Origin of the sequence: Spirosoma panaciterrae DSM 21099 (assembly GCF_000374025.1) — a bacterium.
GTDB classification, from domain to species: Bacteria; Bacteroidota; Bacteroidia; order Cytophagales; family Spirosomataceae; genus Spirosoma; species Spirosoma panaciterrae.
This window is the reverse complement of sequence record NZ_KB893217.1, coordinates 1-57671: the sequence shown is the minus strand read 5'-3', so window position 1 is coordinate 57671 and position 57671 is coordinate 1. Positions and strand designations below refer to the sequence as shown.

56 protein-coding genes (1 of these 56 running past the window's edge) are annotated in these 57671 nt (G+C 48.3%); 32 read left to right on the top strand and 24 right to left on the bottom strand.

Annotated features, from left to right (window positions below; all coding sequences use genetic code 11):
- Both B153_RS0127740 and B153_RS0127735 read left to right on the top strand, forming a co-directional pair.
- A protein-coding gene (locus B153_RS0127740) for a hypothetical protein (protein ID WP_020600016.1) crosses the window boundary here: on the top strand, window positions 1–130 show its 3' portion. It extends 83 nt beyond the left edge of the window; the window shows 130 of its 213 coding nt (coding positions 84–213); its start codon lies beyond the left edge, outside the window; its stop codon occupies window positions 128–130.
- 82 nt (window positions 131–212) lie between these two features.
- On the top strand, window positions 213–551 hold the full coding sequence (locus tag B153_RS0127735; RefSeq protein WP_020600015.1) for a hypothetical protein: 339 nt from the start codon (window positions 213–215) through the stop codon (window positions 549–551).
- An 11-nt stretch (window positions 552–562) separates the two neighbouring features.
- Here B153_RS0127735 and B153_RS0127730 read toward each other — a convergent pair whose 3' ends face one another.
- Entirely contained in the window at window positions 563–979 is a 417-nt protein-coding gene (locus B153_RS0127730; RefSeq protein WP_020600014.1) for a hypothetical protein, read from the bottom strand.
- 254 nt (window positions 980–1233) lie between these two features.
- Between B153_RS0127730 and B153_RS0127725 the strand changes: the two genes are divergently transcribed.
- Window positions 1234–2313 carry a hypothetical protein gene (locus B153_RS0127725; RefSeq protein ID WP_020600013.1) on the top strand — a complete coding sequence of 360 codons (1080 nt, stop codon included), beginning with the start codon at window positions 1234–1236 and terminating at the stop codon, window positions 2311–2313.
- A gap of 121 nt (window positions 2314–2434) precedes the next feature.
- Here B153_RS0127725 and B153_RS0127720 read toward each other — a convergent pair whose 3' ends face one another.
- The 3 genes from B153_RS0127720 to B153_RS0127710 form a co-directional block, all read right to left on the bottom strand.
- Window positions 2435–3508 carry an ATP-grasp domain-containing protein gene (locus B153_RS0127720; RefSeq protein WP_020600012.1) on the bottom strand — a complete coding sequence of 358 codons (1074 nt, stop codon included), beginning with the start codon at window positions 3506–3508 and terminating at the stop codon, window positions 2435–2437.
- A gap of 239 nt (window positions 3509–3747) precedes the next feature.
- Complete coding sequence (locus B153_RS0127715) at window positions 3748–4191, bottom strand: DinB family protein (RefSeq protein ID WP_026262507.1); 444 nt, start codon at window positions 4189–4191, stop codon at window positions 3748–3750.
- Window positions 4192–4276: 85 nt separating this feature from the next.
- Window positions 4277–4981, bottom strand: a complete 705-nt coding sequence (locus B153_RS0127710; protein ID WP_020600010.1) for an esterase family protein — start codon at window positions 4979–4981, stop codon at window positions 4277–4279.
- A gap of 144 nt (window positions 4982–5125) precedes the next feature.
- Between B153_RS0127710 and B153_RS0127705 the strand changes: the two genes are divergently transcribed.
- From B153_RS0127705 to B153_RS0127680, 6 genes are all read left to right on the top strand, one after another.
- Complete coding sequence (locus B153_RS0127705) at window positions 5126–5980, top strand: alpha/beta hydrolase (protein WP_051097366.1); 855 nt, start codon at window positions 5126–5128, stop codon at window positions 5978–5980.
- Between the two features lie 89 nt (window positions 5981–6069).
- Entirely contained in the window at window positions 6070–6888 is an 819-nt protein-coding gene (locus B153_RS0127700; protein ID WP_020600008.1) for a glycoside hydrolase family 16 protein, read from the top strand.
- Between the two features lie 125 nt (window positions 6889–7013).
- The gene (locus B153_RS0127695; protein ID WP_020600007.1) at window positions 7014–7835 is read left to right on the top strand and encodes a hypothetical protein; all 822 of its coding nucleotides are present in this window, start codon (window positions 7014–7016) and stop codon (window positions 7833–7835) included.
- Between the two features lie 426 nt (window positions 7836–8261).
- The gene (locus tag B153_RS38080) at window positions 8262–8492 is read left to right on the top strand and encodes a hypothetical protein (RefSeq protein WP_169518501.1); all 231 of its coding nucleotides are present in this window, start codon (window positions 8262–8264) and stop codon (window positions 8490–8492) included.
- Window positions 8493–8508: 16 nt separating this feature from the next.
- Window positions 8509–9600 carry an ATP-binding protein gene (locus B153_RS0127685; RefSeq protein WP_169518500.1) on the top strand — a complete coding sequence of 364 codons (1092 nt, stop codon included), beginning with the start codon at window positions 8509–8511 and terminating at the stop codon, window positions 9598–9600.
- A 125-nt stretch (window positions 9601–9725) separates the two neighbouring features.
- A complete protein-coding gene (locus B153_RS0127680) occupies window positions 9726–10349 on the top strand; it encodes a response regulator (RefSeq protein ID WP_020600004.1) in 624 nt (207 codons plus the stop codon).
- A gap of 82 nt (window positions 10350–10431) precedes the next feature.
- Here the strand turns inward: B153_RS0127680 and B153_RS36960 are convergent, their stop codons facing one another.
- The gene (locus tag B153_RS36960) at window positions 10432–12309 is read right to left on the bottom strand and encodes a sensor histidine kinase (protein ID WP_051097362.1); all 1878 of its coding nucleotides are present in this window, start codon (window positions 12307–12309) and stop codon (window positions 10432–10434) included.
- Window positions 12310–12618: 309 nt separating this feature from the next.
- Here B153_RS36960 and B153_RS0127670 point away from each other — a divergent pair, with 309 nt between their 5' ends.
- The 9 genes from B153_RS0127670 to B153_RS0127630 all read left to right on the top strand — a co-directional run bounded on the left by B153_RS0127670 (window position 12619) and on the right by B153_RS0127630 (window position 20304).
- Window positions 12619–13473, top strand: coding sequence for an LGFP repeat-containing protein (locus B153_RS0127670; protein WP_020600003.1), 855 nt, complete (start codon window positions 12619–12621; stop codon window positions 13471–13473).
- Between the two features lie 76 nt (window positions 13474–13549).
- A complete protein-coding gene (locus tag B153_RS0127665; protein WP_020600002.1) occupies window positions 13550–14062 on the top strand; it encodes a lipocalin family protein in 513 nt (170 codons plus the stop codon).
- Between the two features lie 101 nt (window positions 14063–14163).
- Entirely contained in the window at window positions 14164–14679 is a 516-nt protein-coding gene (locus B153_RS0127660) for a hypothetical protein (RefSeq protein WP_020600001.1), read from the top strand.
- An 80-nt stretch (window positions 14680–14759) separates the two neighbouring features.
- On the top strand, window positions 14760–15104 hold the full coding sequence (locus B153_RS0127655) for a hypothetical protein (protein ID WP_020600000.1): 345 nt from the start codon (window positions 14760–14762) through the stop codon (window positions 15102–15104).
- Window positions 15105–15114: 10 nt separating this feature from the next.
- Complete coding sequence (locus B153_RS0127650; RefSeq protein WP_020599999.1) at window positions 15115–15954, top strand: proline and serine-rich protein 1 family protein; 840 nt, start codon at window positions 15115–15117, stop codon at window positions 15952–15954.
- Window positions 15955–16037: 83 nt separating this feature from the next.
- Window positions 16038–16946: a hypothetical protein gene (locus tag B153_RS0127645; protein WP_020599998.1), complete on the top strand. Its 909-nt coding sequence runs from the start codon at window positions 16038–16040 to the stop codon at window positions 16944–16946.
- A 30-nt stretch (window positions 16947–16976) separates the two neighbouring features.
- Entirely contained in the window at window positions 16977–17951 is a 975-nt protein-coding gene (locus B153_RS0127640; protein WP_020599997.1) for a hypothetical protein, read from the top strand.
- Between the two features lie 72 nt (window positions 17952–18023).
- On the top strand, window positions 18024–18449 hold the full coding sequence (gene tssD / locus B153_RS0127635; protein ID WP_020599996.1) for a type VI secretion system tube protein TssD: 426 nt from the start codon (window positions 18024–18026) through the stop codon (window positions 18447–18449).
- Window positions 18450–18591: 142 nt separating this feature from the next.
- Window positions 18592–20304, top strand: coding sequence for an alpha/beta hydrolase (locus B153_RS0127630; protein ID WP_020599995.1), 1713 nt, complete (start codon window positions 18592–18594; stop codon window positions 20302–20304).
- A 54-nt stretch (window positions 20305–20358) separates the two neighbouring features.
- Here B153_RS0127630 and B153_RS0127625 read toward each other — a convergent pair whose 3' ends face one another.
- Window positions 20359–21378: an acyl-CoA reductase gene (locus tag B153_RS0127625; protein ID WP_020599994.1), complete on the bottom strand. Its 1020-nt coding sequence runs from the start codon at window positions 21376–21378 to the stop codon at window positions 20359–20361.
- Window positions 21379–21512: 134 nt separating this feature from the next.
- Here B153_RS0127625 and B153_RS0127620 point away from each other — a divergent pair, with 134 nt between their 5' ends.
- From B153_RS0127620 to B153_RS0127610, 3 genes are all read left to right on the top strand, one after another.
- Window positions 21513–21863: a 4Fe-4S dicluster domain-containing protein gene (locus tag B153_RS0127620; RefSeq protein WP_020599993.1), complete on the top strand. Its 351-nt coding sequence runs from the start codon at window positions 21513–21515 to the stop codon at window positions 21861–21863.
- A gap of 359 nt (window positions 21864–22222) precedes the next feature.
- The gene (locus B153_RS0127615) at window positions 22223–23398 is read left to right on the top strand and encodes an outer membrane beta-barrel protein (protein WP_020599992.1); all 1176 of its coding nucleotides are present in this window, start codon (window positions 22223–22225) and stop codon (window positions 23396–23398) included.
- Window positions 23399–23463: 65 nt separating this feature from the next.
- Window positions 23464–24798: an ammonium transporter gene (locus B153_RS0127610; RefSeq protein WP_020599991.1), complete on the top strand. Its 1335-nt coding sequence runs from the start codon at window positions 23464–23466 to the stop codon at window positions 24796–24798.
- A gap of 283 nt (window positions 24799–25081) precedes the next feature.
- On the opposite strand, the gene B153_RS0127605 is transcribed toward B153_RS0127610, so the two are convergent.
- Together B153_RS0127605 and mtaB are read right to left on the bottom strand one after the other, a co-directional pair.
- Window positions 25082–25444, bottom strand: coding sequence for a DUF1304 domain-containing protein (locus tag B153_RS0127605; RefSeq protein WP_020599990.1), 363 nt, complete (start codon window positions 25442–25444; stop codon window positions 25082–25084).
- A 131-nt stretch (window positions 25445–25575) separates the two neighbouring features.
- Window positions 25576–26964, bottom strand: coding sequence for a tRNA (N(6)-L-threonylcarbamoyladenosine(37)-C(2))-methylthiotransferase MtaB (gene mtaB / locus B153_RS0127600; protein WP_020599989.1), 1389 nt, complete (start codon window positions 26962–26964; stop codon window positions 25576–25578).
- 103 nt (window positions 26965–27067) lie between these two features.
- Between mtaB and B153_RS0127595 the strand changes: the two genes are divergently transcribed.
- The 3 genes from B153_RS0127595 to B153_RS0127585 all read left to right on the top strand — a co-directional run bounded on the left by B153_RS0127595 (window position 27068) and on the right by B153_RS0127585 (window position 29395).
- Window positions 27068–27775, top strand: coding sequence for an RsmE family RNA methyltransferase (locus B153_RS0127595; RefSeq protein ID WP_026262504.1), 708 nt, complete (start codon window positions 27068–27070; stop codon window positions 27773–27775).
- The gene (locus B153_RS0127590; RefSeq protein ID WP_020599987.1) at window positions 27772–28431 is read left to right on the top strand and encodes a DUF4159 domain-containing protein; all 660 of its coding nucleotides are present in this window, start codon (window positions 27772–27774) and stop codon (window positions 28429–28431) included. The genes B153_RS0127595 and B153_RS0127590 overlap by 4 nt, the downstream gene beginning before the upstream one ends.
- 151 nt (window positions 28432–28582) lie before the next feature.
- Window positions 28583–29395, top strand: coding sequence for an acyl-CoA desaturase (locus B153_RS0127585; RefSeq protein WP_020599986.1), 813 nt, complete (start codon window positions 28583–28585; stop codon window positions 29393–29395).
- A 90-nt stretch (window positions 29396–29485) separates the two neighbouring features.
- On the opposite strand, the gene B153_RS0127580 is transcribed toward B153_RS0127585, so the two are convergent.
- The 3 genes from B153_RS0127580 to B153_RS0127570 form a co-directional block, all read right to left on the bottom strand.
- A complete protein-coding gene (locus B153_RS0127580) occupies window positions 29486–30013 on the bottom strand; it encodes a 5' nucleotidase, NT5C type (RefSeq protein WP_020599985.1) in 528 nt (175 codons plus the stop codon).
- Window positions 30014–30108: 95 nt separating this feature from the next.
- Entirely contained in the window at window positions 30109–31566 is a 1458-nt protein-coding gene (locus B153_RS0127575; protein ID WP_020599984.1) for a dihydrolipoamide acetyltransferase family protein, read from the bottom strand.
- 90 nt (window positions 31567–31656) lie between these two features.
- Window positions 31657–32913, bottom strand: a complete 1257-nt coding sequence (locus tag B153_RS0127570; RefSeq protein WP_020599983.1) for a competence/damage-inducible protein A — start codon at window positions 32911–32913, stop codon at window positions 31657–31659.
- Window positions 32914–33055: 142 nt separating this feature from the next.
- Between B153_RS0127570 and B153_RS0127565 the strand changes: the two genes are divergently transcribed.
- Window positions 33056–33823, top strand: coding sequence for a DUF4197 domain-containing protein (locus B153_RS0127565; RefSeq protein WP_020599982.1), 768 nt, complete (start codon window positions 33056–33058; stop codon window positions 33821–33823).
- Between the two features lie 52 nt (window positions 33824–33875).
- Here B153_RS0127565 and B153_RS0127560 read toward each other — a convergent pair whose 3' ends face one another.
- Both B153_RS0127560 and B153_RS0127555 read right to left on the bottom strand, forming a co-directional pair.
- A complete protein-coding gene (locus B153_RS0127560; RefSeq protein ID WP_020599981.1) occupies window positions 33876–34277 on the bottom strand; it encodes a group III truncated hemoglobin in 402 nt (133 codons plus the stop codon).
- Between the two features lie 101 nt (window positions 34278–34378).
- Window positions 34379–34726, bottom strand: a complete 348-nt coding sequence (locus B153_RS0127555) for an arsenate reductase (protein WP_026262503.1) — start codon at window positions 34724–34726, stop codon at window positions 34379–34381.
- A gap of 317 nt (window positions 34727–35043) precedes the next feature.
- On the opposite strand from B153_RS0127555, the gene gldC reads away from it, so the two are divergent.
- Both gldC and B153_RS0127540 read left to right on the top strand, forming a co-directional pair.
- Window positions 35044–35391, top strand: a complete 348-nt coding sequence (gene gldC / locus B153_RS0127545; protein ID WP_020599979.1) for a gliding motility protein GldC — start codon at window positions 35044–35046, stop codon at window positions 35389–35391.
- Between the two features lie 171 nt (window positions 35392–35562).
- Window positions 35563–36750, top strand: a complete 1188-nt coding sequence (locus B153_RS0127540) for a thioredoxin family protein (protein ID WP_020599978.1) — start codon at window positions 35563–35565, stop codon at window positions 36748–36750.
- A gap of 77 nt (window positions 36751–36827) precedes the next feature.
- On the opposite strand, the gene B153_RS0127535 is transcribed toward B153_RS0127540, so the two are convergent.
- From B153_RS0127535 to B153_RS0127525, 3 genes are all read right to left on the bottom strand, one after another.
- A complete protein-coding gene (locus B153_RS0127535; RefSeq protein ID WP_020599977.1) occupies window positions 36828–37592 on the bottom strand; it encodes a DUF4397 domain-containing protein in 765 nt (254 codons plus the stop codon).
- Between the two features lie 83 nt (window positions 37593–37675).
- Window positions 37676–39199: a SusD/RagB family nutrient-binding outer membrane lipoprotein gene (locus tag B153_RS0127530; protein WP_020599976.1), complete on the bottom strand. Its 1524-nt coding sequence runs from the start codon at window positions 39197–39199 to the stop codon at window positions 37676–37678.
- 88 nt (window positions 39200–39287) lie between these two features.
- Window positions 39288–42464 carry a SusC/RagA family TonB-linked outer membrane protein gene (locus B153_RS0127525; RefSeq protein ID WP_026262502.1) on the bottom strand — a complete coding sequence of 1059 codons (3177 nt, stop codon included), beginning with the start codon at window positions 42462–42464 and terminating at the stop codon, window positions 39288–39290.
- Between the two features lie 319 nt (window positions 42465–42783).
- Between B153_RS0127525 and B153_RS0127520 the strand changes: the two genes are divergently transcribed.
- Complete coding sequence (locus B153_RS0127520) at window positions 42784–45192, top strand: outer membrane beta-barrel protein (protein WP_020599974.1); 2409 nt, start codon at window positions 42784–42786, stop codon at window positions 45190–45192.
- 65 nt (window positions 45193–45257) lie between these two features.
- On the opposite strand, the gene B153_RS0127515 is transcribed toward B153_RS0127520, so the two are convergent.
- From B153_RS0127515 to ispG, 4 genes are all read right to left on the bottom strand, one after another.
- Window positions 45258–45812: a tetratricopeptide repeat protein gene (locus B153_RS0127515; protein ID WP_020599973.1), complete on the bottom strand. Its 555-nt coding sequence runs from the start codon at window positions 45810–45812 to the stop codon at window positions 45258–45260.
- A gap of 65 nt (window positions 45813–45877) precedes the next feature.
- On the bottom strand, window positions 45878–46228 hold the full coding sequence (locus B153_RS0127510) for an MmcQ/YjbR family DNA-binding protein (protein WP_020599972.1): 351 nt from the start codon (window positions 46226–46228) through the stop codon (window positions 45878–45880).
- Window positions 46225–46413, bottom strand: a complete 189-nt coding sequence (locus B153_RS0127505) for a DUF6728 family protein (protein ID WP_020599971.1) — start codon at window positions 46411–46413, stop codon at window positions 46225–46227. The genes B153_RS0127510 and B153_RS0127505 overlap by 4 nt, the downstream gene beginning before the upstream one ends.
- Window positions 46414–46508: 95 nt before the next feature.
- Window positions 46509–48524, bottom strand: a complete 2016-nt coding sequence (gene ispG, locus B153_RS0127500) for a (E)-4-hydroxy-3-methylbut-2-enyl-diphosphate synthase (RefSeq protein WP_020599970.1) — start codon at window positions 48522–48524, stop codon at window positions 46509–46511.
- A 300-nt stretch (window positions 48525–48824) separates the two neighbouring features.
- Between ispG and B153_RS0127495 the strand changes: the two genes are divergently transcribed.
- Window positions 48825–49208: a hypothetical protein gene (locus B153_RS0127495; RefSeq protein WP_020599969.1), complete on the top strand. Its 384-nt coding sequence runs from the start codon at window positions 48825–48827 to the stop codon at window positions 49206–49208.
- 149 nt (window positions 49209–49357) lie between these two features.
- Here the strand turns inward: B153_RS0127495 and B153_RS0127490 are convergent, their stop codons facing one another.
- Both B153_RS0127490 and B153_RS0127485 read right to left on the bottom strand, forming a co-directional pair.
- Window positions 49358–50230: a lysophospholipid acyltransferase family protein gene (locus tag B153_RS0127490; protein ID WP_020599968.1), complete on the bottom strand. Its 873-nt coding sequence runs from the start codon at window positions 50228–50230 to the stop codon at window positions 49358–49360.
- A gap of 151 nt (window positions 50231–50381) precedes the next feature.
- Window positions 50382–51254: a lysophospholipid acyltransferase family protein gene (locus B153_RS0127485; protein ID WP_020599967.1), complete on the bottom strand. Its 873-nt coding sequence runs from the start codon at window positions 51252–51254 to the stop codon at window positions 50382–50384.
- Window positions 51255–51376: 122 nt separating this feature from the next.
- On the opposite strand from B153_RS0127485, the gene B153_RS0127480 reads away from it, so the two are divergent.
- Together B153_RS0127480 and B153_RS0127475 are read left to right on the top strand one after the other, a co-directional pair.
- A complete protein-coding gene (locus B153_RS0127480) occupies window positions 51377–52057 on the top strand; it encodes a WbqC family protein (protein WP_020599966.1) in 681 nt (226 codons plus the stop codon).
- Between the two features lie 39 nt (window positions 52058–52096).
- The gene (locus tag B153_RS0127475; protein WP_020599965.1) at window positions 52097–54625 is read left to right on the top strand and encodes an ATP-dependent Clp protease ATP-binding subunit; all 2529 of its coding nucleotides are present in this window, start codon (window positions 52097–52099) and stop codon (window positions 54623–54625) included.
- A 79-nt stretch (window positions 54626–54704) separates the two neighbouring features.
- Here the strand turns inward: B153_RS0127475 and B153_RS0127470 are convergent, their stop codons facing one another.
- Together B153_RS0127470 and B153_RS0127465 are read right to left on the bottom strand one after the other, a co-directional pair.
- Window positions 54705–56459, bottom strand: coding sequence for a GMC oxidoreductase (locus B153_RS0127470; protein WP_020599964.1), 1755 nt, complete (start codon window positions 56457–56459; stop codon window positions 54705–54707).
- A 173-nt stretch (window positions 56460–56632) separates the two neighbouring features.
- Entirely contained in the window at window positions 56633–57181 is a 549-nt protein-coding gene (locus tag B153_RS0127465) for a hypothetical protein (RefSeq protein WP_157634914.1), read from the bottom strand.
- 307 nt (window positions 57182–57488) lie between these two features.
- On the opposite strand from B153_RS0127465, the gene B153_RS0127460 reads away from it, so the two are divergent.
- On the top strand, window positions 57489–57671 hold a 183-nt coding region (locus tag B153_RS0127460; RefSeq protein WP_020599962.1), incomplete at its 3' end, for a transposase.

Here is a 57671-nt window from a genome sequence, read left to right as displayed (position 1 = left end):
AAGTGATGAGGCTTCTGATAATGAAAAGGCCGTATTAACGCGAATCGAAAGTGCTTATAAGCAGGCTAAAGCAGACCAGCGTGGAGAGATAGAGTTAAAAACGCTGGATGATTTTCTTGAAACACTTTGAGGTAGAAATAGACAATTTTATAATAATAGTATAGAACAGGTTTTTGGAGCCCACTATATAGTTTTGTAAAAAAAACAGGGCAATGGAGTACGAGGTTGTTATCACTGATGACTTTGCCCGTGACGTAAAGCGTCTGGCGAAGAAATTTCCTTCATTGAAAGACGATTTATTGGATTTACAAAAGTCCCTTAAAAAAGAGCCAATGCAGGGTGACGCTTTGGGGAAAGGTTGTTTTAAAGTACGCTTGTCTATAAAAAGTAAGGGGAAAGGAAAGTCTGGCGGGGGCAGGGTGATTACCAATGTGTTAGTTATCAAACAAAAGATTTATCTTCTGGCGCTTTATGATAAGTCAGAAGTTTCAACGCTCACAGATAGTAGAATTAGCGAATTGCTTGCAAGTATTGAAGACGGCGAAGAGTAGTTCAAATTCCCCTACAATCGTACCAGTGTTCGGGTGGCGGTGGCAGGCTGGTTGAAGCCTAATTCAAAAAAGTTTTCGAGTATTAATCTACCGCCCTGTAGGCCAATGCGGTAGCCGGTTCGCTTCGACGAACTGGAGAAAAGACTCTGCACCAGAATACTATCGCCCTGTAACTCGTACTGATAAAGGCCACTACCTATTTTCGGTAAAAGGCTACCACTCGAATTAAGCTCTTTTTCACGATTCACCCGGAGGGTATTGGGTAGGGGAGCGCCCTGATAGAGCGGGTTAAAAATAAGCGTGTCTTTACGGGCTGAACTTTCGATCCATACGCCGGTTATGGTTTCGGGCGAAACGGTATTGGATTGTTTACAGGCTAGAAAACCAAGGCTGAGGAGCAGCAAAACGAACGTAGAGACGATACGCATAAGACGGGCTATTTCCCCGAATAGACTCGGCTTCTAGCATCAGGGTTGGAAAAGGGTGAAAAAAACATTGGCTTCCATCCTCACGGATTCCTAACCGGATTAGTAAATTGACCGAACTTTTACACCAGTTATATACTCAACGATACCAGTCATTCATTAACCATTTATAGGCGGAGGCTATTGTATTCATATTTGCGTAGGGTTATTGGGCCGAACCTTACGCATGACTCGTACTCTTTAGATTCCATTCACGAATGTTTGGTTATATTTTCTTCTTTCTGACCGCTTGCTTTTACATTGGGCTGGCTATGATCACTGCCTCAAAACCGAACATGTCGGGTGATAACGCAATGGGATATGGGCTGGTTCTGTTCTTTTGTGGAGCAGGCTTTGCCCTAACGAGTCTGGCATTGGCTATTGCGGTTAACGTGAGCGGTGGATTCAACTGGGTTTCACAGGATACGGGTACGCGTACGCTGATTGTCCTGTTGACCTGGCTTGTTATGGCGTTGACGACTTTTTGTTGTGCTGTTTTTAAATGGGAATGGTATACAGACACGCTTTACCCGGAATTTTTACACTGGCTGGCGGTTTGGAATGGGCAGATATGGCTAGCGCTGCCCTGGATGGTAACCTGCGCTCTGTCGCTCAATGTAAGCTGGCAATCAACGGCCTCTCCATATGCCTTCAAAATGCCCTTCTGGTTTACACTTGGTGTCGGTATCGTATATAGTGGTGGGTTACTACTGGGTTACCTGCGCGAGTCGGCAAAATCGGCTCAGACCTACGCAGCGGAAGAGGGCGCCCAACGCGATCGGTGGCACCAGCAAATAATGGATGAAATTGCGGCCCAAAAACCGACCGATCCGATCATTAATCTCTTAAGTCATTCGAATCGTTTTCGGGACGATGATGTTCGGGCAGCGGCTCTTGAAAAAATTAAGGCTCATCCGAACTGGGAAGCCGAAATTCTGGCCTTACTGAAAGATGGACGATCGTATCGGGAGGTGTATTATTTTCTGGATGGTAATCAGGTTGAGCATCCCGCTCAATTTGTGGGGCCTTTGAATGAGAGTATTTTGTGGCTGGCAGAAAAAATTAAAGCGGATATTAAAGATAGCAATAACCTCCAGCACTGGAGCTTTGATATGTATGGCATCGATAATGTGCTACGAGCCATCGACGATCAGTTTATGAACCAGGGATTCGATTTCTATCCGAGTATTGTCAGACTAAAGCAGGCGTTGGAGACTACGCCACCCGAACAATTTAAAGGGGTTCGATTCTCGATAGCCGGGGAGGTAGATCGATGGCTTAGAAGCCACAGGAAATAAATCGGTTGGTTAATTACCTGAGCAGATTAATCACCTATAAATCAGTGTAGTTTTTGTTCATCCCGACCGACGAACCGGTCGGGATGAACAAAAACTCAAGTGCAAAAAGAAAGCTCAAAGCTTACTTTTTCGCCTTTTTGGGCTTACTTTCTTTGGCGTCAGCCTTTTTCTCCGGTTCTGGCGCTTCTTTGGGTTTCGATGCTTTAGCGGCTTTGGGCGTTGAAGCTGGGGTGGCTTCCGAACCCATAACCGAACCCCGCACGAAGGTTCCCCAGGTTAGGTTATCGCCCCCTTTCTGGGCCTTCTTAGCCCGCTCGATGGCCATATTGGCAGCCGCTTCAACAACCCAGTCAAAGTTTTCCTGACCTACCGAATGTACATCCGCATCGGGAGCCGGATTGCAGAAATCAATGGCGATGGGGATACCGTCGCGTACGGCAAATTCGACCGTGTTGAAATCATAACCCAGACCATGATTGAGTTTCAGCACATAGTCGTGCATCGTGGCCAGCAACTTCTTGCCCGCATCGCCGGTGGTTTTCATCTGGGCAGCATACCGCAAGTGGTGTGGATTGCGAGGTTCGTACGGCATAATCCGCACATCTTTCCCGCCAATGCAGTAGCACCGGAAGTAATCGGTAAAGTCGATGGCTTCCTGATAGAGCATAACCAACTGACCTGTTTCGTCGTAGGCTTTGAACATCTGCTCGGGATTGTCGACTTTATAAACACTTTTCCATCCCCCGCCTGCATGAGGCTTCATGAAGGCCGGAAAACCAATATGATTGAAAATGGCATCCCAGTTCATATGCCGCAGATTGCGGAACGAATTATGGTTCGTATCGTCCGGCCGCTCTTTAGAAGGCAGCAAAATGGTTTTGGGAACAGGAACGCCCAACTGCACAGCCAGAGCATTGTTGAAAAATTTCTCGTCGGCGCTCCACCAGAAGGGGTTATTTACAACGGCAGTACCCGTCAGGGCTGCATTTTTCAGAAACGCCTTATAAAAAGGCACATCTTGTGAAATTCGGTCGATGATGACTGCGTAATCGGTGGGAACGCTTTGCTCAACCTGCTCGATCGCAACAAATTCGGCTGGGAAAGCACTTTGCTTTTCATTGACCCGGTCGACAAATGCCTGTGGGAAGGTATTTTCCTGGCCGAACAGGATGCCTATTTTGGTTTTCTTACTCATAGTGAAACGGTTACTTGCTGAATAAAGTGATAACAAAGAACCTGATTGTCTGTTTCGTTACGATGGCAAGTTGCGGTTGTTTTTCATCAAAAACAAAAAAGGGCAAGGCGGAAGCAGGGGGCGCTTCAGGAAAGTTGGAATGAATAGTTTGCTAATAAAATTACGAACCAAACGATCTATTAACATCGGCTCGTTTTCAGTTCATTAGTTCGTCTAAAACCCAAAAATACCAATGAAGTTTAGATGAGCGTTTTTACATGATGCTCCATATGGACGACATAATCATCAAAAAGCCACTGCAAAGTCTTCGTCTCGGTCTGTGTAGTGGCTGGCAGTAGAATCGGAGTCGATAAGATGGTGGCCGACATGGCTTCGACAACGTAACAAATCTGGAGGTTAAGGCTGCTCCAGAGTGTCAGCAAATGAGGTACTGGCAAAGCCTGATACTGGTTAGCTTCGACCAGCTTATCCTGGTTGTACGGCTGAATCGGATACGGCTCGTCGGCGAACTGGGCATCGGTGAACCGTTTCAGATTGTTGATGGCCGAGTCGATCAGATGGCCCAATACCTGCTTACGCGACCACTTGCCGGGAAGGTGCTGGGTAAGCTCCTGTTCGGATAGTGCCCGAAGTAAAGGAGGCACATCATCCATATGCCTTCGGAGTCGATCAAGTGTGTGCATAGGAGGTGGGAAATATGTATGATGTATGATGTATGATGTAGGATAGTTGAGGAGTATATCCTACATCATACATCATACATACGCATTATATCATGCTTAAATACCTTGGGAACTGGTCTTTCCAGACGGGCCAGTCGTGGTTTCCCCAGGGGGTCACATCGAGCCGGTGCCGAATCCCTTTCCGACTCAGAATACCCGACATCTGGTAGTTGTCATCTTTGCAGAAATCGTATTCCGACGTACCCAGCACGATGTTCATGTGGTAGAATTCGTCGTTGTGCGCATTAGGCAGGAAGTCGGGAGGGTTGTTGTAATACACGTTATCGTCGTAATACCCACCCAGAAACGATTTGATATTGAACGCAGCGCCCATTGTGAGCAGGTGTCCCACTTGCTCTGGATGACGAAAGGCAAAATTCAGCGCGTGATACCCGCCAAACGACGCCCCCGAAACGCCAATTTTCCGAACATTGCATTCGCGCTGTATACCGGGCACGAGTTCTTCATGCAGAAAACGGTCGTAGAGCACATGATTCCAGATGCGGGTGCCCGGATGCAGATGCTTGGCGTACCAGCTATCGCGGTCGATGCTGTCGATGCAAAAAAGTTTGACTTTGCCGGTTTCCACAAACCAACGCGCTGTTTCGGTCAAACCAAAATCTTTATATTCATAATAGTGGCCCATAGAAGTTGGAAAGAGCAGCACCGGGTAGCCCCAGTTGCCATACACCAACATCTCGATATCACGGCCAAGGTGATGCGAATACCATTTGCGATAATCTTCCTGCACGTTCGTAGTAGGTTGATGAGAACCGATAAATCGGGTTGAAAATAGGACAAATCGCCGTCTCCGACAAAAACAAAGCAGTCAGTATCGAAAAAATTAGCTACTTTGTGGATTGTGATTCATACACTTCTGGCTTTTTTTGTGCTTATGGCTGACGTTATACCGGCCCTTTCTTACGCTGAACATTCCACCGTAACGGTTCGGCGCGATGATTCGTTACACTCCGTTCCGCTTAACCGAACGGTTCATTTAGATGTTGTGCTCCCGCCCGGTTATGAGGCTTCCCGAATGCTCTATCCCGTTTTGTATCTGAACGATGGACAGGATTTAGAACGCCTGAACATGAAGGCCGTTCTGGAGTCGTTGTATCGAAAACAGCTAATTCGGCCCTTTGTTCTAGTGGCTATTCATGCTGGCGACCGGATTCAGGAATATGGAACAGCCGCACAGGCCGATTACATGCAGCGAGGCAGTAAGGCTGGCTTGTACTCCGACTTTGTACGGACGGAATTGTTGCCCTACATCAAAAAACACTATCGTATAAAAACCGACCCGGTCAGCAGTGTATTTGCCGGATTTTCGTTGGGTGGATTATCAGCCTTCGATATCGTGTTTCATCACCCCGATCAGTTTTCGAAAGCAGGTGTATTTTCAGGGTCGTTCTGGTGGCGGAGTAAAAGTACAGCCGATGGGTATCGGGATGAAACCGACCGGATTATGCATGATCTGGTCCGGAAAGGCCATTATCATAAATCCCTCAAATTCTGGTTTGAAACCGGCACCGAAGACGAAACCAGCGACCGAAACAACAATGGAGTCATCGACTCCATCGATGACACGCTCGACCTGATCAGCGAGCTTGTCAAAAAAGGATACACGTATTCGGTAGGGGCAAAATCGTCCGATATTCGGTATGTAGAGATTCAAGGGGGAAAGCACAACCAGGAAACCTGGAGCGAAATCATGCCCGATTTCCTGACCTGGGCTTTTCCTAAAGAGTGAAAGAGTGGGGGTGTAAAGAGTGAAAGAGTGGGGGTGTACTGATGAACGGCTTGGTAAAGACTGGATAAATTTGGTAGCTTGCATACACTATGAAAACGGTATTGATCATAAACCTGTTGGCAGTGAGTGCTTTGCTGGCGTTTAAAAGCCCCGATTTACCCATTTCGACACATACAGACGGAGGAGCCTATAAACTGGTCTGGTCGGATGAATTTACTGAGCCCGGTTTGCCCGATTCGACCAAATGGGGGTATGAAGTTGGGGGAAATGGCTGGGGAAATAACGAACTTCAGTACTATACAGCTCGACGACCTGAAAATGCACGCATTGAAAACGGCAAACTGATTATCGAAGCGCGCAAAGAAGCCTGGGAAGGGAAAAACTACACCTCAGCCCGGCTGGTGACGAAGGGAAAAGTGGAATGGAAGCATGGCCGTATTGAGGCACTGGCGAAGTTACCTACCGGACGTGGTACCTGGCCTGCCATCTGGATGCTCGGTTCTGATATTTCGACAGTAGGCTGGCCCCGCTGTGGCGAAATCGACATCATGGAGCATGTCGGGTTCGATGAAGGCGTTGTTCACGGAACCATCCATACCGAAGCCTATAATCACGGGAAGAAAACCCAGAAAGGGCAGGAGGTAACCGTAAAAAATGTAGGCACCGATTTTCACCTGTATGCCATTGAATGGACGGCCGACAAAATCGATTTTTTCGTCGATAGCCAGAAATATTACACCGTTGAGAAGGCCACGTTAGGTAGTGAAATAGCCCAGTGGCCGTTCGAACAGCCGTTTTTTCTGATCCTGAATATGGCCGTTGGCGGCAACTGGGGCGGACAGAAAGGCGTTGACGAAAGCATCTGGCCGCAGCATATGGAAGTCGATTACGTACGGGTGTATCAATAAGCGAGCAGGGTCCCATGTTTATGGGATTGAAAGAAGGAGAGGGAGCGATGTAGTTTTGTAAAGCACAATTAATTGCGTTTGTTTATACATTACTTAATCTATTCACCTTTTTCCTGAACGACTCTATGGCTAACTCGTATCCTGTCTCATTTCCTAATTTAGCTGATCCTCGTTATGCGCCTGAAGAGGGCTTATTCGATGTAGTAGAAGGCAAAGGTTCTGCTGTTTATCTTAATTCATGCATTGCTAATTTTAATCGTATAGTTAGCCAGCAAGGGTATAATCAAATCCCTTTTTTTATTTCTAAGGCTCACTGGAAACAGATTCTGAACCCAGCTACTGTGTTTCCAGACCAATTTCCGAAGGGGCCAGAGAAGTTATATGCCATAGCTTTTTGTTACTGTATTGGCAATGGGAAGCCGCAACACAATTTTGTTTATTTACGTTTGCGACTGATTTTCGCCACACCTAAATCGCTTACACATAAACTGCCAACTGATCCGCTGTCTGGTTGGTCTTACCCGGATTTAGCTGCACACGTATATACATCCCCCATTGGCCGTACAACGAGAGCAGAAGCAGGCATGAGTGCCTTCGAATGGCTCACGGACAATGACTCGGTTCGTGAAGTTGGACAAGATGTTAATCGGTGGTCAGGTCAATATCATGATGCTCACTTTCCCCAGGCCGAGCCTTTGGCCAAGCCTCCAACGTATGAATACTATGAGGGCAATATCGTTGGGAAAAAACGACTTCAGGCTATTTTTGATCGGGAAGTCGTAAAAGGAAAGAAAGACGGGATAACCATACAATTTGCTTACGACGAATCGAAAAAGAAGATTTTCCTGGTATTTAAAGTAAATCCCTCTTATACAACGATGGGTAAAGACGACCCCTTAAAATGTCCACCCAATCCAACAAACATCTGTGGCAATAACGATTATTAAATCGAAATGGTAATGTCGCTGCCAGATATTTATTTTATCAGTTTTTATCTGCAAATGGCGTCCTATATCCTGCCTCTTTGGGTGGGGTATAGGCATTGGGCATATTTCGACCCGTTGTTGCGTATTTTTTTTCTGTCAGTTATTATTTCGTGCCTTGTCGACTGCACGTCCTGGGTATTAGTGCAATTTTCTCTTCATAACCACTATCTGGATTACGTTTTTAGTTTAAATTCATTCCTGACTAAAATTCTCATTTTTAAAGGTTTTATCCAGAATGAGAATCATCGAAAAATCGCTTTTTTTTCAGCTGTTGTCATTCTCTTTTTATTTGGGATCGATTTTTTCTGGGGGGCAGGAGCAGGTCATCATAACGCCTTTTCCGGTACTACCGCGAATATTTGGATTGCGTTGGTTACAATTTATGGGATGAGGCAATTACTGCTGACAACGCATTCAGCACTAAACCAGCAACCTTTCTTCTGGATATTTCTGGGGATTCTGATCAAACGCATTTTTACCCTTCCAGATAGCCTTTTCTCCGATTATATTCTGACTATTTCCGTTTCAGCGGCCTACATACTGTATTCGTTTACATACCTAATCAGCGTAGTAGAAAATGTACTTTATGCCCGGGGCTTGCATTATGCCAAGAAGTAAACATAGTCTGCTTTTCTTGCTCTTGGTTATACCCAACTGTCTGATAGGAAAAACTATACAGATCGACTCTGTTGTTTCGCCTGCTATCGCGTATAGTAATCGGCTGGAAACCATCTCCTTCCGACAATTCGATTCTACACTTATTCTGAAACACGACCAAAATTTCTTCTTTATTTACTTTCACACGTCCGATTCCCTGAGCCAGGTCGAATATCAGTTACAGGGGCTGGAAACGTATTTTCTTACTACAAACAACCGATATGTATATTACACCAATGTACCCGACGGACAGTACACATTCCTGGTGCGGAGTAAGACAAACCCCAAAATACGTCAGCAACTCGCTATCACGATTGAGTCGCTGGCCTGGCAAAAGTGGTGGTTTAGTCCGTTAGTTTTCCTGTTTGTCTCGTCTATTATTGGGCTCGTTTTTTATTTCTTCTACCTCTATCGTATCCGGCAATTTCTTCGTCTTCAGCAAACACGCGACCGCATTGCCCGCGATCTGCACGACGATATGGGGAGTTATCTCAGTAGTATTAGTATTCTGAGTCAAAGTGCGCAGCGTTCCGTAACCAAAGACCCGGCCAAGGCGCAGGCCACGCTGGACCGAATTGGGCAGACGGCCCGGCAGGTGATGGATTCGATGGGCGATATTGTCTGGAGTATCAATCCCGATCATGATTCTATGACGCAGGTGATTGCCCGGATGAGCGACGTAGCTTCAACACTGTTTGCTACGGGCGATGAGTCGTCAACGCGGGTATCCTGTCAGTTTGAGGTGTCGGATGAGGTACGGCAGATACGTTTGTCGGCCGAGAACCGACGGGACTTTTTTCTGATCTATAAGGAAGCCATTACGAATGCTGCCAAATACGCTCAGGCAAGTCAGGTTGGTGTTCGGTTGGGTTGTGAAGGAAGTTTACTTTGCTTGGAGGTAAGCGATAATGGGCGGGGGTTCGATCCGCAACATCCGGTCTTTCTGAACCCTTCAGGGGGTAATGGATTGCGGAATATGCAAAATCGGGCTGCTCTGTTAAATGGCTCGCTCACTATACAGTCAGAGCCTGGGCAGGGAACAACACTTACCCTGCGTTTTACCGTCTGAGGTTTTTCGGCCAGCCGCTGGAGTATCCCCCAAATATGGGATACTCTTTGGACATACTTCGCCTGTATCTTTACATTGCTGTAGTGAATGAATGTAGCTATTCACCCCCATCTTCTTTCGTTTTTATGCCGATTCGTGTCCTGATTTATGAAGATAACGCGCCACTGCGGGAAGCTCTGGGTACACTAGTCGATGATGCCGACGAATGCGTGTTGGTAGGGTCATTTGGTGACTGCCTGCGGGCCAACGATCAGGTGTACCAATACCAGCCCGACGTTATTCTGATGGATATCGACATGCCAGGCCGAGACGGAATTCAGGCCGTTATGAGCATGCATCGGGAGTTTCCGACGGTAGAGGTACTGATGCTTACCGTATTTGATGATGATGACCGCGTATTCCGGGCGCTATGTGCGGGTGCATCGGGCTACCTCCTCAAAAGCACAACGCCCGACCAGATCATCGAAGCGATTCAGTCGGTGTATGCGGGTGGAGCACCCATGTCGCCCAGTATTGCCCGTAAAGTGATCCAGACGTTTCCGGCACGAGCTGGACAAAGTGCCAACCTCGATCAGTTGACGGCTCGTGAAGGCCAGGTGCTCCATTATCTGGCGCAGGGGATGAGTTATAAGCTGGTGGCTGTTGAGCTAGGTGTTGGGATTGAAACCGTTCGGACACACATCAAGCGTATTTACGAAAAGCTGCACGTTCACTCGGTGGTTGAAGCCGTAGCGAAGTATCGCCCCTAACGATCAGAAAAAGTCGCTGATGGCTTCTTCAATCTGAAATGTGCTCATGGGGTTTCGGTCTGTACTACCTAACTATCTAGTATTAAGACGAAATTGTTTTGAAAGGTAATCGGTGTAGCGGACTTTCTGTTTCCAGGGGGCAGTGTAGCGTAAGGGTGGTGCCTTGCCCGCGTACTGATTCGATTCGTAAATCGGCATTCAGATTCTCAGCTCGTTGACAAAGATTTCGTAAGCCTAATCCTGGGCTATTCGTTGTCCTGTCAAAACCCAGCCCATCGTCTGAAATGATTAACTGCAGGAGATTGGGGCTAATCTGGAGAGATATACTCACCTGCGTTGCTTTGGCGTGCCGGATGATGTTGGTGAGGCATTCCCGGCTAATGAGGCATATCTCTCGTTTCTGTTTCTCCGTTAGGCGGATTGAGGTGTTGCTGTTGCCCAGATCAAGATGAAGGTTGACGGAGGTTTCGTTGAAAAGTGAATACGCAATGTCCTGAATCCGCAGTCCAACGGGGGCCAGTGAATCGCTGGCGGAGTTCAGACTCCAGACAATTTCCCGCATTGAATCCATCACCTGCCGGGAGGTCTGGCCAATGGCTGACAGTCTTTGTCGAACCCGTGGGTCCAAAACAAGCCTGGCCGTTGTTTGACTCAGAATGCTGATAGCGCTTAATTGTGAACCCATTTCATCGTGGAGGTCACGGGCAATCTCGTCGCGCAGGTTGTTGAGCCGGGTCTGTTTACGCTCATTTTCCTGAAGTTGTTCAATCCATAATTGCTGCATTTGTAGTTTTTCCTGACGAATTAACTCATGCCTTTGGGCGATGCCCAGCGCGAACGTTACAATTTCCAGTATATAGCCTGTTATAAAAATGGCTACTTCAGCATCGTACAGGGTTGATGAACCCCAGAAAACAGAACGATTGATAATCGAAGCAATGCCACTCAGCAAGAAGAACAGAATGCCCCAAAATAAAAACTTGGTAACGGTATCATAAAGACGACCGATTGTGTAGAGGGTATATAGCCCGAACAGAACCAATCCAAGGTCGGTGATTCGATGAATCTGTTGCCAAACCGGAACGGTAAACTTGTCGACTACTACCAGCATATCGCCAAGGCCCAGCAAGATGAAGATACCGATCGATATCCGGTGAACGGCATTGGCGTAGGGCGCTCGGGCCGATAGCTGAATATATTCGCACAGAAACAATCCATAAGCCGCCAGTGACCAGTATAGAAAGCTCAGGGAGTGACGGCTCACAAAACCAATCGAACGAAGCAAGGGCCAATGGTCTATAAAGTGCATGTAATCGTCGGCCATCATACTCCGTAGAAGTACCAGAAGCACATACAGGGCGTAATAGAAAAGTACCCGATCGCCCAGAATAACGTACTGCATGATCGTGTATAAAAACATAATCAGCAGACTGCCAATAAAAATCATTCCCAGATAACGAGTCTGTAAATGTTTGGTAAGCTGATGGTTCTGAAAATGCTGATAGCCTTCCCGGCTGAATAGGAGTGGGTAGAAAAGGCTGTTGGTATCGAAGGTTCGATTCTGGTAAACGACCCGTATCTGAATGGTTTGCTTCGGAGGAATCCGAAACAGAAACCCGTTCCGGTGAAGCAGGCCAAACTCTGGATATTGGTCAAACTGAAGGGCATGAGCTGGATAGAGCCAACCCGACTGCCCCAGCAAAGTCAATTTTCCCTGATCCATCTTATAGACAATCAGTTGATCTATTTCCTGAAACAGAATGACCTCCACTGAGTTTGTCTGGGGATTGCGAATCGTATAGGTTGACCATACAGGTTTATTTTTTGTCGGGCTGAAGGCGGGTAGTTCGGCACGGCCATTCGTGAATGGATAGGTATAGATTTGTGCCTGAGCCCCGATGGTGCTTAAGAGAAAAATGAATAGGTAGAACCGCTCCTTGTAGTATGTGGATACGTGCATTTAAAAGGAAGTTTGCCGGAGGCAATCTAACCAGCAACGCAAGTCGGCCATTGTAAATTTGCGACATTAACAAAGGGCTATCATGGCTTCGATACCAATATACCTTGTGGTTACCAGTTAGGTGTTGAGTGTCACTTGCAGGCCTGACCAGTAACGGGCAAACCAGATGCGTTGACGTGCTTCTTATGGTGACGGATAGACGCTAGGACTACTTTACCAGATGGACTTATCCCCCTTTTATGGGATTTACGGGCGTATGGTGGCGAGGTAGCTTTGTCGTAACCAAATAGGCTTTTCGCACTATCCATCATGACCCGTTTCCAATTTTTCAAACCCCTCCTCTGGATCGCCCTCGTTAGCGTTGGCGTATCCTGCAAGAAAAATGATGACTCTGTCGACACAAGCATCGATACTATTTTTTCGGAGAAGTACAAGGCGCTGGGCTGGGATACCCAGAATATAAACAAGGTTGGTGATCCTCAGAAAACAAAAGGCGGAAATGCCTACGTACAGTATTACAGTTACAACGGAAAAACGCTAGCCATTTATCATTCCAATATCGGAACGTTCGGGCTAGCCGCCCCTGATCTGGTCAGTAAATATGATGCCATAGGACAGGAGACGTTCAACAAGGGTGCGTTGGGCTATCCTACATCTGACGCGAAAGTTTGTGGAAGTGGCTGCGTTTACGCGGAATTTGAAAAGGGAATCATTCTCAAATCAACGGCTGTAAGTGAAGCCGTAACCGTGTACGGGGACATTTACAAAAAATACACTTCGCTGAACAGGTGGGATGGTGTTTTGGGCTATCCAACAACGGATGAACTGGATTTGACCAGCAAACGTGGTCGTTACAATGTCTTTAAAGCTGGACAGATTTACTGGAATTCAACGACGGGAGCACAGGCGTTTTGGGGAAAGAGCCAAACATTATATGGTTCAACCGGCTATGATACAGGTTGGTTAGGATTGCCAACTTCAACCACTTCGTATTATGAAGGAAACAGAGCCTATTTAACGCAGTTCGAGAACGGATACATCGGAGTAGAGGATAATGGATGTGGTTATTACCTCAACAAAGCCATAAAATACCCCGATGGGAGCTCATTGAAGCCAGTGCTTGCAGACGGTAAAACAATAGCTCCATCAAACAAATGCTACTGACGTTTCTACTTGCCCTATTCAGAGATAAGCCTAATCATCAAATGCCTTTCAGAGGCACAACAAATCATTAGTAATCATGAAAACGAGTTTATTTTCTATCCGTATCGGACTTCTTGTGTGTATACTGGCAATGGCCTGTAAAAAAGAGTCTGATGTAACGCCTAACATTGTTGGTAAATGGCAACAGCAAGCCTATCAATATCGCATTGTGTATGAGGTCAATGGGAGCCAGTATGACAAAACAGGTACTCGAAAACTCACTTCGGGCAATACAATCGAGTTTAAAGCCGATGGGACGACTAGTGGTCTGTCGCCTGCCTATACCTACACGCTTTCTGGCGATCAGATCACCCTACGCTATGGAGCCACTGCTGAAACCGGCAAAGTGACACTTATAGGCGACCAATTGACCGTGATCGGTAATAACATCATTGCCGGATTGTCAGAAGCCGACAAACTAAAAGAAGCAAAAGGTTGGGCCAGGGAACTGAACGGAAGCAGTGGGGGCGATGGAGAGTACACCAATATCAGCAAAGCCACCAAAGCATCCGAAGTGTACCCGATTTCGGTGTACAAAAGGGTTAACTGAGTAAAATGTCATTGTATGGCGGATTTCATGGCCTGCTATTGGGGCTAGTAGTAGAGCGACGTATATGCTATATCGTTATAGGTTATTCTCCACACCAACTCATGAACGTATTCATTATTGCTGGTAGCATGCTTCTGCTGGGGCTGACGGCTAAGGCTCAGGTAATACCCCACCGGATGCGGGTAGGGCTATCGGCCGACTTGTTGGGCGCTACACTGGGTATAGGGGCACAAGTACATGGTTCTTTCCGGTTTACCGACGATTACCGGGCTTTTGAGGATCGACATCAGTATATCAACGCCGGTATTGGTATTGCCGAAGGATTCACCGGCCCAGTGGTTAGTATAACCGGGCAAACAGTGCCGCATTACCTGACGTATGGTACAGGCCGGGGCCGGGCTATGCTTGAACTTGGGTTTGCCGGGGTTTTTCGGCGAGCACCGACCCGATCGGTATTGCCAAGTGGCCAGGTTATTGGGTTTGACTATGGCAAACCAGACTGGAATTATATACCCTCATTACTGATCGGTTATCGATACACAGCGTACAATGGCTTTTTGTTCCGGATTCATTTGGCCACCATTCTGCCGGGTGTGTCCATCGGTTGGGTATTTTAACGGCTATCGCGTTGTAGGTACGACATGCTTATCGACGACCGTCATTCGTTACGAAATACGACAAGTAATCCATTTAGACGATGATTGATGCACCTGCCCTTATTACGTTGATTGAGTCGACCGACCCCAACGATTCGTCGGCATTGGATACCCTTGATCTGCATGTAAGTCATTTTCTCGGGCATTCCTTACCTATGCGTTATACCCGGAGTCGCGACGTGTTGAAAAGTATCCGGCCGGAGGGCTTCCTAGTAAAAATTGAAAACTGGCCAACGCATACATCTGTACTGGGCTGTTTTGTTCACGAAACCGGACAGGTTACCACCTTTGAATCGGGAGGAGGGCCTACAGAAGAGCTAAGCGAACTGCACGTCATTATTCAGGCTATTGCGCATCTGAGAAACCAGCCCATGCCTGATCAATAAACCATCTATCATGAAAACTACTTTTTGTTTACTGTTGGTCTGCTTGTTAACGGACGTGTCTGTTTCAGCCCAGACCCTGACGGGCCGATGGGAAGCGGAGGAAGTTTCGCTCGAAATTACCACGATCCTGAAAGCCGGAATCCTGGAAGTAAAACAACCGCATTTTGGGTCAAAACCGGCCCGAAATCGGCTGGTTGCCGAGTTTTTGCCGAACGGTACGTTTCGGATGAACGGCGAGTCGGGCACCTATCGGCAGCAAGGCAACGAAGTGTATGCCGATGTACATGGCAAAACGGAAGTTTATACCGTTTACCGCACGGGCGACCAGCTTCAGCTTTGGGCTCCCAATACCGTGGCTTCCCAGAACCAGCAGGAGCGCACAGCCACCGCCATCATGATGACCCGGCAAATGGGGATGCAGGATAAGTTTGCGTTTTTGCAGCCTACCGACCGCGTCAGCAGTATCCGATTAGGCACGCGTTTTCGCTACATAGGCGAAGGGCAGCCCACTTACCAGAGCCAAAGCAATGCTTACTCAGCGCCCAACCGAGTCGACTGTGTGGTGAGCAGCGCCGATCTGGATCGCATCAAAGAGCGGGTAGAAGCGGTTACCTTCGACACCGAAAAGCCTAAAATCCTGAAAGCTGCACTGGCCGCCAAACGCTGTTTCAGCACCGACCAGATTCTGGCATTACTAGCTCTGTTTACGTTCGATTCCGACAAGCTACCTCTCGCAAAATATGCCTATAGTTTCGTAACGGACCGCGAAAATTACGATCAGATCACCGATGCGTTCGATTTCGACACCTCGAAAGATGAGTTGCGGACATTTATCCGAAATCGTCGCTGAACAAACGGAGTACGCCAGAAGCAACAGGCGAATAAACACCATTGGCGAATCAAAGCAATCCATGTCCATTTCTCCGCAAAACAATGATTACATACCGTTATTTTCTCCCTTTTATTGGTCTGATTGCTGGTTTACAGACTATTCAGGCGCAATCGTTTATCACGCAGAATACGCAAGCTTCGGTGGGTGGAGTGGCAACGTCCGCTTTGAGTCCGCGCAATCCTAAGGCTGTAGAATCGCCCTTTTATCTAAAGGCTTATGGTTTTTACAGTCTAGTGACCTTAGGCACCGACCGATCTTTGAGTCGTACATCGACCGGCTTTAACGTAGCGAGTAAAGGTTTAGGCGCTGGTCCGCGTATTGGGGGTGGTATTGGTTTCATTATTAGCGATTTTGTCAATGTCGGTATTGACGCAGATTTGTTACTGGGCGACAAACTGGAGACCAGCTCTGCCTACAAGGAATCAAATAGCAACTACATTCTTACTAGAGCAACGACCTTAAAGGTGCTGTCGTTTGTACCTAATATTACTTTCAAAGCTTTATCACGACCTTCTTATTATATCTATAACAGGCTGGGTCTGGTTGGTGGATTGGTTCTTGATTACAACATTGTGCAAAACAGAATAGAGACCCCTTTAAATGGGACCGCCATAAAAAATGAATATACAATTGACAGCCGTAAGAACGGTTTGGCTGTTGGGTATCAGGTTGCCTTAGGCATTCAATTACGACTAAGTCAGCATCTACGCGGCTTTGCCGAGTTAGTTGCCTACACGCAATCATTTGAAAAAAGAGAAGATCTGATTTCGTCGGTAACTACCAATCAAAATGGGACTGTACTGCAAAGCAACTTGTCGATTTCTCAGTACAAGAGCCAGGGGGAGTATGTCCGAACAACTCAGGGTGGAATCGATGTGTCTCAACTTCCGAGTCTTAACGTACATATCAGCAGTGTAGGTTTAAGTACTGGACTGTTGTTCCGGTTTTGATAAATAGGTAATCTCTACAAGAGTAATCAGATGGCAACCAAATTTATTCTAGCCGCAATCGACGGGACGGGTTCTCGCAAGTGGCGAAGACCAGATGGTACAAATAGCCATGTATATTGTTTCTACCGGGACATTGCTACAAATGTGCAGGAGCATTATCGGCCAAATAACCCACCAGTTGAGGCAGATTCATATGGGAATGCGAAGGCTTACTGGCATGGGCCAGGTAATTTGGGGTTAGAGGATAGGCAAGTGGTGATCCGGGTTGTCAATTATGTCAGGCAGATGTATGACAGATTAGCTAGTCAATCACCGGGAACGGATGAAATAAAGGTATGTATAGTTGGGCATAGCCGGGGAGGACATATTGGAATACAAGCTACAAAAGCACTGTATAGATTAGGAATAGAAATCTATTTTCTTGGTCTGTACGATGCTGTTGATATGGACATGGTCATTGGAGGGGACAGGGCAGTACCCATCCGGCATGATAACCTAACCACGCTACAGAATGCAGAGCATGTTGTTCATGCAACAAGGCACCCAGAGTTTAGGTCAAGGTACTTTTGGGCAAACTCACGTGTGCGAGGAGAGATACATAGAAGCTTTATTACCTCGCATGGAGGCATTGGCGGTGATTTTAGTCAGGTCTTTGATGGATTCTCGGCCTTTAATTTTATAAACTCTGATGGGAATAGCCCATTTATTATTGATGACCAATCTAATTTCCCTAAAGTGCAGTGGTATCGTTTAAAACGTCAACAGGGGAATTTGCCACCCTTGTCGCCCCCACAAATGGTAGGACTTTATCGATACCTGGAATTGATAACAGACCCTGGATTATCCAGATACCATTTAGATAGTTTCCGAATAGGTAGTCGAACCTTTAACTTCAACGATATTCCATCTTTAGTGAGCCGGGAAAGTCGGATGGCGGACAATTTTATTCGTGGAAAGGCCAAAGAGCTTCATATCGATGGAATTGAACGACGGTTTGGTCGATAGGTAAGTGCTCTGATATAGAGTTTGTTGATTCTGTCTTATTCGTAGCTAAATTATCTCTTACTATTTATAACCATGCCAGATTTTGCTTCCAGTTTCGACGCTTATTTTTCGTGGGCAGGTGGGCCCACAGGTGACGACGCAATCCCCGTAAATTCCTGTAATTTTTCGCTTTCGCAATCCATCGACGATAAAGGACGGATTGCCTCCAAAGTATTTGGTGGTACGGTATTTGTGCAGATTACGCCCTCAGGCATGGATACCATGAAGCAACTTTGGGAGTGGATGATTGACGCCGATGGCAAAAAGGAATCGGCTCAGATTGAGTTTCGGAATATCGATTCCGAACAGGTGCAGAAAAAACTTGAACTAACGGATGTTTACTGTGTGCAATACAGCGAAAGCTTCACCGAAGTAGGATCGGCACCGATGTCGCTTAGCCTGACCCTGACGGCGCGTGAACTAAAAATGTTCGACACGGCACACGTTAATCGGTGGTAGTCGCCTTCTGTTTTCTAAAATGCGTTCGTAGAATAGCCACTCCGCATAGGGTGGCTTTTTGTAGGCAGGTAAATGCAGAACAGCTTCGCTCTATTCTGTAAATTCAGTATCTTATCGGCTGATAATCAACCTGAACTACTTTATGAACAAGGTGCTACTTCTTTTACTTGGCTTACTAAGTACAGTCGCCCAGGCCCAAACAACATTTTCGGTTTCATTCGCGGCATCGCAGAGCCAGCAGCCACTCGATGGGCGTGTGTTGCTCATTCTGGCAAAAACCGATAAGACCGACCCCCGATTTCAGGTCAGCGATGGGGTGGCTACGGCCCAGCTATTTGGTATTGACGTCAATGGCTTAAAACCTGGCCAGGTGACCACGATCGACGGTAGTGTGTTTGGCTACCCCAAGGCGAGCCTGAAAGACCTTCCATCGGGCGATTATTATGTGCAGGCCGTGTTGCATAAATACGAAACCTTCAAACGGAAGGACGGGCATGTGGTCAAGTTACCGATGGATCGGGGAGAAGGTCAAAATTGGCGTACAGCGCCGGGTAATTTGTTTAGTAAGCCGCAGAAAATCAATCTGAAATCAGGGGCTAAACAAACCTTTACGGTGGTCATGGATCAGCAAAACCCTGCTTTGCCCGAGCCGAAAGATACCAGATTTGTGAAGCACATTAAGATTCAGAGCAAACGCCTGACTGAGTTCTGGGGACGGCCCATGTATCTGGGCGCACATGTACTGATCCCGGCTGGTTTCGACGAGCACCCCGAGGCCCGTTATCCACTTTGTATATTCCACGGTCATTTTCCCTCCGATTTTGCGGGGTTTAGTGAAACACCACCGTCTGCCAATATGGATACGACCGATTATTCGGAACGCTTTCATATTCATGGGTACAACAAAATCGTAGCGCAGGAAGCCTATGATTTCTACAAAAAATGGACGAGCAAAGATTTTCCCCGGATGCTGATCGTTGAAATTCAGCACGCTAATCCGTATTATGATGACTCCTACGCCGTAAACTCCGAAAACCTGGGCCCCTATGGTGATGCCATTATGTACGAACTTTTGCCCGAGATTGAAAAGCGGTTCCGGGGTATTGGGCAGGGATGGGCCCGGTTTACCTATGGTGGCAGTACGGGTGGCTGGGAAGCGCTGGCGGCTCAGGTTTTCTACCCCGACGAATTTAACGGTTGTTTTGCGGCTTGCCCTGATCCGATCAGCTTCGAAGCCTATACGGTCTTTAACCTGTATAAAGAGAAAAACGCGTATTATCAGGAAGGCACCTTCCGGCGGACACCCCGCCCCGGTCAGCGAAACTATCTTGGGCAAGTGCAATGGACGATGGAGGAAACCAATCACCGCGAACTGGTTGTAGGCACGCATACCCGTTCGGGCGATCAGTTTGATATATGGGAAGCCGTATTTTCGCCGGTAGGGGCCGATGGATACCCGAAACGAATCTGGAATAAAATGACGGGCGAGATCGACCAAACGGTAGCCGCTTACTGGCGTGAGCATTACGATCTACTCCATATTCTGAAGCGCGACTGGAAAACGCTGGGGCCTAAGGTTACCGGAAAAATCCATATCTACTGTGGCGATATGGACAACTACTATCTCAACAACGCCGTGTACCTGATGGAAGATTTTTTGAAAACCGTAAAAAATCCACCCGCCTATAGCGAAGTGGCCTATGGCGATCGGGCTGAACACTGCTGGAATGGCGATCCTACTCAACCCAACTACATCAGCCGACTACGTTACAATACAATGTATGTAGAGAAGATCTTAAAACGGATCGAGGCCAGCCACCCGGCAGGGGCTGACCTCACAAGCTGGCGATATTGATAGGCAGGAAAGGCAGAAAGGACTGAAATCGCTTTTCTGCTTTTCCTGTACCTCTTATAGGGTTGAAAGAAAGGCCATGGTATCGATGCCGTCGGCATAGTCGGTCAGGGAAGGGCATTGGGTTTGGCCGAAAGGAATACTGCCCGTGCGCCACCCTTTTGCCGAAGCAACTACCTGAATCTGGTCTTTATGAGCTGTAAGCCAGTTGGTAACGTCATCCTGAGTCTGATAAGTCTGGTAATAAATGACTGAGATTGGCGAAACCAGGCCATCGTTTTTCGTAACCAGCAGATACCCATTGTCAAGATGCGGTATTGCATTGATCAGGTAGACCGATTTATTGTAATCGTAGTTGTTCTGGTATTTGTGGTTATTGAGGTACAGGCTGGCCTGAGGCTCCAGTGCACGCAGCATGGGCGTAAAATCATACCCTTCTGGTACGAGCAATGTAGATACATTCCGGCAGCCTAAGCCGTAGTAATCCGAAATATCATGGCCAAGATGTACGAACTCATCGTCTGATTCTTCACCCATGAGCAGCCCTACCGATGAGCGGTTTTTACGGATGATATGGGGCTTTTTAGCAAAATAGTACTCAAAGTAGCGAGCCGTATTATTGCTTCCCGTGGCAATGTAGGCATCGGCGGCATTGAGCCGTTCGGCTTCTTCGATCCACCCAGAAAATGCCGGATTAATCTCCTTTAATTTTTGTATTAAATAATGAATAAGTACAAAATCCTGGCTACTAAGTTTGGCTAGTAACTTATGCCCGCTCATGACCACACAGAGCAGATCATGAAAGCCAACGGCTGGGATATTGCCCGCCATCACTACCCCGACCGTTTTAGGGGTTGTGGGTTCACTGGTATACTGATTCGTCCAGGCAGAAAGTTTGTCGGCAGTCAGAAACTGATCGGCGATAGCCCGTAACGCATTTTGTGAGTTAATGGGTGTGAACCAGTTATTCTTATGATAAGCCCGCTGGGCAATTTCGTCAAGTTCGGGCTGAGCGTCGGCCGAGCGAAGAAACTCGCCCAGGGCCACGAACGTTTGCAGGCGTTCAGAGTGAAGCATGTAAGAAATAAACAAATGGAATACCCCATCAACTAATGTAATGAAATTTTAGTTTGCGGCCAACCTTTAAATAGTTATATTTGTTGTTCGATTTACAGAGATAAAAATTTACGATCTATAAATAAGTACTGCTCATGGCAATCATGATCACCGACGAGTGCATCAACTGTGGTGCCTGCGAACCTGAATGCCCCAATACAGCGATCTACGAAGGTGGTGTCGAATGGACCTGGGGTGGAGGAACCGAACTGACCGAAGTCGATTTTGGTGATGGTACAGTTGTGGGCGGAAAAGATCCACAAGCCCCCGTTTCCGACGAGTTCTATTACATTGTAGCCGATAAATGCACCGAGTGTATGGGCTTTCATGAAGAGCCGCAGTGTGCGGCTGTTTGCCCAGTCGATTGTTGCGTGCCTGATCCTGACCACGAAGAGGACGACGAGACACTTCTGGCCAAAAAAGCCTGGCTTCATGCCGAAGCCTAAGGCAAGCTGAGATTTTAATTTTTTTTAGAAAAGCCCCCTCATGGCCATGAGGGGGCTTTTCTGTTTTTGGTTCGGACGAAATGGCCGCAGAGAATCGGAATGACGCATTCAAAATGCTATAAATTAAAAAAAATAATATTTGGTAAATGAATCAATAAGCCAAATATGTTGACAGTTAATATTTTTCATCGTTTTTCAGTATTTATGATAGAATAAGTAGTATATTTTAAATAAAATTGACTAAAAAACACAAAACAGCTTAATTTTTTTGCACTATTGCTTGCGTAGAATAATTTATGTAACAAAATTTGCTTCGAAATAAGACCGCAGTACCTACTCTACACAACCAAATTTATAGTATGAAAAAAGCAATTTTACTTCTTAGTTCTTTGTTTTTAGGTTATGGCGTTCAGGCGCAGGACACAACCGCTGCTGCACCCGGAAAATTCACTTTCTCGGGCTATCTGGACACCTATTACTTTGGTAATTTTAACAATCCAAAGAGTCAGTCAAATTTGGGTTTAAACGGTAGTGGGGTTGGGAATGCGCGTGCTTTTGACCAAAAGGCTGGCCAGTTTGGCATTGGGTTAGTTCAGGCCAAAGCGGCTTACTCATCTGCTCATGTGGATGCGGTTATGGACCTCACCTTCGGAACCTTCGGAGATCTGGGGAACTATGGGAACAACGTTGGGTTGCTGGGCACTCCTGGTTCGACGGCTTTAGCGATTAAGCAAGCGTATATTACGCTGAAAGCATCCGACAAGCTGTCGTTTACGGCAGGTCAGTTTGGAACGCACATTGGTTATGAGGTAATCGATGCGCCGGTCAACTACAACTACTCGCTGTCGAACCTCTTCAACAACGGCCCCTTCTATCACATCGGTCTGAAAGCGCAGTATGCATTCAGCGACCGGGCTTCGTTGATGCTGGGTCTGGTGAACAACGTAGATAATCTGGTTGATAACAACAAAAAGAAAGGGCTTATCGGCCAGTTCTTCTTCTCGCCAGTTTCGGGCTGGAACGTCTATCTGAACGCCATCATGTCGAACGAAGCGTCGAAGGATGTTACCAACCCAAATGGAACTGTAGCCGTCAGTGCCGATAATGCCATGTACCAACTCTTCGACCTGACAACGACCTACCAGATCACGTCGAAATTCTTCCTGGGACTGAATGCGGCTGCTGGTTCGCAAAAGGGTGATTACCAAGGTGTTGGTGGTCCTACTACGACCAAAAGCTGGGGCGGTGCGGCTATCTATACGAACTATGCCTTCTCAGATAAATTTGGTTTAGGCGCTCGCTATGAGACGTTTGATAACAAAGGTGGAGCCCGTGCGCTCACCGATGCTGCCGGAAATGGTGCCAGCGTAAACTCGATCACCATCACAGGCAATATTACCACCGGCGATGGCCACGTATTGCTGAAGCCTGAATTACGGATTGACAGCTACTCGGCCAATAAGTTTGAGAAAAACGATGGCTCGCTGACGACCTCTCAGACGACACTCGGAATGGCAGCCATCTTTAAATTCTAACTCGTATCCCCGTTTTCTTAACCTAGTTTTTCAATTAACCAGTACAACAAAAAACCTCAATTATTATGCAAAAGCCCAATTACATTCCTCTGGTTTTGCTGTTAGTATTTGCCGTTCTGGGTATAATACCTGGTTTCAACGGCGTACCAACGCAAATTGTGACTGAAGGCATCAACTCAGGCGATACCGCCTGGATGCTGGTGGCAACCGCTCTTGTTCTGCTGATGACCCCTGGTCTGGCGTATTTCTACGGCGGTATGGTGAACAACAAAAATGTGATCTCAACCATGCTGCAAAGCTTTATTGCCATGGGCGTGATCAGTGTATTGTGGGTGATCGTTGGTTTCAGCCTGGCATTTGGTTCTGATATTGGCGGATTTATTGGTAACCCAATGGATCACTTCATGTTCAAGGGCGTGTTGGATGGTAAGCCCTGGTCGCTGGCGGCTTCGATCCCACTGGTTGTTTTCGCTTTCTTCCAACTGAAGTTTGCCGTGATTACCCCGGCCCTGGTAACAGGTTCGATGGCTGAGCGCATCAACTTCCGCTCGTATGTCCTGTTTATGATTCTGTTCAGCATATTCGTATATGCTCCCCTGGCGCACATGACCTGGCATCCGGACGGTATCCTGTTTAAGCGGGGTGTACTTGATTTTGCCGGTGGTACGGTTGTGCACATGTCGGCTGGTTGGGCTGCTCTGGCAGGTGCTCTGTATCTAAAGCGTCGGAAGTCGCACGTAGAAGCGAGCTATTTCCCACCTGCCAATATTCCTTTCGTACTGTTGGGTACAGGTTTGCTGTGGTTTGGCTGGTTCGGTTTCAACGCGGGTTCGGCAGTAGCGGCTTCGCCACTGGCTGCTTCGGCTTTCGCAACCACCAACACGGCTGCTGCGGCTGCTGGTCTGGGCTGGGTGCTGTTCGATGCTGCGAAAGGCAAAAAAGTATCAGCGCTGGGTTTCTGTATCGGTGCGGTAGTAGGTCTGGTTGCCATTACGCCAGCGGCTGGTTTTGTAACGGTTCCAACGGCTATTTTCATCGGGGCCATTGCGGCTATCATCTCGAACTACATTGCTCACCTGCGCTCAAAGTCTACTCTGGACGATACGCTTGACGTATTCCCTTGCCACGGTGTAGGCGGTATGGTTGGTATGGTAATGACGGGTATTTTCGCCAGCAAAGGTGTTAACTCGGCTGTAACGGTTGAAGGCTTGGCTTTTGGTGAAACGGGTCTGTTCGTTGAGCACATGATTGCGCTGATCGGCGTATCTGTTTTCGCATTCGGTATGTCGTTCGTACTGCTGAAAGTAACCGATCTGATCCTGCCACTACGTGTTACTGAAGAAGACGAGAAGTCTGGTCTGGACATAAGCCAGCACGACGAATTCCTCATTGAAGCGTAAACGTATGTATGATGTAGGCTATAGATGACTCATGCATAGCCTACATCATACTTAAAATATCATACATCAACTGAGCCACAGGCACCCTGTCTGGCCATTATGTCTGGCAGTTTTATCTGTGGTTTTGTTGTACTCATGGAGCCGCTCCCACTTGGGGGCGGTTTCCTGTTTTTATGGAAATGGTCAGATTTAGTCAGGAATTGAAAAGAGTAGTCAGGAATGGTCAAGGGGAGTCAAAGTTTGTAATACGATGGTTGATCACCTTCGACCATTCCTGACTATTTTAGGCCATCAGCAAGATCAGTAAGGCGATAATAGCGGGCATGGCCTGAACCCAGAAAATGGATCTTTGCGCCGTAACAGCACCAAAGATTCCTGCTACTATAACGCAGCCCAGGAAAAAGACGGCAACGTTGATGCACCAGGCGGGGTCCTGGATCAGTAGCGACCAGATGAGTCCTGCCGCCAGAAAACCATTGTACAATCCCTGGTTGGCAGCTAGTGATTTCGTTGGTTCAAACAACTCCGCCGGCAACGAGCGGAATGTTTTCCGGCCACGGGTTGTCCAGGCAAACATTTCCAGCCATAAGATATATATGTGCTCTACGGCCACAAGACCAATCAGAATTTTAGCAGGTAAGGTCATAGGATGAATGGGAGAGTATATAGTTATTGTCTTAATCCAGCTTTTATAAAACCGCAAAGGCGCGAAAACGCAAAGTATTTCACAATAGTGTATTTCTTTGCGTCTTCGCGCCTTTGCGGTTTATTCCTAATTCAATGCTTCTCCAGAATGGCTTCGGGCTCTTCAACTTCCATTAACCCTTCGGCATTGACACCGATTAAGCGGACCGAAAGCGTTTCGTTGATGAGCAGGGGATCGTATTTGGCGACAACACGGACATAGTTTTCCGTAAAACCCTGCATCAGGCCTTCCTGAACATCTTCTTCAAACAGTACAGTAGCTGTTTCACCAATCTGTTCGTCATAGAAAGCACGACGTTTTTTATCGGACAGAATGTGCAGCATTTTAGACCGCTCGGCCCGTACGTGGCCCGGAACAATTGGTTTGATGCCTAGGGCGGTTGTATTAGGCCGCTCCGAATACGTAAATACGTGTAGATACGAGATCGGTAATTCGTTCAGGAACAGATAGGTTTCCTTGAATTCTGCATCCGTTTCGCCGGGATGGCCCACAATCACATCTACGCCAATACAGGCATGAGGCATCAACTCCTTAATTTTCTGTACCCGATCCGAATACAGTTCGCGCTTGTATCGACGACGCATCAGGCCCAGTACGCGGTTGCTGCCCGATTGCAACGGGATGTGAAAATGAGGGACAAACCGTTTCGACTGAGCCACAAACTGGATAATCTCGTCAGTCAGCAGGTTGGGTTCGATGCTGGAAATACGAAACCGTTCGATGCCTTCTACGTCGTCCAGCGCCCGAACCAGATCGAAAAAGGTTTCCTGCCGCTGGCCATTGATCAGACCAAAGTCGCCGATGTTTACACCTGTCAGAACAATCTCTTTTACGCCACGTTCGGCAATTTCCTGGGCGGCTTTTACGACGTTGGCAACGGTATCCGAACGGCTTTTTCCCCGTGCCAGCGGAATGGTACAGTAGGCACATGGATAATCGCAGCCATCCTGTACTTTCAGGAAGGTACGGGTACGATCGTTGAGCGAGTAGGAGGCATGATACTCGATGGCTTCTTCGATGGGGGAGTTGAAGACCTGAGCAGGTTCTCCATTGGGGACTTTCACAAACGTTGGCATCAGTTCGTGCAACCGGAATTTCTCTGACGCACCCAGTACCGCATCGACCCCCGGAATTTCGGAAATCTCTTTGGGTTTTAGCTGGGCATAACAACCCAGAATCGCTACATAGCCGTCGGGGTTAATCTTCTGGGCTTCGCGGACAATTTTCCGGCATTTTTTGTCGGCATTGTCGGTTACGGAGCAGGTGTTGATGATGAAGATGTCGGGTTGCTGGTTGAATTCTACGCGTTCGTATCCATGCTGCTCCATTAACCGGGCCAGCGTAGACGTTTCGGAAAAATTCAGTTTGCAACCGAGGGTATAAAAAGCGACTTTTTTCACAGCAGATGATCTATCTTGCAAAATTACAAAAAAACGATGGGCTGGGTTCCGTTGACTCATATATGCGGTACCTAACTACATGACAGGCTGGGCTTTCAGTTTTGTCATTAGTTTTGGGCTGGCTTATATACGATTCGGCAAAAGCCCTCATTTTACAATACGTATGCATTTATTCTATCAACCGGATTCGGTTTCTTATTTGAGTGAAGACGATTCTCGCCATGCGGTCAAAACGTTGCGTTTAGGCGTTGGCGAGATTATTGCTGTTACGGATGGACACGGAAATCAGTACACAGCCGTTATCACTCAGGCGGATGTTCGGCGTTGTGGGTTTCGAATAACCGAAACCCATTCGACGCCGGGAAGACCGTTTTCGATCCGGATCTGTGTGGCTCCAACCAAAAATCTGGACCGCATTGAATGGTTTGTGGAGAAAGCGGTCGAGGTTGGGATTGAACGGATCAGCTTCTTTTTCGGGCAGCATTCCGAGCGTCGGGTACTCAAGCTGGAGCGGCTGGAAAAAATTGCCATTGCGGCCATGAAGCAGTCATTGCAATCGTTTTTGCCCCGTCTGGATGAGGCTGTTCCGTTTGGTGAACTGATCAGAACAATCGACGAAGAAGAGCGGTTTATTGCACATTTGCCCAGCCTGGATTCGCCTGCTAACGAACCAGTGATTAACTTAGCAAAAGTGGCCGTGGCCAACCGTCGATATGCGGTACTGATCGGGCCGGAAGGCGATTTTTCGGAAACCGAATTGAAACTGGCTGCTTCGGCTGGTTTCCAGATGGTAACCCTAGGAACGAATCGACTTCGAACCGAAACGGCTGCACTTACAGCCTGTCAGCTATTGAATTTTATACATGCATGAAAAAGCGACTTTTTCTTTTGACTCTTCTGCTCTCAGCGTCATTTGTTGTGCAGGCACAGTATGCCTATAAAATTGCGAAGTTGAAATACGGGGGCGGTGGTGACTGGTATGCGAACAAGACGTCACTGCCGAATCTGATTAAGTTTGCCAATGCCAATCTGCGGATGAATATCTTCCCGGAAGAGGACATCGTGGAAGCGGGAAGCCCCGATATTTTTGGGTATCCGTTTGTGCATATGACGGGCCACGGCAACGTTACTTTCAACGATGCTGAAGTGCAGAATATGCGTCGGTATCTGATGTCGGGCGGATTTTTACACATCGACGATAATTATGGACTGGATAAGTTTATTCGACGGGAAATGAAAAAAGTATTTCCCGAATTGACCTTCATCGAACTGCCGTTCAATCATCCGGTATATCAGCAGAAATTCAAGTTTCCAAATGGACTTCCCAAAGTACATGAGCATGACGGGAAAGCGCCACAAGGTTTTGGACTGATCTATCAGGGGCGGCTGGTTTGTTTTTATAGCTACGAATGCGATTTAGGCAACGGCTGGGAAGATCAGAGCGTTTACAACGACCCTGAGCCCGTACGGCAGCAGGCATTGCGGATGGGGGCTAATTTGCTGCAATACGCAACTACGACCAACTAAGTTGGCAAAAAGCCTTCGCCTTACAGGTTCAATAGAACTTATCCAGACTTAAATTATTTGAGGAAGCTAGGGCTAATCCAATGGAAATTCGTTAGTTTTGTATTACTATTTTTAGTGACTTGTAGTTTCACCCTTTAATTTAGTAAAGATTGTGATTGTACTGGCCGCGTTCATTGGGCACTGGTATCTGTCCCTGTTCTGCCAAACTTTTTTCCTTCACCGCTATTCAGCCCATAAAATGTTCTCGATGAGCAAATTCTGGGAGCGGTTCTTTTACACGCTGACGTACATCTCGCAGGGGTCATCGTACCTGAGCCCACGGGCTTATGCGGTTCTACACCGGATGCACCATGCGTTTAGCGACACCGAAAAAGATCCTCATTCTCCGCATCATACCAAGAACATCTTCACGATGATGTGGAAGACCAAAGATATTTACAATGCCGTTCTGCACCGTAAATATGCCGTTGAGCGCCAGTTCGACCGCAATTATCCAGAATGGAGTTTCATTGAAAAACTAGGCGACTCGTGGGTGTCGCGGATTGGCTGGGGTGTGCTCTACAGTGTGTTCTATATCTTTGCATTCATTTACCTGGATATGCACTGGGCCTTCTTCTTCCTATTGCCAGTTCACTATGTAATGGGACCCGTGCACGGGGCTATCATCAACTGGAGTGGTCATAAATACGGCTATTCGAACTTCGATAATCACGATCAGTCGAAAAATTCGCTGGTGCTGGATGTGGTTATGATGGGCGAACTCTTTCAGAACAACCACCACAAGCGTCCGAATGCTGCTAATTTTGGGGCGAAATGGTTTGAATTCGATCCAACCTACCCACTCATCGGAATCCTGCACAAACTGCATATTGTTCGGTTACGCCCTTCGGCAGAAGCCAGAAAAGCACAGCAGGAAGTAGGTCATGACCGTCGGGTCGACGTGCAGGAGGAAGTGGAAGGGTAGTATACACCAGCCATAGATTGTACCTGAAAAGGTAACGAAAAAGCCCTGATCGATCAGGGCTTTTTCGTTTTGTCGGGATCGTTTCAAGCACTACAAAAGCACTTTAGCTATTTCATACCATGAGTTAACCCGCCGGAATTGCGTGTCTTCGCGGTTATGAAGCGCGTCGAACAGAAGCCCTTCCCCCTGAAATGTGCGAAGATTCCGAGGGAGGTCGTCAATCAGAAAGTCTGTATTCAGGACACTTTTATCGCCCAGAAAGATATAGTTGTGCCAGGTAATAGCCGGAAAATGCCGTTGCAACCAATCCCATTTTTCGCGAAGTGAGTTGGGGAATTCCTGGGCGGCCGATGCTACAAAGACGTCGTATTTCTGCATAAGATCGGCAATGACCTCCTGTGCTCCTTCCATCACCTCAATATCGGCAAAGAAGCCAAGTTCGTACACCCGTTGCGATAATGCCAGGTACTCGTGTTCATCGAACAGCTCGTGAAATGATTTTTCTTTCAACTGTTCGAGGGTAAAACGGGGCATTTCGCCCTCCAGATAGAGTTGAACGAATTTAGCGTGTGTGTCGGCCATGACATCATCCATGTCGATGGCAATGCGTTGTTTCATAAGTTTCTGACCGGGATTTATGTGATTTAACGGACCGACTATGATTTGTCTTTATCCGCTTTCTCTGAAAGCAAAATCATAGTCGGTCCGTTAAATCACATGAATCCCGGTTTAAATTGTTCAAGGTAATCGGCGACGCGCCGGACAAATTGGCCACCTAATGATCCATCGACAACGCGGTGATCATACGAGTGGGAGAGGAACATTAATTGACGAATGCCAATGAAGTCGCCCTGTGGGGTTTCGATGACAGCCGGTTTCTTGACGATGGCCCCAAAGGCCATGATGGCTACCTGAGGTTGTACAATGATTGGGGTACCCATGAGGTTACCGAACGTACCGATATTGGAGATGGTGTATGTGCCACCTGCCAGATCATCGGCTGTCAGCTTATTTTCGCGGGCTCGTTTGGTCAGATCATTCACCTTTTTGGTCAAACCTACCAGATTGTATTGATCTGCATTATGGATAACCGGCACAATCAGGTTGCCGTTGGGTAACGCTACCGCCATGCCAATATTGACCTGTTTTTTTACAAGGATACGATCCCCTTCCACCGATATATTGATCATCGGAAAATCCTTAATGGCTTTAACGACGGCTTCGACCAGGATAGGTGTGTAGGTCAGGTTTTCACCCGTTTGCTGTTTGAATTGGTCTTTCACTTTCGTTCGCCAGTCAACAACGGGGGTCATATCGGCTTCTACAAACGAGCTGACATGGGGCGAAATCTGCTTCGACTCCACCATGCGCTGGGCGATCATCTTCCGCATCCGATCCATCTGGATAATATCCATCTGGCCGTTTAGGGAGCGTGGTGCAGGGGACTCGGGGCCCGAACCCTGACGCATGGGGACGGCTGGCTGCTCAAAGCGTTCAACGCCTGGCTGCTTGCGCTCTGCTACGCGCCCCTCAGCCCGATCGATGACATAGGCCAGTATGTCTTTCTTGGTAACCCGATTGTCGGCACCTGAACCTGGAATACGGTCCAGTTCATCACGGGATACGGCTTCCTCTTTGGCAATGTTCAGAACGAGCGGAGAGTAGAAGCGGTTTGCAAAAATAGGGGCATCACTGGCCAATATGGGTTTGTGGCCAGTCGTTCCCTGCTCAGAGGCCACAGGGCGACTACTTAGGGCCGAAATGCTGGCTTCCAGCTCACGAGCTACTTCAGTAATGTCGTGATTTTCGGGATCTGACGATGCGTTAGCTGGTTCAGGCCGGGCAATATCGCCAATGCCTTTGGGCATATCCTGGGCATCGTCGGGCTGGTCGCTGTTGGGTTTGGCGACTTGTTCTGTTGCTTCCTTCGCGTCGACTTCAATGCGAGCGATGGGAGCCCCAATCGCCACTACATCGCCGTCTTTTACCAACAATTCTTTCAAAACACCCGCAAACGGGGCTGGTACTTCGGTATCGACTTTATCAGTCGCTACTTCCAGTACAGACTCGTCGGCTTCGATACGGTCGCCCGGTTGTTTCAACCAGGTAATGACCGTACATTCCATTATACTTTCGCCCATTTTGGGCATAATCATGTCGATGAGCGCCATATTCGTTAAGGATTGAGTAGTTAGGAGCGAGAAGCGAGAATGGTTAGCACAAAAGCAATAGAATGCGTTCGCCATTCTCGCTCCTAACTACTACACACTAGTCATAATTTCTTCCCGCAGCATATTCAGCAGATAGGTACTGGTAAGCTGGATGTTCTGGTCGCGGTACTGGCCTAGTTTGAGCAGTCGCGTAACGGTACGAGCATCCGTCGCACAGGCTATCCAGATCGTTCCGACTGGCTTGTCGGGGGTACCTCCATCGGGTCCGGCAATTCCGCTGGTTGCGATGCCCACATTTGTGCCCAGCGCCGTTCGAACGCCTTCGGCCATTTGGCGTACCGTTTCTTCGCTTACCGCGCCGAAGTGTTCAAGCGTTTCGGGTTTCACACCCAATGTGGCTACTTTTACAGCATTACTATAGCTCACAATGCTTCCCCAGAAATAAGCCGACGAACCGGGCACTTTGGTGATTTGTGAGGATACATAACCACCCGTGCAACTTTCGGCAATGCCTAGCGAAAGGTTTTTCTCTTTGAGGAGTTTGCCAACCACGTCTTCGATTTCGTCATTGTCGAAGCCAAATACGTGCTTACTGATGAGCGGCATGACGTTTTCTACCTGCTCGGCTAATTCCTGATCCAGCACATTCTGGTCGTCGCCGGTGGCTGTTAGCCGAAGTTTTACCCCACCAAAGCTGGGAAGATAAGCCAGTTTGATGTGGTTAGGTAGGGCATCTTCCCAGGCTTCGATTCGTTCGGCCAGAAACGACTCGCCAATCCCTACTGTCCGAATCATTTTGTGTTTGATGATCGGTGTCTGGAAATGGCTGGTAAGTTTCGGTAAAATCCGGTTGGTCATGAGGTGCTTCATTTCGAACGGGACTCCCGGCAGCGATACATAGACCCGCCCCTCGTGTTCAAACCACATACCGGGGGCAGTTCCCCAATCGTTCTGAATATAGACCGCGTTGGCAGGCAGATCGGCCTGAGCCCGGTTCAGATCCGTCATTTCCCGGCCTCGCTTGGCAAAAAAACTGGTTACCAGCGCCAGCGCATCGGGGTTGCGAACCATGCCGACACCAAAATAGGTGCAGAGCGTTTTTTTGGTGATGTCGTCTTTGGTGGGGCCTAACCCGCCAGTGATAATAATAACGTCGGCTCGTTGGTGCGCTTCGTGGAGAACTTGCAGAATAACGTCGGCCTGATCGCCTACCGACGATTTGCGAACCGTTCGAATGCCGATGTTCGTGAGTTCGGTGCCAAGCCAGGCGGTATTCGTATCGATAATTTGCCCGAACAATATTTCGTCGCCAATGGTAATTACTTCGGCACGGATGGTGTTAGTCATTCTTAATACAGGGATCTTACAACCCAGTCTAAAGTAGCCAGAACAGAAGAAAAGTTAAACCATTGTCGCTGGCAGTGGTCAAAAGTACGAAAAAACGATTTAGCGACATTGTTCGTTACGAAATAGCAACCTGATAAATCCCATGATGAATAAAACCATTTTTACGGCCACCCTGCTTGTTTTCGCGCTTAGCCAAACGAGCTTTGCTCAGGACTCGACCCGCCAGCAGTCCTCTTCCGGGGGTGGTATTTTTGGTAAAATCCTGAAAGCTGTGACCGAAACCGCACCCAGTACTTCGGGTGGACTGACCAGCACCGATATAGCCTCCGGACTGAAAGAAGCGTTACGGATCGGGGTCACTAATGGGTCGAATCAGGCATCGAAACTGGATGGTTATTTTAAAAACCCCTTGTTGAAAATTGCGTTCCCGCCCGAAGCACAAAATGTAGCCACAAAACTGCGCCAATTGGGCTTCAACAAGCAGGTCGACCAGTTTGAGCTGTCGATGAACCGGGCGGCTGAAGATGCGGCTAAGAAAGCGGCTCCCGTCTTTGTTAAAGCGATTACGTCGATGAGCATTCAGGATGCCGTTGGTATTCTGCGTGGAACGGATGATGCGGCTACCCAGTACCTTCGCCGGACATCAGGCCAGCAACTTGTAACGGAGTTTACGCCTATTGTTGATAGTACCCTGCGCAAAAACAACGCAACGAAGTACTATACCGACCTGGCGAACATCTATAACAGGATACCACTTGTGCAGAAAGTAAACCCAAATCTGACAGAATACGCGACCAACAAAGCGGTGGATGGCCTCTTTATTTTGGTCGCTCAGGAAGAGAAGAAGATTCGGGAGAACCCAGCGGCCCGGGTAACGGACTTATTGAAAAAAGTATTTTCGAAGCAATAGTAACGTGGCGATGCGGCCTTCGGAAAGGGTGCCGGAATGCCACATCCCTAGTTTACTGCTCCATATACGAGTCGTTGTTGATATATTCCAGCTTGTTGGCCCAGACCAGTGCAATTTGAGTAGCTCGCTGGCGAACCTGATTTGCGGTTTCGCCAGTGAAATTTTCGGCCAGGGTAGCGGAAAATAGTTGCAGCCAGCGTTCGAAATGGTCAATGGTAAGGGTATGTTGCTGGTTGACAATCAGATGTGGGCGAAAGGGATGTCCATCGTAGGCGTTGTTTCCGAGAATGATTGACTCCCAGAAGGCATACATTTTAGGCAGATGTTTCGACCAGTCAACCTGGGCAACATCCGTAAAAACAGGGCCGATAAACGGGTCGGCCTGTACTTTCTCATAGAACGAATCGACCAGAAACTTGATAGCCTCCGGCGAATCCAGCGTTTTTCCTGACATGGTACGGTTGTGGTTTCCGACAGGGGTTATGAAATAGGCAGACGTTAATTTTCCTTAAAGCCAGCTTATCTCGTAAATTCTGTCGAAAATACAACCGTTAATCAGACCGAAAACGTTTCCTTGTATTGTGCTTCGTTGAAACCAAGTGCCACGATTTTCCCGTCAGACTCGATCAAAGGCCGACGAATCACGGATGTTTTAGCCATCATCAGGCCGATAGCTCCTTCTACATTAGTGGGTTTTTCATTGTCGGAGAGCTTTTTCCAGGTGATTCCTGACCGATTTACGAGCTCCTCCCAGGGCTTTTGCATGAGCCAGTGTTCGATTACAGATCGGTCTATGCCCTGCTTTTTATAGTCGTGAAATTGATAGGCGATACCGTGTTCGGCGAGCCAGGTGCGGGCTTTTTTCACCGTGTCGCAATTGGGAATGGCGTAAAGGGTATACATGAGGTATAATGCAAATCGGACGAAAGTACGAATGCAACGTTTGATGAATCGAGTGGCAAAGTTATCGGTCGAATCGAAACGGGCTGCATCCTGACTTTTCTTTAACGGCCTCAGGTAAGCGGCTAAAATGCTGAACCGTATCCCATTCTCGCTAAAATCAAGCACAAAATAGGTATTGGGATGTTTGCTAACCGAACCGATATTGGGTATTCTTTCGGTGGTTTCGGCAAAGGTGTCACGCCATTGCTGAAGGCAGGTGTTTTAAGATTGGGCTGAAGGTATGCGGGTTTCCGGCCGTACTCTGTAAATTTGTGCTTATGAAAAAATCAGATATTAATTTTTCGGTTGAACTCGACAAGGAAAATGTCCCTGAAAAGATCTATTGGGACGCTACCGACAATCCGAACGAAGGACTTAGCGATACACGGGCCATTGCCATTGCTCTTTGGGACCACTACCATAACAGTACGCTCAAAATCGACCTCTGGACAAAGGAGATGGAGGTGATTGATATGAAGCGTTTCCTGATCGAAATCATGAGCGGAATTGCCGACACAGCTGTGAATGCAACAGGCGATCAGCAAATGGCCAATGACATTGAAAAGACGTGCCGGGTTCTGAGCAAACGGCTTGAAGAAGAGATTAAACAGCAGCAAAATCAATAGCAGTAGGCACGAAGTCAGCACATTGGCCGTTAATTTGCTAAGGTCTGTTTAACCATATTTTAAACACAGGCGCACAGAGAATAAAGATAGCGTTTGCTCGTCAATCAATTTCTCTGTGACCTCTGTGCCTCCGCTTCGGCGGTTCGATGCGTTTAATTCATTTCCGTATTCATGAAAAAAATTATTCTGCTGCTTCTGGTAGCGAACGTAGCGCTTGCACAAAAAGCAGGTATTCAGTTTCGGCAAATTCCGGTTGCCGCTGTATTTCAGGAGGCCCGACGAGCTAATAAACCCGTTTTTATTGAAATCTTTTCGCCAACCTGCCATGTCTGTCAAAGCTTCATTCCTACGCTGGAAGATGCTCGGGTGGGTAAACTGTATAATAGCAAGTTTATCAGTACAAAGCTCGATATAAACCAGCCCACAACCCAGCAGTTTCTGACCAGTCGGCATCTGTTTGTGCCTTCGCTGCCCCTGTTCCTCTATTTCGATCCGCAGCAGAATATGATCCACTTCGCCATGAGTAATAACTCGACGGACGAAGTTATCCGGCATGGTACTAATGCGCTTGATCCGCAGATCCGCAGCCAGACCATGAAGGCTCGGTTTCAGCAGGGTGAGCGGTCGGCCAATTTCCTGATCGACTACGCCATGTATGCCCGTATTACCCGAGATACAGTGGCGAATATGGCGGCAATGAATGAATACGCTCATCAGCAATCGTCGGCTACCTATGCCAATCAGACGAATTGGGCAGCCCTCCAAAAACTGGTGTTAGACTACGAAAACCCACTCTTTCAATACATGCTAAATCACCTGGATACGTACCGAAAAGCCTATGGTGCTCAGGAAACTCAGCAGGTAGCTGAAAATATTCTGATGTCGTCGTTATACAGCGGTCGGGGAGCGCAGTTTCCAATTTCGAAAATTCTGGACGTGAAACAGGGGCTGATCAAGATCGGTATAGACCCGAAAGTGTCGGCCAATCGAACGCTATTGCCCGAAGTCAATGCCTATTTCCGGGCCCGGCAGACGGCCAAAGCCGTTGAGCGTATGGACAATCAAGTGAATTCGAACCAGCTCACCGTACCCGAGTACTTGTATATTACCCGGTTGTTTAACCGAAGCAGTCCTGATCCCAGCGATGTGCCAACCGTGGTAAAATGGGTAAACAAAGGCTTAGCTTTAAAACCCACGCCGAAAGATCAGGCCGATTTGTATTATGAACTGGCTGAAGCCTACCGTCGGGGTGGAAAAAATGCCGATGCGCAGAAAGCCGCTCAGAAATCCATGGAACTCGCCCAGGCCAGCCATATCGATACCCGTCGGAATGTTGAGCAGATGGGAAAGCTGAAGTAGTTTTTCGCTGAACATTAATCAAAAAGGGGCACGTCGCGACGTGCCCCTTTTCTGTTTTATAACCTCTTGTGTACGTCTTAGCGGTTTGTCGAAATATTGATTCCTACCGCCCGAGCGCCAGTTCCACCGAAAACACCACGCGCCAGAACGGTATAAAACCGACCTGCATAGGGCTGGAGTGTTCCGGAAGCAATGATGGCTGAGCCACCCGCTGGCCGGACCTGTATCGGAATCGCCGTAGCTGCGTAGTTGATTGGTGTAATGGGCACAAAAGCAGCGGTCCCTTTTAGGGGGGCAATTCCTGAGGCTACTACCGTGCCATTCACAACCAGGTCATAGGTTGCATTGGCGTCGGTAGTTCCGGTTACGAAATTCAACAATCGAATGTACGCCTTTGTCGGATCGGTAGCGGTCAGATTGTCGGTCAGCGTTAGCGTACCATAGGTTGGCGATGTACCGTAGATGAAGACCGAGTAGTAGGTGTCGCCCTGGGTACTGACATCGGTTGTCGCAATGGTGGCATCGGGTGTGGTGGTTGTGCTGGATGGAACCACCACTTTTACTTTTGCCGTTCCGGGCGTTACCAGCGCATAGTCCTGGTTGGGAAACGTGTTGGTATAGCTAACGGGCGCTGCGGTGGCCGGAGGAACGGTATTTACGCCTGAAAACCGCTGATCGTTAACGTAAAAATCAACTCCTGCGAGATCGGGAGCCAGGTGATAGAACTTCACACGGGCCCCCGTTGCTGGCGCAACAGAGTCCAGAAAATTAGCCTTATCTCCGCAGGCCAGTATAAGTAAGCTCAGGCAGAGAACGGATGTGAGAGATATGATCTGTTTCATAGATGGCATTGAATGAAAGTAGAGTGTGACGGGCCAAGACCCGTCACACTGGGTCTGTTGATAGCGGGCTTACTGCCGCCCGGCTATTTCTGACTGAACCATTGCTCAACGGTGTGATAATCGAGTGCGTTGCCGCCGTATTTATCCAGCGAGGCCCGGTTCCAGACATACTCTGAGTTGTAGCGTGGGCGTACCCGATAGGCCACCTTCCCATTGTTGTCGGGGAAAAGTTGGGTTCCATTGGGAGGAGTAAAGCCAATGTACACGTTTGGATCGTAATGATACCGGCGCAGATCGACCCAGGTTTCGATAATACCATGCCCTACCAGCGCCAGATACTTTTGTAACATAATGTCGCTGATTTTGAGCGCACTGGCCGATTGAGCAACGGCTGCACTAGTCAGGTATTTGGCTTTATCGGCGGCTGCTACACCTGCGTAATCCATGGCTGCCCCGATACCCGCCTGATAGGCTGCCAGGGCGGTGGCTTTGTCGCCTTTAATGAAGGCTGCTTCAGCTTTGATAAACTGAATTTCTGAATAGGTCAACAGGGGGAATGGAGCGCCATCTTTGTAAATGTACTTACCGGGAGTAGTACCTGATACTACCAGGTTCGGTAATTCGCCCCAGAAGGTTGGAATCCGTTTGGTATTGCCATTTACATTGTTTGGGTCACCTTGGGTGGGTACTACGCCCCGATAAACGCCATCGGGAGAGGCCGACGTCAGGATAGGCTGGCGAGGGTCAACAACACCGCCAAATACGCGGCCGTCGAGCAGACTAACCAGAAAATCGGTCTGGCGATAGGTACCCAGGTTGCTGCGCGTAACCCCGAAGAAATTCATCAGTGCCGAGTTGCCACCTGCCGTAAACGGAATGTTGAAGTTGTCGGCATTGCTGGCCAGCGACTTATTGCAGTAGTCGATCACCACATCGGGATTATAGCTGGATTTGTTGCTGATATGGTGGGCATTGCGGGCCAGTACACCATAGGCAAACTTGATCCACTTACTGCGGTCGCCACCGTATACCAGATCACCCCGAGCCAGCGAAGCCTGCGAAACGGCTCCATCCGTGCGATTAAGGTCGGTCAGGGCATCGTTTGCCAGTTGCTTAACATAGGCATATACCTCTTCCTGCGTGTCGTAGTCGAAGACATAGCGGTTGGGCTCGAAGGCTTCTTTCAGCACAATTTCGCCGTGATAATCGGTTGTCGTTTGCCAGCTCCAGGCGAAGATCGCTTTGGCTACACCACTGTAATCCCACTTTTGTTTGGCTTTGGCATCGTCGAGCATTAGCTGAATGTTCTGACCCAGGTTCCAGTAATTCATCCGCCAGATCATCCCGGCATTATCCGAACCGGCATCATATCCCATCCGGTCCCAGTTATTGTTGGCCGTAGCCTCGCTCCAGTTCTGAACGTATTTGCCAATGAACCGGGAGTCGAACTGCTCCCCGAAGGCCATCTGGGCAAACATCGGGGGCAGTAAAACATAGCCTTCCGCAATCTGTGGATTAGAGGGGTCGCGGTTAATATCCAGGTATTTTTCGCAGCTGCTCATCGTTATCAGGGTGAGCAGCAGAGCGAATAGACTAAGTCGCTTCATTTATGTATGATGTATACTATATGATGTATGATATACGGTATAGAAATGCGCTTGGGTTTTGCATCCTGTACCCTATATCCTAGATGAGTTAGAATCCTACGCGTAGGCCCGCCGAAAAACCACGAGGAACGGATAGCGTACCAAAATCGATACCTCCGGCACCAACACCACCCGAAGTAGCTGTAGTACCGTTTACGTTTGGATCAGCCCCAGTATAGTTGGTTACCAGGAATAGATCGGTGCCGTTGACGAAGACACTGGCCTGTTTGAACACTTTCGACTTGTTCAGCAATGAAGTTGGCAGTACATAGCTCAGCGTTACATCGCGCAGACGTAGCCAGTTGATGTCTTTTTCGACAAACTCCGATTCTGGAATCGAATTGTAATAATCAATCGACCGTAGCGAAGGCACGATCTGGATTGTGTTGGGTGTTGGTGTACCCGTGTCTTCTTTGCCATCACGCAGAACGCCTTTGAATACGACTGGCGTATCGCGATCGAGCGTCTTTTTACTCAGCCCTGAGCGCCAGAGATACATTGCCGTTCCGTTGAACACATCACCCCCTTTGCGAATATCGAGCAGGAACGACAGACTCAGCGACTTATACCGAAACGAGTTGGTCAGACCAATCGTGAAATCGGGGTTGCGGTCACCAATGGGCAGGAAGGTGGCATTGGTAATGGGCAGACCCGTGATTGGATTGATTAGAATATCGCCGTTTTTGTTGCGTGCGTAGCTGTAACCACCGATGGCTGTAGCCGAACCGCTGCCCCGCTGGTAATAGTTGAAGTTGTAGCTCCGGTAGGCAACGTTGTCGCTTGGGAAATACGATGGCAGATTGTTTACAAATGCACTGGAACGGGCGTTACCGTAGAGCCAGGTGTCGGAGTTGTAGTATTCCGGTACGTCGGCGGGTAGATTTTTAACGTCTGTTTTCAACTTCGAGAAGTTCAAAATCACATCCCAGCCAAAATCCGCCTTTTTCACGGGCGACCCTTTCAATTGCAGTTCAACGCCCCGGTTATTGAATGTTCCACCGTTCAGCAGACCAAAAATGAATCCGGTGGCGTAGCTAAGCCGTTGGGTAACGATTTGTTGCGAAAGCGTTTTGTTGTAGTACGCAAAGTCGAGGCCAAGACGTCCGCCAAAAAACATCAACTCGGTACCTACTTCATAACTCTCACCCCGTTCGGGTTTCAGATCGGGGTTGCTGCCGTAGAAATCATAGGCAAAACCACCTCCCGTAGACGTCTGTGGAGTTAGCGTAGCCGCCACTTTGTACGGTGGCGCATCGCGACCCGTTTGTCCATAGCTGGCCCGGAGTTTACCATAATAAAAGGTATTCCCGCGCGCTTTGAGGGCAGGTAAGTCCGAGAAATTGAAGGCCAGCGAAGCGGCTGGGTAGAAGAAACTCCGGTTAGCTGCCGGAAGAGTCGACGACCAGTCGTTCCGGCCCGTAACGGTCAGAATCAGCAGCTCGTCATAATTCAACGTCAGGCTTCCCAGTACGCTTTGCAGACGCTGTTGGGTCTGTGTGTATTTATTCCGTTGCGTTGTGGGGTCCGTGTTATTGGTTGAGTTGAAGTCGGGTAGGTAGAGCCGTTCACCGTAGGCCGTCGTAACCTTGTAGTTCCGGTCGTCGATGGTTGTACCGAGCAGGAGAGAAGTGCTTAGCTTGCCAAAATTCTTTTTAAGTGTAGCGAGCAGGTTGCCGTTCAGCAACTGGCTATTTTCCAGCGCATTTTCGACGGAGCCTTTGGTCGAGAATCCGCCAAGCGTGACATCGGTGCCCTGCCAGGATTCCGGACTCAGGAAAAGGTTGCTTTGCGTCGAATAGAGGTCGGCGCCAAAGCGACCCGTCAGGTTCAGCCAGGGCGTTGGGTTATAGTTCAACTGGAAGTTGGCAATGGTCCGGTTGGTGATGTCGCCACTCTTGTTTTTATTGACCGAAAAGAACGGGTTGTCAGTTTCGCCCTGGTTGATGCTACCTCCCAGAATGCGCCGTGTCCCATCTGGATTGAGATAGTTCCGAACGTCATCGTTGGCAGGCCAGGCGAGCAGGCTGATCAGAAAACCGTTATTACCCCGTATAGCCTTCGTTACCTGCGAATTGACGTAGTTCAATGAGGTCATAACATCCAGCTTCGGACTGATACGGGCCGTTCCCGTGAGCCGTACCGATAGGCGTTTATAGCCTGTGGTGGGCACAACCCCTGTCTGATTGGTGTAGTTGGTCGATAACCGATAGGTAGCTACATCGCTACCGCCTTCAAATCCCAGATTATGAACCTGCGTAAAGCCTTTCTGGAAAAAGCTGTGTACGTTGTCATAGATTGGGGCATCGGATGGGTATTTTGGTCCGAAATAAGCCGGAATCGTAGCGGCACTAGGGTTAGAATACCCCAGCGTTCCCCGGCCATATACCGTCTGTACTTCAGGAAACCGATAAACTTCAGTCGATTGAAAACGGTTGTCGTACGTAACCCGAGCTGCACCTTTTGCCCCTTTTTTCGTCGTGATCACAATGGCTCCCGACGAAGCGTCGATCCCATACAGGGCAGCCGCTTCAGGCCCTTTCAGGACAGTAATGGTCTCAATGTCGTTCGGATTGATGTCAGCAGCCCGGTTCAGGTAGTCATTGTCGCGGTTGGGACGGTTGGAAACCAGCGCGCCCTGGTTAAACGTCCGGTTGTCGATAGGTAGTCCATCGACCACAAACAGCGGTTGGTTATTACCACCAATCGAACTGGCTCCGCGCAACTGGATCATGGCCGAAGAACCGGGCGTACCTGATGTGGTGGTCATCGTCAGACCAGCTACCCGGCCCTGCATCCCAACCAGGAAATTATCCCGTTGCGCATTGGCAATATCCTGCCCTTTGACAACCCCGACCGAATACCCCAGGGCCCGTTGCTCCTGTTTGATACCCAGCGCGGTTACGACCACTTCGCTTAGCTCGGATTCGGATTCTGCCAGGCTGATGTTGATCTGACTTTGTGCCCCTACCTCAATCGTTTGAGCCACCATTCCGATCAGACTGAATACCAGTGTCGCGTTCGGGCCAACGCTAAGTTTGTAATTACCGGCTCCGTCGGTAGTTGTACCTCGGGTTGTGCCTTTTACCTGTACATTGGCGCCAGGGAGTGGACTGCCATCTTTAGCCGATGTGACTTTACCCGTGATTGTGCGATCCTGAGCATACACTTCCGTCAGCATGACCAGACTCACCAGCAGTATACAAATACTGCGTATACGTGCTCTCATAAGCAGATACTTTAGGTTAGTTGATGAAAAAAAAGGATTAAAATTGAGTTAACGGGGCAAAGAAACAAAAATATAGGCTCAGTAGAGTAAAGAATTATGTTTTAATAATACGTCCAAAGCGACTGTTTGATCTTGTAATGGATTAACGGCCTTGGTAATCAGTTTTGTAGAATTATGTGTATGTACTTAAAATGTCGGTGCAAATAATATTCTGCAAACGTCTGGTTAGGCTGCCATTTTTAGATTTACGATAATACAGCCTTTACAAGCGGCCTCCCAGACAAAACAATTAATTTTGCCGGGTACTTTTATTTTGTGAATGGTTCGTTTCTACACCGTATTGTTCTGCTTCGCTTTTGTACTTAGTAGAGCATCTGCACTTTTTGCCCAGAGTAATTCGCTCCGCATCCGCATTCAGGAGGCCAATCAGCGGGCCGTCATTGGCGCAACGCTACAACTTACCGACCAGGCCGATTCGACCCGTAAGCTCTATGCGCTGAGCGATACGGCAGGTCTGGCTGCATTTTCCTTAACGCCTGGGCATTCGTACCGACTTTTGGCCACCTCTGTAGGGTATAAACCGCTTCGGAAAGAGCCGTTGCTGATTTCGGGGCAGCCCGAAGTAACTCTGGTTATGACGCCCGACAACGTGCAATTGCAGGCAGTATCGGTAACGGCTGCGAAACCACTGGTTCGGCAGGAAGATGACAAACTGATTGTTGACCCGGAGCCAGTAGCCGCTACAAGTACCAGTGCATATGAATTGCTGGAAAAAACACCGGGGCTTTTTCTGGACCCGGATGGAAACGTGTATTTGAGCAGTACAACCCCGGCTACCATCTACATCAATGGACGAGAACAGAAAATGAGCGCTGCCGATATTGCCTCTATTCTGAAAAGCCTGCCGCCAAATAGCATAACGCGCATGGAGATTCTGCGTACCCCATCGGCGCGGTACGATGCCAGTAGCAGTGGTGGCGTGGTCAATATTATCCTGAAGAAAGGGGTGAGCTTGGGGATGACCGGGTCCGTTAACGCAGGTTTCAATCAGGGCCGCTTCGGGAATCAGTTTGTTGGCCTGAATCTGAACAATAGCCGGGGTAAACGAACATCCTACTTAAATTTGAACTACACCCGTCGTAATTCGTATGAGCAGATTCTGACTAACCGAACGTTTTCGCCTGATTCTATTTTAAGGCAGGATGCCTATACAACCTATCCGGCGCATGTTTTTTATACAGGCTATGGATTGGGCTTCGAGCTGTCCCGAAAATGGGATCTAAGCCTGGATGGTCGTTTTTCCTGGAATGAGTCGTCGTCGGCGGCCAGCAATCGGAATCAGATCAGCCAGCTTAGTTTGAATCGGCTCGTGTCGGACAATTTGAATTTGACCGATGCCACCAATCGGATGCTTTCCATTAGTCAGGGCGCGAACCTGAAATATAAAATTGATACCCTGGGTTCCGAATGGATCACTGATGTGTCGTACAACTATACGGGCAATCGGGGTGATCAGAACTTTTCAACCCAATACCTACTACCCGAACGGCCTGCTACCCGTGGAGATGGTGATTTTGAGTCGCAACGGCAACTGATTGCCCTGCAAACAGACCTGAAATACAAGCTTACCCAAACCATTACGGTCGAAACCGGAGCCAAGCTGACCTGGCAGCAATTTACCAGTCAGCAGGATTATTTTACGATCATCAACACCCAGCGATCACCAGACATTAGTCGGACCAATGCATTCGATTACCGGGAAAATATCAATTCCGCGTATGCACAGGCCTCCAAAACGTTTGGGCCATTTTTGTTGAAAGCGGGCCTTCGTCTGGAGAACACAAATATGAATGGTCATCAGCGTGTACCGACAGATACCTCATTTAAAATCAATCGGACCGATTTGTTTCCGTACGTCTACTTGAGTCGTCGAGTGGCTAAAATTGCTGGCTATGAACTACGGAGTTATCTGGTGTATCGGCGGTCGATTACCCGTCCGGCTTACGATTATCTGAATCCGGCAGCCCGGTATGTAGACCAATACCTGTATGATCGGGGTAATCCGGCTCTTCGACCACAATTTACCGAAAACTATGAACTGAATATCAGTGTAGAGGATCGGCCACTGTTTGCCATCGGGCAAAATAACACACGGGATATTTTTACGAATGTGGTGTATCAGGACCCGGTCAATCGGAGTGTTGCGTATCGAACCTACGACAATCTGGGTACGAACAAAGAAACGTATTTCCGGCTATTGGCCGGTATTCCGCCCATCAAGCGGTATTTCTTTGTAGTGGGGGCACAGTATAACTACAACGAGTATTCGGGCGTGTATGAAAATCGCCCACTAAACTTCAAACGAGGGAGCTGGTCATTTTTTACCTATCATTCACTCAAAATAGATGCTCGCTCGACACTGACACTGAATGGATTTATTCGTACCAAAGGGCAGCTTCAGTTTTATGAGTTAAGCAATTTCGGTGCACTTAACCTGAGCCTGAACCGGAAATTCATGCAGAATAAGCTGATGGTGACGCTCACGGCCAACGATCTGTTCTTTACGAATTTTTACGATTTCACCCTTCAGCAGGGGACGGTTTCGGCCAATGGCCTCCGCCGAAATGATACCCGCCGATTTGGCCTGACGCTCCGGTATAACTTCGGGCTCCGCAAAAAAGAAGAACGGGTCAACCTGTTCAATGTCGACCCCCAATCGCAGAATTGACGATAGCAAACAGATTCTTATAATTTACCCAAAGCATAAGCATCATAACTAGCTGTGCTCTGCCCTTATTTCCCCTGGTATATAGGGCGAGTAAACGGTGGTTGAAGGAGTAGATGAAATGAGTTTTCGTCGCCTAGTAAGACTGCCCGACGCAGGTCGTTTTCGGCCTGGGGGAGTTGCCGGAGTTGAATCCGGGCCAGTGCCCGCCACCGATAAGCGTCCGGTTGCTCATCGTGATAATGCCAGACGGCTTTGTCGAATTCACGAAAAGCGAGTTGGAACTCAGCCGTGTGATAATAGGCAATTCCCCGATCCAGGTAGCATTCGGCCAGGGTGTTATCCCGACTGATGGCTTCGGTAAGGTCATAAATAGCTGAATAATAATTCTCCTGAGCAAGCTGGCACTTGCCCCGGTACGCATAGGCAATGGCTGATTTGGGATATTGCCGAACGGCGTTGTCGAAGTATAAATAGGCTTCTGAAATATCCCGCAGTTGAACCAGATCGATACCTTTTCGAAACCGTTTCAGGTCTTTTTCAGAGACCGTATCGTGGTCAATCAGGAAATACCGGGCGGTCAGATAAATTCCAAAAAGCAGACATAATAGGGTAACTTCCATATCTCCTCTGGGTTTCCTAATCCTGCGAATTTAGCAGTTCAGGGGCGATTGAACAAGCAACTTACTCAGTTTAATCCGGCCTGAATGGCTTTAGGTAAACTTTTCCGAACGAGCTCATAAGAGTGGTCGATCCACTCCTGAAGCTCGACTGTTCGAACGGCTCCGTTAATGGTTATGGTGTTCCAATGGGTTTTGTTCATGTGATAGCCTGGAGCTACAGCCGGATGCTCATCCCGAAGCTGTACGGCCCGTTCTGGATCACACTTCAGGTTGATGGTTGTCGGCTGGCTTTCCGTAGCCAGAAGGGCAAACATTTTGCCACCTACTTTGAAAACGAGTGTATCGCCACCAAATGGAAAGGATTCTGAAACACCCGGTTTGGCAATGCAGTAGTCGCGTATCGTTTCAATATTCATCGGACGCAGTGACGAACGGTATATACAATGATGGCGATCAAAAACATCACGATTGAAATCCGGTTGATGCCGTGCATCATACGCAGGTTCACGCTGGTCGGCTGATTGGGGTCGGGTTTGCGGAATACCCGTATAAAGTAGGTAAAGACCGGCCCAATTTTCAGATAATTAAGGAGTCTGTTCACGAGTGTGTCAATGTATACTGTACAACGAAAATGAATAATGCGCGTATCTCTCCAGGCAACAACGATCAGTGCTGAAACATTACCAATACGTCACATTATTCGTTTACCAGGCTTGGCTCAATCCATCGGTCATCTTCCCGAATCAGTTCGATCAGTTCGTCAACGGCACGGTCGGCGGGCACCGATTTCTTAATAACCTGCTGACCTCGATACAGGGAAATTTTGTCGCGGCCGATGCCTACATATCCGTAATCAGCATCGGCCATTTCGCCGGGGCCGTTTACGATACAACCCATGATACCGATCTTAACCCCTTTCAGATGATCGGTACGCTGACGAATCATCGCCGTCGTTTCCTGTAGGTCGAACAGGGTACGGCCACAGGATGGGCAGGAGATGTACTCGGTTTTGGTAATGCGTGTACGCGCTGCCTGCAAAATGCCAAATGCTAAATTGTTAAGGGTTTTCAATAGCGCTGGGGCGGGTTGCACAGCGGCCGACAACATGATGCCATCTCCTAGTCCATCAATTAGCAAACCACCTACATCGGTAGCGGCATACAGCGGAATATCGTCGGTAGAAACCGTCGAATAGCCACGTTGAACGACTACGGGGACGGTTACGCCCTGATTAATCAGCTCAACAAATAGCCTACGCAGTTCGGGCATAGCATGGGCATTGTCGGTTGTAATGACGAGTACAGCGGTTTGATCGCTGCTCAGTAGGGTCAGTAACTCAGGCGATAAGTCGGGTAGCGAAAGCCGAACAAAATTCAGGCGATCCTGTAGAGATACTTTTGCCAATCGGGCCTGTATATACTCGTTGGCAGTCAGTAACGGAAACGCATGGATCTGGTCAGAAACGGTTTGCCAGATCGCATAATCGACAATCTGTTTTAACCCGTTCGGGAGCATAAACGCTGCAGGCTGCGAACCCGTATAAATATAATCTGCACCGAGGTCGTTCATCCGCCATTTATCGGGTTCTGGCAGATAGAAATGACCAATGGGTTTTAAATCTTCATGGTCCCGAACGGGAAATTGGCTAAAATCAGCAATAACCCGTGGTACGTTCTGACCGCCAAAATTGGCTACATCATGCGTTGTCCGGCGCGTATACTGAAATGGATTGATCGGATACGATGTGACGGACGATATGGGTTTGCTCTCAGTAGCCCGATGCGTATAGCGGTCGATCAACGCCTGAGCAACGGGGGCTTCGCGTTCGGGCTCTTCGGTGAGCGATACCCGAACCGTGTCGCCAATGCCATCTTCCAGCAAAGTACCAATACCCAGCGCCGATTTGATGCGACCATCTTCGGCCTCCCCAGCTTCGGTCACACCCAGGTGGAGCGGATACGGCTTTAACCCTTCTTCATCCAGCCGCTGAACCAGCAACCGATAGGCCTGAACCATCACCTGCGGATTACTCGACTTCATCGACAGAACGATGTTGTAATAGTTCTCGTCCTCACAAATCCGCAAAAACTCCAGAGCCGATTCAACCATACCAACGGGTGTATCGCCATACCGACTCAGAATCCGGTCGGAGAGGGAGCCGTGGTTGGTGCCGATCCGCATGGCTGTACCATATTCTTTGCAGATACGAACCAGCGGTAAAAATTTATCCCGAATTCGTTCCAGTTCCGACGCATAGGCCGCGTCCGTATAGTCAATAAACTCAAAGCGTTTGCGGTCGGCGTAGTTGCCCGGATTGATGCGGACCTTCTCAACGATTCGAGCTGCCAGTTCAGCAGCGTTGGGGGTAAAATGAATGTCGGCAACGAGCGGGGTGGTATATCCTCTCGCCCGAAGTTCTTTACGAATGTTCTCCAGATTCTGCGCTTCTTTCACGCTGGGCGCTGTAATGCGGATGTACTCGCAACCGGCTTCGATCATCCGAATAGCCTGCTCTACCGAACCGATCGTATCCATTGTGTCGACCGTTGTCATCGACTGCACACGGATTGGGTAATCAGAGCCCAGCGGCACATCGCCAATATGGACCGTAACGGTTTTCCGGCGGATGTACTGCGTCAGCGAAGGGGTGTAGAGAACAGGTGAACCAGATAAGGTGGCTGATTGCGAAGGGGGAATCAACGAGTCGAGCATACAGATAGCGGCAGGGCCGTTTGACCTTACAAAGGTACGGAAAAACCGCGTTTTCGGTTTGGTATCGGTTAATGGGAAAACGTATGGAGTTGCCTAAACGTTCGTTCAGAAATGAGTTAAAGCAGAGGCCATGTATTTACTTCAGTGGCTAATGGTAAGCTATCCAATCAGTCGTCTTCCTGTTGGTATGAGGTTATATCCAGAAACAAAAGCAGATTAAATCAGTTGATTGTGTATTGAAAGTAAGGCTGTTTCCAAACGGCCTTGATCATTATACAACCGCAAGAAAACTCAAACATTATGAAAACGAAATTATTCAGTGCTTTGGCACTTGCTTTTATGATTAGCCTGGGTGCATACGCGCAGGATTCGCAGGCCGGTATGACCAAGCAGGAACGGAAAGAAGCGCGTAAGCAGGAAAAAGCCGAGCGGAAAGCTCGTATGAAGGAGGATTTGAAAAATACGGGTCGGGCCATTGGCGAAACGGCCGATGAAGCGGCTCAGGGGGCAAAAAGTAAAGCTAAAGTAGCCGGAGAAGCGATCGATAGTGCTGCCACTAAAACGGGTCGGGCTGTAGATCGGGGATTGGATAAAGCTGAAGGAGCCATTGTGAACGAACGCGATCGGATCAAAGCCAAACGGGATTCATCGCGAGCCGAAAAGGCCCGTCGTGATTCTTTGTAGAGCCGCAAAGTATTGCGGCTCATGGCCGACCGGATGGTCTATGGTTTATAATAGAGGATTTTTTCCCAATCTGCTGATTTTACTTCAGACCAGATGGGATTATAAAGGATCATTATTGCTGACGCATAGAGACGCCATACCTGGCGTCTCTATGTTAGCTTCGCTTCAATCTTCGCGTATTTCCCCCGCCAGTGCTTCCAGCGTTTGTGCGACCAGAGCCAGTCAGAAGGGTGTTTACAAATACTGGCTTGTAATTGATCTCGGTATCTTTCAAGAATAGCGCCCTCGGGCAGGTTTGTATAGGGCGGACAGCCTATGAGCTTAAAAGTGCCTTCGTAGTAACCCCGTCGGATACGGATCAACTCCAAAAAGAATACGGGTAAATTTTTACTTCGCGCCAGTCGTTCCGTGCCTGGATAGAAAGGAGTATCCCGGTTCAGAAAATCCATCCAGTAACCTTGCTCCGGTACATTCGGAACCTGATCGGCCACAAGGGCGATCACACGCGGAATATTCTTGCGGGCTACCATTTGCCGGGGGAGCAGATTCATAGGTGTTGGTACAGCCCCATGACTAGCGCGCAGGACCTGCATAAACTTTTCCATGTCTGGATTGGTGAGCGGTTTATAGACGCTGTCTACTGGAATATCGATGATAACCGCTGCCGACGGAACCCATTCCCAATTGCATTGATGCGAGCCTGTGCAGATAACCGTTTGTCCGGCCGATAAGTACTCTTTTATTAGTTCAGGATTCGTGTATAAAAATCGCTTTTTTAGCTCACAGGGAGTAATAGCCGACAGCTTAATCGTTTCGACAAGTATATCCGAAAGATTGCGATAAAAGTTATTAGCTATTCGTTGAATGGCTTCGGGCGATTTGTCTGGAAAGGACAGCCGCAGGTTTTCCAGAATAACCTGCTGTCTGTAGCGGACTACATAGGCCAGAATGACATACAACACATCCGAAATACCATACAAAACTGGAAAAGGTAAACGGGCTAAAAGGCGAAGAAAAATCATTTAGGTGTACAGAACGGTAGGGTACTAAGACTACTAACTGCCCTAAATGTAATAAATTCTGGATAGAATAGTCATAAATTTACATAACATATCGGCGGCTAGCCTACTATCTAAACGACCGTAGGCGGAAAAGTGTATGCGTAGAGAAGGATTAATCCAGTTTGGCTTCAATCTTTGGGTATTTCTCTCGCCAGTGTTTCCAACGGCGGTGCGACCAGAGCCAATCGGAAGGATACTTTCGGATAGTGGTTTCGAGAAGATCCCGGTAACGTTCCAGCAGAGTACCGACAGGTAGATCGCTATAGGGGGGCTTGCCAACGGGAAAGAAGGTGGCCTCGTAATAACCACGACGTACACGAACCAGTTCTACATAGAAAACGGGTAAATTCCGGCTACGGGCCAGCCGCTCGCTGCCCGGATAGAAGGGGGTATCGTGATGAAGAAAATTGGTCCAGTAGGCTTGTTCGGGTACATTCGGAACCTGGTCGGCAACGAGAGCAATGATGCGGGGTACGTTTTTATGCGAGGCCATTCGGCGGGGTAGGTTGTTCATTGGGATGGGAACAGCCCCAAAGCTTGACCGAATCATCTGCATCATTTTTTCGGAAAATTCACTGGTCAGCGGCTTATAAATACTGTCGGCAGGCATTCCGTTCAAAACAGCCGCCGATGGTAGCCATTCCCAGTTGCTCTGGTGAGAAGCCATCCCGATCACAGCTTGACCAGCCTGTAAACAGGCCTTTACTAGTTCCGCATTGGTGAATCGAACCCGATTTTTGAGCTCATCAGGTGACAGGCTGGGTAGCTTGATCGTCTCAACCAGCAGGTCGGATAGATTATGGTAGAACGCCTTGATAATCTGTTTGATCTCAGCGGGTGATTTCTCTGGAAATGACTGGGTTAAATTGTCTGAAATTACCTTTCTTCGGTAGCGGATAACGTAGTTGAGCAGAAAGGCTAATATATCAGAAATACCATAAAGGATACTCAGAGGTAAGCGGGATAAAAGTCGAAAAAAAGTCATTGGTTGAACCTAAACCGCACCCACGGCGAAAAAAAAGTTTACGCTGAAAATTAAAAAAATACTAAAATTAGTTGGTGGTATTGTTTTTTTGCTTTACTTGTGAACGGATACATGAGTTATCATTGAAAACGTACCCGTTACCATCTGACTCCACTGCTTTACTGATTGAGTTACATTATCTGCCCTGCCTGGATTACCTGTCGGGGATACTGAAATTCGGTACAGTTTGGCTGGAAGCTCAGGAGCATTACCAAAAGCAAAGTTACAGAAATCGTTGCTACGTTCTGACGGCAAATAAGGTAGATAGCCTTACTGTACCTGTACAACAGGGAACCCGCCACCTACCCATTCGCGACCTTCGGGTAGCTAATGACCAGAACTGGCAGATGCATCACTGGCGATGTATTCAGGCGGCTTATGGAAAAGCTCCGTTCTTCGAATATTATGCGCCCGAAATTGAGCCGTTTTATCGAAAAAACTGGATGTTTTTATTTGATTTGAATTATGAATTGCTGACAATTTGTCTGAAATTGATGCAGGTACCTAGCCATCTGAACCTGACAGAATGGTATGAAAAAGATCCTTCGGTTGGTCTGGTTGACACCCGATCCTGCATAAATCCAGCCAATAGGCCAGAATCGTACATATTCCATCAGCCAGTGTCCTATCCACAAAATTTTGGACCTGAATTTGTACCGAACTTAAGTGTCATTGACCTGTTGTTCTGCCAGGGACCGGCCGCTAAGGACGTGTTGAAGGCCGGTCTTCGGGAGAGTGAACAAATCCTTAAAACTCTTCGTTAGGCCAGTATAGTACGCTTACCTAAGGAGACCCTAAAACGAATGGAAGCAAAATTCTCAAATCGCGTAAAGGAAGTTATCACGCTGAGCCGGGAAGAAGCCTTACGCTTAGGCCACGATTATATTGGCACAGAGCACCTGCTGCTCGGTATGATTCGTGAAGGGGAGGGTGTGGCCGTCGGCTTGCTGAAAAAATTAGGCATCTCGCTCGACGAACTCCGGGTTACCATTGAACAGGCCACGAAAGGAACCGCTACCAACAATGTGAAAAACCTAGCGAATATTCCGCTGACCCGCCAGTCGGAAAAAACGCTGAAGATCACCTATTTGGAGGCTAAAATTTTCAAAAGCCCGCTCATCGGCACGGAGCACCTTCTACTATCGATTCTACGTGATGAAGACAATGTCGCCACGCAGATTCTCAATAAGTTTAATATTAATTACGAAGTCATTAAGGAGATGCTGGAATATCAATCATCGGGTAGCCGACCAGTGATGGGCCCCGAAACCGACGATGACGACAACGACCGGGGTATGTTTGGCGGAAGCAGCTCCAGCTCAGGAAAAGATCCGAAAGGGTCTGAAAAATCCCGGACTCCCGTTCTGGATAATTTCGGACGCGATCTGACCAAACTGGCTGAAGTAGGTAAGCTCGACCCTATCGTTGGCCGTGAAAAAGAAATCGAACGTGTGGCCCAGATTCTGAGCCGCCGGAAGAAAAATAACCCAATCCTGATTGGTGAGCCGGGGGTTGGTAAAACAGCCATTGCCGAAGGACTTGCTCTGCGCATCGTGCAGAAGAAAGTTTCGCGGGTGCTGTTTGGCAAACGGGTAGTTACGCTCGATCTGGCGTCGCTCGTGGCGGGTACCAAATACCGGGGTCAGTTCGAAGAGCGAATGAAAGCCGTGATGAACGAACTGGAAAAATCGCCGGAAGTGATTCTGTTTATCGATGAGTTGCATACCATCGTAGGTGCGGGTGGCGCTTCAGGCTCGCTCGATGCCTCGAACATGTTCAAACCGGCTTTGGCGCGGGGCGACATTCAATGCATTGGCGCTACCACGCTGGACGAATATCGTCAGTACATCGAGAAAGACGGCGCTCTGGCCCGTCGTTTCCAGATGGTGATGGTTGATGCTACGTCGATTGACGAAACCATCGAAATCCTGAATAACATCAAAGATAAGTACGAAGATCACCACCACGTCAATTATACTAAAGAAGCCATTGAGGCTGCGGTGAAATTGTCGGAGCGTTATATCTCTGACCGCTTCCTGCCCGATAAGGCGATTGACGTACTCGACGAAGTGGGGGCCCGCGTACACATCTCCAACATTACTGTTCCTGAAGATATCCTGAGACTGGAAGAGCAGATCGAGAATATCAAGAAGGAGAAAAATCAGGTTGTTAAAAGTCAGAAATACGAAGAAGCTGCTCAGCTTCGCGATAAGGAAAAACGCCTGATCGATCAGCTCGAACGGGCCAAACAAGCCTGGGAAGAAGATACCAAGAAACGTCGTTATACGGTCAACGAAGAAAATGTGGCCGAAGTGGTAGCGATGATGACGGGTATTCCGGTTACGAGCGTATCGAACGACGAGGGTAAGAAACTCGTCAACATGGGCGAAGAACTGAAAGGCCGGGTTATTGGACAAAATGCTGCCATTGAGAAATTGGTGAAAGCCATTCAACGGACGCGCGTTGGTCTGAAAGATCCGAAGAAACCAATTGGCTCGTTCATCTTCCTCGGACCGACAGGGGTTGGTAAAACCGAATTGGCGAAAGTGCTGGCTACTTATCTGTTCGATAAAGACGATGCACTGGTTCGGATCGACATGTCGGAATACATGGAGAAATTCAGCGTAAGCCGTCTGGTAGGCGCTCCTCCGGGCTATGTTGGCTATGAAGAAGGTGGTCAGTTGACCGAGAAAATCCGTCGGAAGCCTTACAGTGTTGTGTTGCTCGACGAAATCGAAAAAGCACACCCGGATGTGTTCAATATCCTGCTGCAAGTGCTGGACGACGGTATCCTGACCGATGGTCTGGGTCGCCGGGTCGATTTCCGGAACACCATTATCATCATGACCTCGAACATTGGGGTGCGTGACCTGAAAGATTTCGGTGCCGGTATCGGGTTTGCTACCAAGCGAAACGCTGAAAGCCAGGATGAACTGATGAAGAGCACCATTCAGAGTGCGTTGCGGAAGGCATTCTCGCCTGAATTCCTCAACCGTCTGGACGATGTGATCGTGTTTAACTCGCTGCAACGCGAAGACATCCACAAAATCATCGACCTTATGCTCGGTAAATTGCTGGGCCGTGTCATCAATCTGGGCTACCGGGTTGAGCTGACCGACAAGGCGAAGGACTTCCTGGCCGAAAAAGGTTACGATCAGCAATATGGTGCTCGTCCGTTGAGCCGGGCTATCCAGCGCTACCTCGAAGACCCCGTTGCTGAAGAAATCCTAAAAGGTGAATTGAAAGAAGGCGACGTGATTATGGCCGATTACAGTGGTGAAGGTGAAAACCTGACCATCACCGTCAAGAAGCCTGAAGCCGTGGTCGAATAAAATACACGTAGTAAGCTAAAAAAGCCTCCCAGCTTCTAGAGTTGGGAGGCTTTTTTGTAACGTGGACACCCTGTTCGCATTACAGATTTCGTTGCTTCACCTGATCGATCAGATACTCCGATGTGCGCATTGAAGCGGCCAGAATCGTCCAGGTAACGTTCTTATCGCCTTGTGAAACGAACGGGGCTGCATCGACAACAAACAGGTTTTTCACATCGTGTGCCTGCTGGAATTTGTTCAACGCCGACTTTTTAGGGTCGTTGCCCATGCGAACCGTACCCACTTCGTGAATGATGCGTCCGGGTGCCGCTAAGCCATAGCCATGGGCCGTATTTGGGCCAGGCTTCTGACCAAGGGCAATGCCACCCATGGCATGGATGATCTCTTCGAAGGTATCCTGCATGTGCTTGGCCTGCTTCACTTCATAATCTGACCATTTGTAGTGGAAGCGCAGGGTGGGAATTCCGTATTTGTCTACTTTGTCCGGGTCAATTTCGCAATAGTTGCTTTCGAGGGGAACCGGCTCTCCACGGCCCGACATACTGATGTAAGCCCCGTAAAAGCGTCGGTAGTCATCTTTCAGGCCTTTGCCATAGCCACCGCCGGGTTTCATCTGGCCATCCCGACCAGGAATCATGCCGTTCAGGGCTTCAATACCACCGCCAAAACCAGCGCCTGGCATACCCATACCACCACCGTATTCGATGTGGTAGCCACGTGGGAAATCTAATTTTTTGTTATCGAGCCACCAGGGCGTAAATACGTGCATGCCGCCAACGCCATCTTCGTTGTAGCGTTTACGATCCATCAGAGCGGGTACAAAACCGGAGCGGCTGGCACCCGTGGAGTCGTTCAAGTATTTTCCTACTACACCACTGCTATTGGCCAACCCAGTGGGGAAACGGGCAGATTTTGAGTTGAGGAGTATCCGGGCCGATTCGCAGGTACTCGCGCCCAGCATGACCGCTTTAGCCTTGATCGTTACTTCCTGCAATGTAGCTTTGTCAACGTAGCTAACGCCTGTTGCTAATCCCGTTTGTGGGTCCGTAAGTACTTCGCGGGCCATAGCGCCATTGATCAGCGTTACGTTGCCGGTTTTAACAGCTGGAATGCAGAGTACCGATGAGGCCGAGAAATCGGCATACGCCTGACAGCCCCGGTTACACTGGTGACAATAGAAGCATTGACCCCGGTCTTTGTTGATGGGTTTGGTCAGGATACTCAGGCGGGATGGGATAACCGGAATGCCAATACTTTTTCCGGCCTTCCGCAGCATCAGTTCATGTAAACGAGGCTTTGGTGGGGGCAAGAAGATGCCGTCTGGTTCGTTGGGCAAATTCTCGATAGAGCCAAAAACACCAATCAGCCGATCGACGCGGTCGTAGAAAGGCTTCATGTCGTCGTAGGTAATCGGCCAGTCGTCGCCTACACCGGATAGCGAACCCCGTCGGAAATCGTCGGGTCCGAAACGCATGGATATACGGCCCCAGTGGTTTGTACGACCACCAAGCATCCGCGACCGAAACCAGCCAAATTCCGTTCCGGGTTTGGCCGAATAGGGCTCTCCCTCGATTTCCCAGCCTCCCCATGCTGCGTCGAAATCACCACCTGAACGGAATTCGGTAGCGGCCCCACGCCGGGGTGATTCCCAGGGCCATTTTAACTGAGTAATGTATTTCGGGTCGGCAGGGTCGTAATAGCCACCCGCTTCGAGCAGAGCGACTTTGGCACCCGCCTTGGCGAGCATATACGCGGCCATACCGCCACCAGCACCTGAACCGACGATAACGACATCGTATACGGTTGGGGCTTTTTTGAGTTGTGGGACTTCCATACGTTGGAGAGGTACAAGAATAGGCTTATCAGAAACAGTAGGGTTAAAAGTTAAAAAGCGGTTAAGTCTACTGTGCTATAGATCCCGAAAGTGTACACGTACTGCATAGCCCGCATTAGCCTGACTTGCCCCAAGGCATCGGTTGAGAAAACGCTTCTTATGATTTAGATTTTTTATAGTATGTGTTCCAAAACCTTGTTTAAATCTCCCTTTACCACTTCCCACGAATTTATAGGGCCAAATAATCTTGTGAGTTTTTCTTGGATTGGCTTTTTACTTTTTAGTGAACGTGGGGGAATTATATCCAGATTTTGAACCTGGGCTTGGCCTGTCACAGCGTAAGCATAGCCAAATTCATGCGAAAACTTTACAATGAAAACTTCATCAGCATGATCATAAATCGGTTTCCCTGTATCATATCTTATTCGGCATTGATCTGAGTGATGAAAAGCTAAATTTTGGGTTGTAAGCTTAGCTTTTTCGATTCTGATAGGATGCAATGTTTTAAACTCGTCAATCATTTCAAAGAAAATCTGTAAGGCGATTTCTTCATCATGATTAGTTTCTGTCAGAATAATATTGGCCCAGCCACTGGTTGACTCTCTCCAACGGTATTTGCAACGTGCCCATTCATGGAAATACAAGAAAGGAGGAAACCCTTCTTCGTTCTTGATATGATGAGTACAGGTTGCGAATAGATAGCCATCAAGGAAGGACTTCATGGTAGACAATCTCCGATTGCCAATATACATGGCGGGCCTAGCTCTAATTAGTTCAATCAGATCATAAATAGTAGTCAACATATTATATTTTTATGCTATACCTTTCTATAAAGACTACTGAGAAGATTTTTCATATTTTTGAAGTATTCCTATTATAAACTTGCTGTACATATCTCGCATTGGTAGTTCTAAATTAGTAATTAATTCTCGTCTGCTAACGGTTATTGGCTTATTTACTAAGAGCTTGTTGGGGAATTGATAAGGACTGGTAGTCGAGTCAACTTTGTATCGACCAAGAAACAAAGTAATGACTAAGCAGTGGCAACCACTGACCGACTACCAGTGGGCAGCAATTTCGCCTTTTTTTAACCTTCAACGCAAGCGTAAACACCAATTACGTGCCGTCATGGATGCCATCTTCTGGATGTTACGCACCGGCTGTCAATGGCGAAACCTGCCGCCTAGCTTTCCGCACTGGCAAGCCGTATAC

Bases quoted from the DNA above. Each gene is read 5' to 3' on its own strand.
- B153_RS0127735 (WP_020600015.1), top strand. From the start codon at position 213: ATGGAGTACGAGGTTGTTATCACTGATGACTTTGCCCGTGACGTAAAG.
- B153_RS0127730 (WP_020600014.1), bottom strand. From the start codon at position 979: ATGCGTATCGTCTCTACGTTCGTTTTGCTGCTCCTCAGCCTTGGTTTT.
- B153_RS0127725 (WP_020600013.1), top strand. From the start codon at position 1,234: ATGTTTGGTTATATTTTCTTCTTTCTGACCGCTTGCTTTTACATTGGG.
- B153_RS0127720 (WP_020600012.1), bottom strand. From the start codon at position 3,508: ATGAGTAAGAAAACCAAAATAGGCATCCTGTTCGGCCAGGAAAATACC.
- B153_RS0127715 (WP_026262507.1), bottom strand. From the start codon at position 4,191: ATGCACACACTTGATCGACTCCGAAGGCATATGGATGATGTGCCTCCT.
- B153_RS0127705 (WP_051097366.1), top strand. From the start codon at position 5,126: ATGGCTGACGTTATACCGGCCCTTTCTTACGCTGAACATTCCACCGTA.
- B153_RS0127700 (WP_020600008.1), top strand. From the start codon at position 6,070: ATGAAAACGGTATTGATCATAAACCTGTTGGCAGTGAGTGCTTTGCTG.
- B153_RS0127695 (WP_020600007.1), top strand. From the start codon at position 7,014: ATGGCTAACTCGTATCCTGTCTCATTTCCTAATTTAGCTGATCCTCGT.
- B153_RS38080 (WP_169518501.1), top strand. From the start codon at position 8,262: ATGAGGCAATTACTGCTGACAACGCATTCAGCACTAAACCAGCAACCT.
- B153_RS0127680 (WP_020600004.1), top strand. From the start codon at position 9,726: ATGCCGATTCGTGTCCTGATTTATGAAGATAACGCGCCACTGCGGGAA.
- B153_RS36960 (WP_051097362.1), bottom strand. From the start codon at position 12,309: ATGCACGTATCCACATACTACAAGGAGCGGTTCTACCTATTCATTTTT.
- B153_RS0127670 (WP_020600003.1), top strand. From the start codon at position 12,619: ATGACCCGTTTCCAATTTTTCAAACCCCTCCTCTGGATCGCCCTCGTT.
- B153_RS0127665 (WP_020600002.1), top strand. From the start codon at position 13,550: ATGAAAACGAGTTTATTTTCTATCCGTATCGGACTTCTTGTGTGTATA.
- B153_RS0127660 (WP_020600001.1), top strand. From the start codon at position 14,164: ATGAACGTATTCATTATTGCTGGTAGCATGCTTCTGCTGGGGCTGACG.
- B153_RS0127655 (WP_020600000.1), top strand. From the start codon at position 14,760: ATGATTGATGCACCTGCCCTTATTACGTTGATTGAGTCGACCGACCCC.
- B153_RS0127650 (WP_020599999.1), top strand. From the start codon at position 15,115: ATGAAAACTACTTTTTGTTTACTGTTGGTCTGCTTGTTAACGGACGTG.
- B153_RS0127645 (WP_020599998.1), top strand. From the start codon at position 16,038: ATGATTACATACCGTTATTTTCTCCCTTTTATTGGTCTGATTGCTGGT.
- B153_RS0127640 (WP_020599997.1), top strand. From the start codon at position 16,977: ATGGCAACCAAATTTATTCTAGCCGCAATCGACGGGACGGGTTCTCGC.
- tssD (WP_020599996.1), top strand. From the start codon at position 18,024: ATGCCAGATTTTGCTTCCAGTTTCGACGCTTATTTTTCGTGGGCAGGT.
- B153_RS0127630 (WP_020599995.1), top strand. From the start codon at position 18,592: ATGAACAAGGTGCTACTTCTTTTACTTGGCTTACTAAGTACAGTCGCC.
- B153_RS0127625 (WP_020599994.1), bottom strand. From the start codon at position 21,378: ATGCTTCACTCTGAACGCCTGCAAACGTTCGTGGCCCTGGGCGAGTTT.
- B153_RS0127620 (WP_020599993.1), top strand. From the start codon at position 21,513: ATGGCAATCATGATCACCGACGAGTGCATCAACTGTGGTGCCTGCGAA.
- B153_RS0127615 (WP_020599992.1), top strand. From the start codon at position 22,223: ATGAAAAAAGCAATTTTACTTCTTAGTTCTTTGTTTTTAGGTTATGGC.
- B153_RS0127610 (WP_020599991.1), top strand. From the start codon at position 23,464: ATGCAAAAGCCCAATTACATTCCTCTGGTTTTGCTGTTAGTATTTGCC.
- B153_RS0127605 (WP_020599990.1), bottom strand. From the start codon at position 25,444: ATGACCTTACCTGCTAAAATTCTGATTGGTCTTGTGGCCGTAGAGCAC.
- mtaB (WP_020599989.1), bottom strand. From the start codon at position 26,964: ATGAGTCAACGGAACCCAGCCCATCGTTTTTTTGTAATTTTGCAAGAT.
- B153_RS0127595 (WP_026262504.1), top strand. From the start codon at position 27,068: ATGCATTTATTCTATCAACCGGATTCGGTTTCTTATTTGAGTGAAGAC.
- B153_RS0127590 (WP_020599987.1), top strand. From the start codon at position 27,772: ATGAAAAAGCGACTTTTTCTTTTGACTCTTCTGCTCTCAGCGTCATTT.
- B153_RS0127580 (WP_020599985.1), bottom strand. From the start codon at position 30,013: ATGAAACAACGCATTGCCATCGACATGGATGATGTCATGGCCGACACA.
- B153_RS0127575 (WP_020599984.1), bottom strand. From the start codon at position 31,566: ATGGCGCTCATCGACATGATTATGCCCAAAATGGGCGAAAGTATAATG.
- B153_RS0127570 (WP_020599983.1), bottom strand. From the start codon at position 32,913: ATGACTAACACCATCCGTGCCGAAGTAATTACCATTGGCGACGAAATA.
- B153_RS0127565 (WP_020599982.1), top strand. From the start codon at position 33,056: ATGATGAATAAAACCATTTTTACGGCCACCCTGCTTGTTTTCGCGCTT.
- B153_RS0127560 (WP_020599981.1), bottom strand. From the start codon at position 34,277: ATGTCAGGAAAAACGCTGGATTCGCCGGAGGCTATCAAGTTTCTGGTC.
- B153_RS0127555 (WP_026262503.1), bottom strand. From the start codon at position 34,726: ATGTATACCCTTTACGCCATTCCCAATTGCGACACGGTGAAAAAAGCC.
- gldC (WP_020599979.1), top strand. From the start codon at position 35,044: ATGAAAAAATCAGATATTAATTTTTCGGTTGAACTCGACAAGGAAAAT.
- B153_RS0127540 (WP_020599978.1), top strand. From the start codon at position 35,563: ATGAAAAAAATTATTCTGCTGCTTCTGGTAGCGAACGTAGCGCTTGCA.
- B153_RS0127535 (WP_020599977.1), bottom strand. From the start codon at position 37,592: ATGAAACAGATCATATCTCTCACATCCGTTCTCTGCCTGAGCTTACTT.
- B153_RS0127530 (WP_020599976.1), bottom strand. From the start codon at position 39,199: ATGAAGCGACTTAGTCTATTCGCTCTGCTGCTCACCCTGATAACGATG.
- B153_RS0127525 (WP_026262502.1), bottom strand. From the start codon at position 42,464: ATGAGAGCACGTATACGCAGTATTTGTATACTGCTGGTGAGTCTGGTC.
- B153_RS0127520 (WP_020599974.1), top strand. From the start codon at position 42,784: ATGGTTCGTTTCTACACCGTATTGTTCTGCTTCGCTTTTGTACTTAGT.
- B153_RS0127515 (WP_020599973.1), bottom strand. From the start codon at position 45,812: ATGGAAGTTACCCTATTATGTCTGCTTTTTGGAATTTATCTGACCGCC.
- B153_RS0127510 (WP_020599972.1), bottom strand. From the start codon at position 46,228: ATGAATATTGAAACGATACGCGACTACTGCATTGCCAAACCGGGTGTT.
- ispG (WP_020599970.1), bottom strand. From the start codon at position 48,524: ATGCTCGACTCGTTGATTCCCCCTTCGCAATCAGCCACCTTATCTGGT.
- B153_RS0127495 (WP_020599969.1), top strand. From the start codon at position 48,825: ATGAAAACGAAATTATTCAGTGCTTTGGCACTTGCTTTTATGATTAGC.
- B153_RS0127490 (WP_020599968.1), bottom strand. From the start codon at position 50,230: ATGATTTTTCTTCGCCTTTTAGCCCGTTTACCTTTTCCAGTTTTGTAT.
- B153_RS0127485 (WP_020599967.1), bottom strand. From the start codon at position 51,254: ATGACTTTTTTTCGACTTTTATCCCGCTTACCTCTGAGTATCCTTTAT.
- B153_RS0127475 (WP_020599965.1), top strand. From the start codon at position 52,097: ATGGAAGCAAAATTCTCAAATCGCGTAAAGGAAGTTATCACGCTGAGC.
- B153_RS0127470 (WP_020599964.1), bottom strand. From the start codon at position 56,459: ATGGAAGTCCCACAACTCAAAAAAGCCCCAACCGTATACGATGTCGTT.
- B153_RS0127465 (WP_157634914.1), bottom strand. From the start codon at position 57,181: ATGAAGTCCTTCCTTGATGGCTATCTATTCGCAACCTGTACTCATCAT.